At 37.1% G+C, this 57,671-nt stretch carries 47 protein-coding genes, 6 pseudogenes and 1 other annotated feature (1 of these 54 running past the window's edge); of the genes and pseudogenes, 5 read left to right on the top strand and 48 right to left on the bottom strand.

Annotation, left to right across the window (positions count from 1 at the left end; translation table 11 throughout):
• Positions 1 to 381 precede the first annotated feature (381 nt).
• From H1D32_RS07155 to H1D32_RS07105, 11 genes are all read right to left on the bottom strand, one after another.
• Complete coding sequence (locus tag H1D32_RS07155; protein WP_261177551.1) at positions 382 to 1,548, bottom strand: IS256 family transposase; 1,167 nt, start codon at positions 1,546 to 1,548, stop codon at positions 382 to 384.
• A 280-nt stretch (positions 1,549 to 1,828) separates the two neighbouring features.
• On the bottom strand, positions 1,829 to 2,626 hold the full coding sequence (gene minD / locus H1D32_RS07150) for a septum site-determining protein MinD (protein ID WP_261177550.1): 798 nt from the start codon (positions 2,624 to 2,626) through the stop codon (positions 1,829 to 1,831).
• A 106-nt stretch (positions 2,627 to 2,732) separates the two neighbouring features.
• Positions 2,733 to 3,413, bottom strand: coding sequence for a septum site-determining protein MinC (gene minC / locus H1D32_RS07145; RefSeq protein ID WP_261177549.1), 681 nt, complete (start codon positions 3,411 to 3,413; stop codon positions 2,733 to 2,735).
• Positions 3,414 to 3,443: 30 nt separating this feature from the next.
• The gene (gene mreD / locus H1D32_RS07140; RefSeq protein ID WP_261177548.1) at positions 3,444 to 4,004 is read right to left on the bottom strand and encodes a rod shape-determining protein MreD; all 561 of its coding nucleotides are present in this window, start codon (positions 4,002 to 4,004) and stop codon (positions 3,444 to 3,446) included.
• 2 nt (positions 4,005 to 4,006) lie between these two features.
• On the bottom strand, positions 4,007 to 4,885 hold the full coding sequence (gene mreC / locus H1D32_RS07135; RefSeq protein ID WP_261177547.1) for a rod shape-determining protein MreC: 879 nt from the start codon (positions 4,883 to 4,885) through the stop codon (positions 4,007 to 4,009).
• Positions 4,886 to 4,898: 13 nt separating this feature from the next.
• Positions 4,899 to 5,936, bottom strand: a complete 1,038-nt coding sequence (locus H1D32_RS07130; protein ID WP_261177546.1) for a rod shape-determining protein — start codon at positions 5,934 to 5,936, stop codon at positions 4,899 to 4,901.
• 221 nt (positions 5,937 to 6,157) lie between these two features.
• Positions 6,158 to 6,847 carry a RadC family protein gene (radC, locus tag H1D32_RS07125; RefSeq protein WP_261177545.1) on the bottom strand — a complete coding sequence of 230 codons (690 nt, stop codon included), beginning with the start codon at positions 6,845 to 6,847 and terminating at the stop codon, positions 6,158 to 6,160.
• A gap of 52 nt (positions 6,848 to 6,899) precedes the next feature.
• Positions 6,900 to 7,469, bottom strand: coding sequence for a Maf family protein (locus tag H1D32_RS07120; protein ID WP_261177544.1), 570 nt, complete (start codon positions 7,467 to 7,469; stop codon positions 6,900 to 6,902).
• A 247-nt stretch (positions 7,470 to 7,716) separates the two neighbouring features.
• On the bottom strand, positions 7,717 to 9,135 hold the full coding sequence (gene aspA, locus H1D32_RS07115; RefSeq protein ID WP_261177543.1) for an aspartate ammonia-lyase: 1,419 nt from the start codon (positions 9,133 to 9,135) through the stop codon (positions 7,717 to 7,719).
• A 966-nt stretch (positions 9,136 to 10,101) separates the two neighbouring features.
• Positions 10,102 to 11,193 (bottom strand): hypothetical protein, encoded by a 1,092-nt coding sequence (locus H1D32_RS07110; RefSeq protein WP_261177541.1) that lies wholly within the window; start codon positions 11,191 to 11,193, stop codon positions 10,102 to 10,104.
• 662 nt (positions 11,194 to 11,855) lie between these two features.
• Complete coding sequence (locus tag H1D32_RS07105; protein ID WP_261177540.1) at positions 11,856 to 13,124, bottom strand: bifunctional folylpolyglutamate synthase/dihydrofolate synthase; 1,269 nt, start codon at positions 13,122 to 13,124, stop codon at positions 11,856 to 11,858.
• Between the two features lie 364 nt (positions 13,125 to 13,488).
• On the opposite strand from H1D32_RS07105, the gene H1D32_RS07100 reads away from it, so the two are divergent.
• Together H1D32_RS07100 and H1D32_RS07095 are read left to right on the top strand one after the other, a co-directional pair.
• On the top strand, positions 13,489 to 14,361 hold the full coding sequence (locus tag H1D32_RS07100; RefSeq protein ID WP_261177539.1) for an ATP-grasp domain-containing protein: 873 nt from the start codon (positions 13,489 to 13,491) through the stop codon (positions 14,359 to 14,361).
• Between the two features lie 51 nt (positions 14,362 to 14,412).
• Complete coding sequence (locus tag H1D32_RS07095; RefSeq protein WP_396126153.1) at positions 14,413 to 14,733, top strand: DUF3889 domain-containing protein; 321 nt, start codon at positions 14,413 to 14,415, stop codon at positions 14,731 to 14,733.
• 51 nt (positions 14,734 to 14,784) lie between these two features.
• On the opposite strand, the gene H1D32_RS07090 is transcribed toward H1D32_RS07095, so the two are convergent.
• The 3 genes from H1D32_RS07090 to H1D32_RS07080 form a co-directional block, all read right to left on the bottom strand.
• Complete coding sequence (locus tag H1D32_RS07090) at positions 14,785 to 17,427, bottom strand: valine--tRNA ligase (RefSeq protein ID WP_261177538.1); 2,643 nt, start codon at positions 17,425 to 17,427, stop codon at positions 14,785 to 14,787.
• A gap of 136 nt (positions 17,428 to 17,563) precedes the next feature.
• Positions 17,564 to 17,885, bottom strand: a binding site (T-box leader).
• A gap of 132 nt (positions 17,886 to 18,017) precedes the next feature.
• A complete protein-coding gene (locus H1D32_RS07085) occupies positions 18,018 to 18,695 on the bottom strand; it encodes an ABC transporter ATP-binding protein (protein ID WP_261177537.1) in 678 nt (225 codons plus the stop codon).
• Positions 18,695 to 19,900, bottom strand: coding sequence for an ABC transporter permease (locus H1D32_RS07080; protein WP_261177620.1), 1,206 nt, complete (start codon positions 19,898 to 19,900; stop codon positions 18,695 to 18,697). Before H1D32_RS07080 ends, H1D32_RS07085 begins: the two co-directional genes overlap by 1 nt.
• A 241-nt stretch (positions 19,901 to 20,141) precedes the next feature.
• Here H1D32_RS07080 and H1D32_RS07075 point away from each other — a divergent pair, with 241 nt between their 5' ends.
• A complete protein-coding gene (locus H1D32_RS07075; protein ID WP_261177536.1) occupies positions 20,142 to 20,330 on the top strand; it encodes a hypothetical protein in 189 nt (62 codons plus the stop codon).
• 43 nt (positions 20,331 to 20,373) lie between these two features.
• On the opposite strand, the gene ysxE is transcribed toward H1D32_RS07075, so the two are convergent.
• The 23 genes and pseudogenes from ysxE to hemA all read right to left on the bottom strand — a co-directional run bounded on the left by ysxE (position 20,374) and on the right by hemA (position 41,080).
• Positions 20,374 to 21,396: a spore coat protein YsxE gene (ysxE, locus tag H1D32_RS07070; RefSeq protein ID WP_261177535.1), complete on the bottom strand. Its 1,023-nt coding sequence runs from the start codon at positions 21,394 to 21,396 to the stop codon at positions 20,374 to 20,376.
• The gene (locus H1D32_RS07065; protein ID WP_261177534.1) at positions 21,393 to 22,319 is read right to left on the bottom strand and encodes a hypothetical protein; all 927 of its coding nucleotides are present in this window, start codon (positions 22,317 to 22,319) and stop codon (positions 21,393 to 21,395) included. The genes ysxE and H1D32_RS07065 overlap by 4 nt, the downstream gene beginning before the upstream one ends.
• A 24-nt stretch (positions 22,320 to 22,343) precedes the next feature.
• A complete protein-coding gene (locus H1D32_RS07060; protein WP_261177533.1) occupies positions 22,344 to 22,751 on the bottom strand; it encodes a LysM peptidoglycan-binding domain-containing protein in 408 nt (135 codons plus the stop codon).
• A gap of 23 nt (positions 22,752 to 22,774) precedes the next feature.
• Positions 22,775 to 23,560: a stage VI sporulation protein D gene (spoVID, locus tag H1D32_RS07055; protein ID WP_261177532.1), complete on the bottom strand. Its 786-nt coding sequence runs from the start codon at positions 23,558 to 23,560 to the stop codon at positions 22,775 to 22,777.
• A 297-nt stretch (positions 23,561 to 23,857) separates the two neighbouring features.
• A complete protein-coding gene (locus H1D32_RS07050; RefSeq protein ID WP_261177531.1) occupies positions 23,858 to 25,069 on the bottom strand; it encodes a type II secretion system F family protein in 1,212 nt (403 codons plus the stop codon).
• Between the two features lie 29 nt (positions 25,070 to 25,098).
• Positions 25,099 to 26,136, bottom strand: coding sequence for a type IV pilus twitching motility protein PilT (locus H1D32_RS07045; protein ID WP_261177530.1), 1,038 nt, complete (start codon positions 26,134 to 26,136; stop codon positions 25,099 to 25,101).
• 15 nt (positions 26,137 to 26,151) lie between these two features.
• Positions 26,152 to 27,822, bottom strand: a complete 1,671-nt coding sequence (locus H1D32_RS07040) for a GspE/PulE family protein (protein ID WP_261177529.1) — start codon at positions 27,820 to 27,822, stop codon at positions 26,152 to 26,154.
• Between the two features lie 68 nt (positions 27,823 to 27,890).
• Entirely contained in the window at positions 27,891 to 29,282 is a 1,392-nt protein-coding gene (locus H1D32_RS07035; protein WP_261177528.1) for a hypothetical protein, read from the bottom strand.
• Positions 29,282 to 29,836 carry a hypothetical protein gene (locus H1D32_RS07030; RefSeq protein ID WP_261177527.1) on the bottom strand — a complete coding sequence of 185 codons (555 nt, stop codon included), beginning with the start codon at positions 29,834 to 29,836 and terminating at the stop codon, positions 29,282 to 29,284. Before H1D32_RS07030 ends, H1D32_RS07035 begins: the two co-directional genes overlap by 1 nt.
• Before the next feature lie 40 nt (positions 29,837 to 29,876).
• On the bottom strand, positions 29,877 to 30,476 hold the full coding sequence (locus H1D32_RS07025; protein ID WP_261177526.1) for a hypothetical protein: 600 nt from the start codon (positions 30,474 to 30,476) through the stop codon (positions 29,877 to 29,879).
• 17 nt (positions 30,477 to 30,493) lie between these two features.
• On the bottom strand, positions 30,494 to 31,051 hold the full coding sequence (locus H1D32_RS07020) for a type IV pilus biogenesis protein PilM (protein ID WP_261177525.1): 558 nt from the start codon (positions 31,049 to 31,051) through the stop codon (positions 30,494 to 30,496).
• Positions 31,052 to 31,078: 27 nt separating this feature from the next.
• Positions 31,079 to 32,236: a hypothetical protein gene (locus H1D32_RS07015; RefSeq protein ID WP_261177524.1), complete on the bottom strand. Its 1,158-nt coding sequence runs from the start codon at positions 32,234 to 32,236 to the stop codon at positions 31,079 to 31,081.
• An 18-nt stretch (positions 32,237 to 32,254) separates the two neighbouring features.
• Positions 32,255 to 32,710, bottom strand: a complete 456-nt coding sequence (locus H1D32_RS07010) for a PilW family protein (RefSeq protein WP_261177522.1) — start codon at positions 32,708 to 32,710, stop codon at positions 32,255 to 32,257.
• Positions 32,707 to 33,153: a type IV pilus modification PilV family protein gene (locus tag H1D32_RS07005; RefSeq protein WP_261177521.1), complete on the bottom strand. Its 447-nt coding sequence runs from the start codon at positions 33,151 to 33,153 to the stop codon at positions 32,707 to 32,709. Before H1D32_RS07005 ends, H1D32_RS07010 begins: the two co-directional genes overlap by 4 nt.
• An 11-nt stretch (positions 33,154 to 33,164) precedes the next feature.
• Positions 33,165 to 33,917 carry a prepilin peptidase gene (locus H1D32_RS07000; protein WP_261177520.1) on the bottom strand — a complete coding sequence of 251 codons (753 nt, stop codon included), beginning with the start codon at positions 33,915 to 33,917 and terminating at the stop codon, positions 33,165 to 33,167.
• Between the two features lie 84 nt (positions 33,918 to 34,001).
• Positions 34,002 to 34,361: a type II secretion system protein gene (locus tag H1D32_RS24910; protein ID WP_314733364.1), complete on the bottom strand. Its 360-nt coding sequence runs from the start codon at positions 34,359 to 34,361 to the stop codon at positions 34,002 to 34,004.
• Between the two features lie 331 nt (positions 34,362 to 34,692).
• Positions 34,693 to 35,981, bottom strand: a pseudogene (hemL, locus tag H1D32_RS06990) (glutamate-1-semialdehyde 2,1-aminomutase).
• A gap of 109 nt (positions 35,982 to 36,090) precedes the next feature.
• The gene (hemB, locus tag H1D32_RS06985) at positions 36,091 to 37,062 is read right to left on the bottom strand and encodes a porphobilinogen synthase (protein WP_261177519.1); all 972 of its coding nucleotides are present in this window, start codon (positions 37,060 to 37,062) and stop codon (positions 36,091 to 36,093) included.
• The gene (locus H1D32_RS06980; RefSeq protein ID WP_261177518.1) at positions 37,063 to 37,599 is read right to left on the bottom strand and encodes a uroporphyrinogen-III synthase; all 537 of its coding nucleotides are present in this window, start codon (positions 37,597 to 37,599) and stop codon (positions 37,063 to 37,065) included.
• Positions 37,599 to 37,835 (bottom strand): uroporphyrinogen-III synthase, encoded by a 237-nt coding sequence (locus H1D32_RS25305; RefSeq protein ID WP_396126152.1) that lies wholly within the window; start codon positions 37,833 to 37,835, stop codon positions 37,599 to 37,601. Before H1D32_RS25305 ends, H1D32_RS06980 begins: the two co-directional genes overlap by 1 nt.
• On the bottom strand, positions 37,835 to 38,779 hold the full coding sequence (gene hemC / locus H1D32_RS06975; protein WP_261177517.1) for a hydroxymethylbilane synthase: 945 nt from the start codon (positions 38,777 to 38,779) through the stop codon (positions 37,835 to 37,837). The genes H1D32_RS25305 and hemC overlap by 1 nt, the downstream gene beginning before the upstream one ends.
• A gap of 103 nt (positions 38,780 to 38,882) precedes the next feature.
• Complete coding sequence (locus H1D32_RS06970; protein ID WP_261177516.1) at positions 38,883 to 39,701, bottom strand: cytochrome C assembly family protein; 819 nt, start codon at positions 39,699 to 39,701, stop codon at positions 38,883 to 38,885.
• Between the two features lie 17 nt (positions 39,702 to 39,718).
• Positions 39,719 to 41,080 carry a glutamyl-tRNA reductase gene (gene hemA, locus H1D32_RS06965; protein ID WP_261177515.1) on the bottom strand — a complete coding sequence of 454 codons (1,362 nt, stop codon included), beginning with the start codon at positions 41,078 to 41,080 and terminating at the stop codon, positions 39,719 to 39,721.
• A gap of 365 nt (positions 41,081 to 41,445) precedes the next feature.
• Between hemA and H1D32_RS06960 the strand changes: the two genes are divergently transcribed.
• The gene (locus tag H1D32_RS06960; protein ID WP_261177514.1) at positions 41,446 to 41,802 is read left to right on the top strand and encodes a LiaI-LiaF-like domain-containing protein; all 357 of its coding nucleotides are present in this window, start codon (positions 41,446 to 41,448) and stop codon (positions 41,800 to 41,802) included.
• Positions 41,803 to 42,193: 391 nt separating this feature from the next.
• Positions 42,194 to 43,000: a DUF4309 domain-containing protein gene (locus tag H1D32_RS06955; RefSeq protein WP_261177513.1), complete on the top strand. Its 807-nt coding sequence runs from the start codon at positions 42,194 to 42,196 to the stop codon at positions 42,998 to 43,000.
• A gap of 96 nt (positions 43,001 to 43,096) precedes the next feature.
• Here the strand turns inward: H1D32_RS06955 and yihA are convergent.
• The 11 genes and pseudogenes from yihA to H1D32_RS06900 form a co-directional block, all read right to left on the bottom strand.
• Positions 43,097 to 43,701, bottom strand: a pseudogene (gene yihA / locus H1D32_RS06950) (ribosome biogenesis GTP-binding protein YihA/YsxC).
• Positions 43,698 to 46,017: pseudogene (gene lon / locus H1D32_RS06945) on the bottom strand (endopeptidase La). The pseudogenes yihA and lon overlap by 4 nt, the downstream one beginning before the upstream one ends.
• Positions 46,018 to 46,301: 284 nt before the next feature.
• Positions 46,302 to 47,999: pseudogene (gene lonB / locus H1D32_RS06940) on the bottom strand (ATP-dependent protease LonB).
• A gap of 534 nt (positions 48,000 to 48,533) precedes the next feature.
• Positions 48,534 to 49,747: pseudogene (gene clpX, locus H1D32_RS06935) on the bottom strand (ATP-dependent protease ATP-binding subunit ClpX).
• A 568-nt stretch (positions 49,748 to 50,315) separates the two neighbouring features.
• Positions 50,316 to 51,602 (bottom strand): trigger factor, encoded by a 1,287-nt coding sequence (gene tig / locus H1D32_RS06930; protein ID WP_261177512.1) that lies wholly within the window; start codon positions 51,600 to 51,602, stop codon positions 50,316 to 50,318.
• A 248-nt stretch (positions 51,603 to 51,850) separates the two neighbouring features.
• Entirely contained in the window at positions 51,851 to 52,249 is a 399-nt protein-coding gene (locus tag H1D32_RS06925) for a hypothetical protein (RefSeq protein ID WP_261177511.1), read from the bottom strand.
• Positions 52,243 to 52,869: a tetratricopeptide repeat protein gene (locus H1D32_RS06920; protein WP_261177510.1), complete on the bottom strand. Its 627-nt coding sequence runs from the start codon at positions 52,867 to 52,869 to the stop codon at positions 52,243 to 52,245. The genes H1D32_RS06925 and H1D32_RS06920 overlap by 7 nt, the downstream gene beginning before the upstream one ends.
• Positions 52,870 to 53,170: 301 nt before the next feature.
• Entirely contained in the window at positions 53,171 to 53,758 is a 588-nt protein-coding gene (gene leuD / locus H1D32_RS06915; RefSeq protein WP_261177509.1) for a 3-isopropylmalate dehydratase small subunit, read from the bottom strand.
• 29 nt (positions 53,759 to 53,787) lie between these two features.
• Entirely contained in the window at positions 53,788 to 55,200 is a 1,413-nt protein-coding gene (leuC, locus tag H1D32_RS06910) for a 3-isopropylmalate dehydratase large subunit (RefSeq protein ID WP_261177508.1), read from the bottom strand.
• Between the two features lie 144 nt (positions 55,201 to 55,344).
• The gene (gene leuB, locus H1D32_RS06905) at positions 55,345 to 56,433 is read right to left on the bottom strand and encodes a 3-isopropylmalate dehydrogenase (protein WP_261177507.1); all 1,089 of its coding nucleotides are present in this window, start codon (positions 56,431 to 56,433) and stop codon (positions 55,345 to 55,347) included.
• A 164-nt stretch (positions 56,434 to 56,597) separates the two neighbouring features.
• Positions 56,598 to 57,671 (bottom strand): annotated as a pseudogene (locus tag H1D32_RS06900) (2-isopropylmalate synthase) (it continues 473 nt past the right edge of the window).

Raw genomic sequence — 57,671 nt, 5'->3', positions numbered from 1 at the left:
TTAGGTCGTAACCAAGCGAATGCTTGGTTCTTCACGCTTTGCGTGAAGCTTTTGAGAATAAATAAGCCATTGAGACAAATAAATTTTTCCCAATGGCTTATTTATTCTCAAAAGACGACCTAAAAGCAACAAAGTTTACGTAAACAGCCAATAAAAAAGAAACAAAACAATCATGTTTAATCTCTCAAAATTTTTATAAGATTTATCCTGCTATCTTAGTGTTTATGTGTAAAAATCAGGCTTTTGGGATTTTTACGGGTAGCGTCAAGTATTTTGTGTAAGCATTAAAAGTAGGGCCCTATGAATTACTTTAGTTATTTTCTGAATTTTCAGTCATGTATGGCAGGGGAGCCCGTACATGACTGAAAATTTTTCCATTTTTTAGTTATATCGTTCAGTAAACATTTCTTGTAACTTTGATTTTGATTGTGCAAATCCAGCAGATATTCTAGTTGACCATTTGTCATTCATCGATTTAACTGTTAGATACAAGATCTTCTCAGCTGCTTTAATATCAGGTAGGCTATTCATTGGTTTTACACGTTTTCGAAACTCTTTTATTGTTCTTTCAATCCAATTAGTTGTATAAATACCAGATCGGATATCCATAGGATATTTCATAAACGTCAATAACACTGGCAGATCCTGTTCCCAGGATTGAACTTCTTTTGGATACTTTTTAGACCATTCTTCTTTAAACTTCTCAAATTGAATTTGAGCGATTTCTCTTGTTGGAGATTTATAAACTAACTTCAATCCTTCAGATATGTCAACTTGGTCTTTTTTTCGTACTTGGTTTAAGGTATTTCTTACTTTGTGAACCACACAACGCTGTACATCAGCTTTAGGATACACAGCTAGGAAAGCCTCTTCGAGGCCGCTTAATCCATCAAAAACTCCTAATAAAACTTCTCTTAAACCTCGCGTATACAAATCTGCTAAAATAGTATGCCATCCAGTTGAACTCTCACGTCCCCCTACGTAAAAGGCTAGAATTTCACGGTGACCATCTTCATTTACCCCCATGACAACATAGACAACTTCTTTATCCACCGTATCTCGGCGAACTTTAATATACATTCCATCTAAATATAGTACAGAATATCTCTTATTTAACGGACGTTTTTGCCAAGCTTCAATATCTTGATGCACAACTTCCGTTATATTACTAATCGTTGTCGCGGAGTAAGTTGAGCCGACCATTCTTTCTACAAACTTACCAACATCACGGGTGCTCATCCCAGTTTGGTACATACGAATAATGGCTTCTTCTAACCAACCATCTCTACGCTTGTAAGGCTCAAATAATTGAGTCTTATATTCTCCTTGGCGGTCACGAGGTACAGAAATATCCTCAATTTTACCGTATTTTGTGTCCAATGACCTTTCATAGTAACCGTTACGTTGAAGCCCTTGATCAGGTTTCTCTACTTCAATAAAATTCTTAATTTCTTCTTTTAAGTATAGCTCCATTTTATCTTTTAAAAAGTTTTTTACTAAATCTTCAAGTTGATTCGTAAATTCGTTAGCAGGTATAATAGATTTCATAGTAGGGTTTTTCCTCTCTGTTTGGGATGTCGCAATTCCGAGGATACCCTACTTTTTTATTTTTTGGAGACTCCAAATTTTGGCCATTTATGTCTTACACAAAATATTTTATACCATCTTTTTACGAAAGCAACAAACTTTGCGAAAACAGCCTTTTAAAAAGTAACCATTCATCCCCCACTTACTCGTAAACTCCTTGGAGTGGGGGTCTTCTGGCCAAAAATGATAAAAAAGTTAGCAAGACTTGCTCGCTAACTTTGAAAGATTGGATTATAACAATTTAAGCCCTAATCCCAAAAAACTTTTTCATTTTTGTGAACATGCCCTTGTTATCTTCTAAAGACATCAAAGGAACAGATTCGCCTAAAATACGTCTAGCTATATTTCGGTAGGCAATAGATGCTCGACTCGTCGGTTGGAATGCAATCGGCTCACCTTTATTAGAAGCTTTTATGACATCATCATCATCTGCAACAATTCCTAATAGCTCAATTGCTAAAATTGAAACAATCTCGTCTACATCTAGCATATCACCATTTTTCATCATATGGCTGCGAATTCTATTTACGACAAGTTTAGGGGGCTCAATATTTTCTTGCTCTAGCAACCCAATAATGCGATCTGCATCTCGAACTGCCGACGTTTCAGGTGTCGTTACAACAACTGCTTTATCAGCACCAGCGACAGCGTTTTTAAAACCTTGCTCAATTCCTGCAGGACAATCAATAATAACATAATCAAAGTCTTCTTTTAATTCTTTAATGATTACTTTCATTTGTTCTGGATTTACGGCTAATTTATCTTTTGTTTGTGCTGCTGGCAAAAGCATAAGACACTCAAAACGCTTGTCCTTAATAAGTGCTTGTTGCAACCTACAACGTTCTTCAACTACATCAACAATATCATATATGATTCGGTTTTCTAAACCCATTACAACATCAAGGTTACGTAAACCAATATCTGTATCTACTAAGCATACTTTTTTCCCTGAAAGCGCAAGGGCAGTACCAATATTTGCAGATGTAGTCGTTTTTCCAACGCCGCCTTTACCAGAAGTAATTACAATCGCCTCTCCCATGCGAAACTCCCCTTTCTAATTGAGTTTTAAGTTTTGAGGGTTGAGTTTAGAGTTATTTAATAGCAAAGCTTCGGAACCCTACCAAAACTAACTCACAACTCATAACTCATAACTCAAAACTTGTAACGTTTGTTATTCCTGGGCGTATTTTACCCATTTGTTGTATTCTCTCTATGGCAATTTTATTATCGTAACCAACATAAGCACATTCCATGTCATGGCTTTCATTGTCTTTCGTATCAGGTGACCGGCTAACAATTTCTGCGATACGCAATTGTGATGGTTCCATTTTTGAAGCAGCAATCACGGCTTCGGAATCACCCTCACTTCCTGCATGAGCAATCCCACGTAAGACACCCAAAATATAAATGTTTCCCGTAGCAACAACTGTTCCACCAGGGTTAACATCTCCTAGTAGGAGTAGATTCCCTTTGACTTCTAACACCTGACCAGAACGAATAACTCTTATAATCGTAGCAGTTTGGGCTTCTTTTTGTAAATTTTCTGCCTCTTGTTTCGTGATAATGTTCGATTCTATTTGGTTTATTACAAGCTTTTGCTGATCACTAATAATTGATATTAATTGTTCCTTTTGGGGCTCTGAAAGATAACGATTCCCAACCGAAACTTTTACATGTACAGCTGGCCCTTCTGAAATTTGTGGATAATTTGAGGAAAGCTTCTCTTCAAGCTCACTGACAAGTTCAGAAAACGAACACTCGTCGTCCAAATATAAGATTAGGCCTTCTTTGGTTCCTCGAATTGTTACATAGTTTGTTTTTAACATGGCCAAAGTTCACCTCTAACTTTCTTTTATTCAACGTTGCCATCTAAAATCCTTTTTTCTTTTATTGATTTTTTCTTCAATATCGTCTTTATTTTGTAAAAAGACTAATAATTTTCGTAAAGGATACGCAAATATGATTAAAAACACACTATTTACGAGTAAGCTTGGCAAAAGTCGTTCATAAAAGAAGTTTTCATGAAGAAGATTTGTAATATTAACCATAGAGTAAATTCCATAAACTAAATATTCAAGGAGAATCGTACCGACGATCGTAGTAATAAAGAGTAATGATAAGTTCTTCTGAAAAATCTTGTACGAAAATCCAAGTAAATATGTAATAAGAGCCATACTAAAAATATAGACACCCAAAACGTGAGTATAAATAATATCTTGAAATAGTCCAAGAAAGAGAGCATAAATTGTACCTGTAGTTCTCCCCAAAAAGATAGCTATTACAATCACAACGACGAAAGCAAAACGAGGGATTATGATGAACTCTGAACCAAATCGGTCAGGGGCAATCACTTGCATGACTGTTCCTTCGATAATAAAGAGAATAAATATAATAGAGGGAAGGAGAAATCGTAACATCGCTAATTCTCATCCCCTTCCTCTATTATGCTTTCATCAATTACTGCAGCAGTTCGATTAATGATCATCACATAATCTAAATGATGAAAACTAGCCGAGGGCTCAACGTAAGCATTCTTTGTTAGCCCATATTCATCTGCCTCGATCTCAATGACTTTGCCTATTAAAAGTCCTTGTGGGAAAACACCACCTAATCCTGAGGTTACCACTGTTTGACCTACTTCGATCTCTGCATCAGCTTCAATCTTTCTGAGCATTAAAGCACCTGTTTGTTCATCGAAGCCCTCAATAAAGCCAAAAACTTCTACATCCTCAGCATCAACCATCGCTGAAATCCTGTTGGTACGATCATGATCGCGGAGCAGTTGAACAGTTGCTGTAAATTGCGAAACATGTAAGACCTTACCAACTAGTCCTTTAGAGGTGATAACAGCCATATCTCGTTCGATCCCATCTTGTTCGCCCTTGTTAATTCCAATATATTCATTCCAACGATCTGGGGAACGATGGATAACTAAGGCAGGGGTCAGGCTATAGTTATATAAACTTTCTTTAATATCTAATGCTTCTTTTAAATGTTCATTTTGCCGACGTAGCACATTTACTTCAACAGCAATTTGTGCATATTCATCTAAATGAGCTTTTAACACTCGATTTTCTTCGTATAAGTTGCTCAATTCATTAATATTCTCAAAGAAACCCGCTACATAAAGAGCGGGTTGTTTAAATACTTGTTGGACCCATCCTACAGAGTCTTTCATAAACTGTTCCGGCCATGTTAGGCTTCTTCGATCACTCATGGAATAGCCAATTAATGCCACCAAAAGAATTATACTAACGAGAAGCACTATTAGTCTCTTATTTGAAAAAAATTGGGGCATTCATCACACCTACTTACTTACGATTTGAACGAACTGTAATCCCAGCCTTTGATCGGAATAAGTGAAGATTTTCTAACGCTCTTCCTGTTCCTAAGGCTACACAATCTAACGGATTTTCTGCTACTAAGACAGGCATATGAGTTTGATCAGCTAAAACGCGATCAAGATTACGTAATAATCCACCACCGCCTGTAAGAACAATTCCACGATCCATAATATCAGCAGCTAATTCAGGTGGTGATTTTTCTAACGTACTTTTCACTGCTTCAATAATTGTGGTAACTGTATCCTCAAGTGCTTCAGCTATTTCACTAGCCGTAATTGTTATTGTTTTTGGTAAGCCTGTCACTAGGTCACGACCGCGAATATCCATATCCTCAATGCCTTCAGGAGTTCCAGCTGAACCGATTTCAAATTTAACAGCCTCTGCAGTTCGTTCCCCAATCATTAAGTTATATGTTTTCTTGATGTAATGGATAATAGCATCATCCATTTCATCACCTGCCACACGAATTGACTGACTCGTGACAATTCCTCCAAGCGATATTATCGCAACTTCTGTCGTACCACCGCCAATGTCAACAACCATGCTTCCTGTTGGCTCCCAAACAGGTAGATCAGCTCCAATTGCTGCAGCAAACGGCTCTTCAATAGTATAGGCCTCTCTTGCACCAGCTTGCTTTGTAGCATCCTCAACTGCTCTTTTTTCAACAGCAGTAATTCCTGATGGAACACAAACCATTACATTAGGTTTACGTGTGAAAATCGAACGATTTCGTAGGGCTTGTCTTATAAAATATTTCATCATGGTTGCCGTAGTATCAAAATCAGCAATAACTCCATCTTTCATTGGGCGAACTGCTACAATATTTCCTGGCGTACGACCAATCATATTTTTCGCATCATTTCCAACTGCCTCAATTGTTCCTGTATCTGTTCTAATCGCAACTACAGAAGGTTCACGAACAATAACACCTTTCCCCTTCACATACACCAGCGTATTAGCTGTACCTAAATCAATTCCTAAGTCTTTTGAAAAACCACCAAACATCTATGTAATCTCCCTTCAATGGAAAGCGTAAAACGCTATTTAAGTAATTTCTAGTTGTAGTAATGAAAATCCATAACCTTTATTATACTGAAAAAAAATAAAAAATGATAGTGTTAAGTTATGAGTATTGAGTTTTGAGTGTTGAGTTTTTATTTGTAGCGCTTTGAAGTCTTACCAAAAAACAACTTATCACTCATAACTCATAACTCATAACTCATAACTTAAACGTAGCCTTTCTCCTTCAAACTAATAAATTTCTTATCACCAATAATGATGTGATCTAATAATTCAATGCCAATGACTTTACCACTCTCGACTAGACGCTTTGTTACTTCAATGTCTTCTTTACTGGGAGAAGGATCTCCACTTGGATGATTATGAAGACAGATAATTGAAGCTGCTGAGTGACGAAAAGCTTCTTTATAGATTTCACGTGGGTGAACAATGGAAGCATTTAAACTACCTATAAAAATTGTCTTTTTATGGATCACATGATTTTTCGTATTTAAGTATAATGCTACGAAATGCTCTTGTGTTAGAAAACGCATTTCCTCCATCATAAACCGCGAGACATCCTCAGGAGAACGAATGATTATTCGATTTTCTTGCTGAAGCTTATGTACACGGCTGCCTAACTCTAATGCTGCTAACAATTGTACTGCCTTCGAGTTACCAATCCCCTTTATTTCTTTTAATTCTGTTGCCGAGGAATCCTTTAATAGTCGTAACCCATGGAAATGGTGCAAAATTCTTTGTGCTAATTGTAAAACTGATTCTTGCTTTGTACCTGTTCCTAATATAATTGCGATTAGTTCTTGATTCGATAACACGTGAGCTCCTTCTGAAATTAAACGTTCCCTCGGTCTTTCACAATATGGAACATCACGAATCATTAATGGCTTCCCTTCCATCACTACTCCTCCTTTTTTTACGGGAGGAGCATCGCGGTTGTGCTACTCCCGATTACGAAATCACATGTTGAAAGTTTTTTAATTCTCTCACTGTCCTCGCTAACGGTAAGCCAACAACGTTAAAGTAGTCACCTATAATCTTTTTTACAAATAGCGCACCAAGTCCTTGAATTCCATAAGAGCCAGCCTTATCAAACGGCTCGCCACTTGCAATATAGTCTTCAATTTCTTTTGAAGTAAGTTGCCAAAAAGTAACGATCGTTTTTTCATGAAAGACAACCGTTTTTTCTTTCGCGATGATCGCCACTCCAGTATAGACTTCATGATCATTGCCTGCTAATTGTTCTAGCATTCGGAAGGCCTCTGCTTCGTTATTAGGCTTTCCTAAAACCGTTCCATTTATTGAAACAATTGTATCAGCACCAATGATTATTGAATCGTCATTACGGCTAAGCACATCGTTAGCTTTTTTGAGCGCAAGTTGTTCTACTAGTTCATAGGGAGACAAGGTTTCAGTGATTGTTTCCTCAACGGTACTTGTGGAAATAGAAAATTGTAGCTGCGCTTGTTCGAGCAGCTGTTTACGGCGAGGTGAGCCGGAGGCTAAAATGAGTTTTTTCACGGAGATTCTCCTTTGTAAAATAAATTCTTTTCAATCTAATGTATTTCATCATTCTTTATTTTCGCTATGATCTTATGCAGTTGAGTAAAAGACATTCACCTACATATAGTTTGATATAGCTTGACTAATTATGAAATTCATTCAATAGACAAAAAAGAAAAGAAATTTTTTCCAAAGGTTACTACTAGAATAGCAAAATTTGTTCAAAAATTCCAATTCTTTTTTGTTAAAGAAGCTATAAAAAAATTTACTTTCCGAATAATAAATCTGATCCTGCAATCCCTGGTGCAGTCATTTCATTAGGATCTAGGATTACATTTAATTCTTCTTCCGATAAAATTCCTTTTTCAATACAGATCTCACGTACAGGTCGCCTTGTTTGAATTGCCTCTTTAGCAATCCGTGCAGCAACTTCGTAACCTACATGAGGGTTAATGGCGGTAATAATGCCAACACTATGCTCAACCATTTCACGACAGCGTTCAATATTTGCTGTAATACCTTCAATACAAAATTGTTTAAAAACCCTTATCCCATTTTGAAGAATTGATAAAGATTGTAATAAATTAAAAACCAATACTGGTTCCATTACATTTAACTCTAATTGCCCTGCTTCTGAAGCAAGTGAAATCGTATGATCATTTCCAATAACTTGAAAAGAAATTTGGTTTATTACTTCAGCCATTACTGGGTTTACTTTTCCAGGCATAATTGATGAACCCGCTTGACGTGGCGGGAGATTAATTTCATTAATTCCAGTCAAAGGACCAGAGCTCATGAGCCTTAAGTCATTGGCAATTTTTGATAGATTAATCGCTAATATTTTTAAAGCACTTGAGAGCTCTGTATAAGCATCCGTGTTTTGTGTAGCGTCAATAAGGTCTTCAGCATTTTTAAACGGCATGCCAGTATGCTCTGCAAGATATTTTACAACAAGAGTTATATACTCTGGTAAAGCATTTAATCCAGTTCCAACTGCAGTTGCTCCCATATTAATTTCAAATAAGTGATCTACCGAATTTTTCACACGATTTAAGTCACGAGTAAGTACTTTTTTGTAAGCTCCAAATTCTTGCCCAAGACGAATTGGTACTGCGTCTTGTAAGTGAGTACGCCCCATCTTGATTACTTGGTCAAACTCATTCGCTTTTTGATCCATTGCACCTATTAGTTCCTCTAAAGAAGTGGTTAAACCTTCTGCCAAATGCAAACATGCTATATGGATTGCTGTTGGAAAGGTATCATTTGTTGATTGAGCCATATTCACATGAGTGTTAGGGCTCACCATCATATAATCTCCTTTTTTTCCACCTAGGATCTCAATGGCTCGGTTTGCAATTACTTCATTAGCATTCATATTAAAAGAAGTTCCAGCTCCACCTTGAATTGAATCAACTACAAATTGATCGCTTAATGCCCCTGAAATGATCTCATCACTTGCTTGAGCGATTGCATGAGCAATTTTTTTATTTAATACACCGACATCACTATTTGCCATTGCCGCCGCTTTTTTTACGTATGCAAATGCGCGTATCAATTCTTTGTGTGGCGGAATTCCTGTAATTGGGAAATTCTCAATGGCCCTGGCAGTTTGAATTCCGTAATACGCATCTTGTGGTATTTCCTTTTCTCCCATTAAGTCTCGTTCAATTCGAACTTGTGACATAAGTAACCCTCCATCTCTCTTTTAGGCTTGTCAAAAATCTAGGCGCTTTTCGTAACCATTGTTGCGATAAAAACAAATCGGTTGCAAAAAACAACAATCTTCGAAAACAACCAAATATAAATAACAATGCCACAGTTTGTACTAAAAAAGGTTAAAAGACTTTTTTCTCTCTAATTATTATGTACTTCATTAATAGTTATAAATATTAAAGATGGAAATGTCAAAGCATATATAGTAAAAATAAGAAAAGCGCAAGCGCCCTGCTTTGCCCCGACAAGCAAATGTTCTTCGAGAAAATAGTGTGCTCTTTCACTTTTATTCTCGAAGAACATTTGACCTCGAGGGGCTGGGCGCTGGAGCTAGACAGTTTTTACGTTGAAATTTTATGCTTACTTAAACTATAAGAAAAGCCCAAGTCCCCCGCCTAACGGCGACATGCAAATGTTGTCAGAATAACAAAATTACTCATTATCTTTTTTCTAAGCCCACTATACTAACTACGTTTCGTTCTGCAAATCGAATGTGGTTGAAGTTCCGAAATGGCTCAAGTTGAAATCTAGTAAAGTATTCAGAACTTAGTCCATGTTCGGAATACTCCACGGTTATATTCAGAAAAGTTTTCCGAACCTACGGTGGACATTCTTATAGGACCGTATGCATGGTCTATTTAACCCAGTAGATGGCGCCTGGTGCTAGACATTAAGTACTAAAAACGGTTGTGCTTTCTTATCTTAATAGAAGGCTGTTTTCGTAAACTTTGTTGCTTTTAGGTCGTCTTTTGAGAATTAATAAGCTTTTTGGGACAAATTTATTTGTCCCAATGGCTTATTTATTCTCAAAAGCTTCACGCAAAGCGTGAAGAACCAAGCATTCGCTTGGTTACGACCTAAAAGCTAATAGCAACAATCTTAGAAAAGAGCGTAATAGAAAAAAGACTAACGAACGATAACGTTAGTCCTCTGCTTCTTAAAATGTTTTTGTAAGTTCTTCATATGCGACTAATCCATTTAGTAAAAACTGCTGAATTTTCCATAGCTCAGTAGCATCTTTTGAGTTTGCATAGGCTTGCATCTTTTCGTAAGCATTTGTTATAGCATTCTGAAAAACAAGTACCTTTTGCTCTTGAGTTTCATTTCCTTCAAATGGAGTAGTAGTTAATTTCTCATGTTTTGTACTTAATTCACTTAACGTTTCTTCTGTGAGTAAAGTCCCTCCGTTAGCTAGTCCATTCACCGATAAAAGAGTCAGTTGTTGATATAAGTCTATAGCTGTCTCTAAAAAAATGGCTTGATTCTGATTTTCAACCATTCCATTGGAGGTAATTGCGTACGGTTTTAAGTAAATTTCTTGTCCTTTATCCTTATAGACATCTCCGATAATTGACGCCTGTTCACGGTCTAAACCAATTCCGATAAATAGAAATGCTGGTTCTGTTGAGGTTGTAAGGGTTGCCGCATATCCATCAGCCTGGATTTCATTAACTTTTTCATTTCCCTTTTCGATGACCGTATAAGCCCCACCTTGCACTACTTCAACACCGAGGATTGGAATTTGTCCTGGTGTAACGGAAACAGGTGCTTCTGTCGGAGAAGTACCCACTACTGTCGGCTGAGCCACGATCTGATCAGTCTTATCCCCAGTAAATATAGTAATCATCATAAAGCCAAAGCTTAAACCTACAATAATAGCTGAAAAAACAATTCCAATTATACCTAAAGGTAATGATTTAATATCAAATCTACGTCTCTTTTTTCTTTTTATATGTGGAAGTTTTGGTGAGGTATCACTTTTACCATCATCCCAATATGGACCACCAAGCTTCTTTTTATCACGGCGCCGTTCTCCTAAGTCAACAACCTTAGGTGATGATTGATTTTCAGAGGGTTCAGGAAGGATCCATTCAAATTCCTCGGAACTTTCTTCTTCCTTCATTGCCGAAATCTCTTCATTTAATATTTCTTCATATACCTGCTTGTCCTTCACTAGCTCTTCGTATAATTTCTCTTTTCCATTTAGCACGATTGAAATTCGCCGGTCATTCTTCTTCGTATTGTCCATCCATTGCCAGCTCCTCTCTATTTTTCAATTTACTATAGTCTATTAATATAGATTGATAGATAGAACTAGAATTATGTAAGAAAAGAAAATAAAATTCGTAAACATTTTGGCTTTAGGTGGGATCCATTCTACTGAGTTTACAACGTTCGAATGTTGGAAAAGATGTCCTTACCCTTAATATGACTTGTCATTACTAGCTATTTTAAAAGCAACAATCTTTGAGATAACAGTCTTTCTAAAGGAATCTTGTTAGAGCTGTTGAAGTTGTATTCAAGTGAATGTCTTATAAAAAATTAAATAATAGAATGTAGAATGTTTGTATCTAGACTTAGGCTAGTGAGAAAATAAACTAAATATTCCCAAGACTCTATAATCTAGTGCCATGTGTGAGAAAAAAACAACAAGACGTTTTGACGGTCTTGTTGTTTTTAATAGAGTATTTATTATAAATATAATCTTATTACTAATCATTTTACCTTATTTTAGTAATCTGAAACAGAGTTTATTTATCTCTAATGGTATTTTTGCATAGATCGTTGTTTCCAATCATTGAGTAACAGCCGTGAAAATACTAACGTCTCAGTGCTACTATCCTAACTCCCCTACTTTGTATCTATTTTGAGATTTCGATTAAGTTGCCAAAGTGATTAAAATATAAATTATTATATTTTCAATTCATTCCGCACATGGCTTAAGAAGTAAAGTGAACCAGTAATGACAAAAACGTCATCCGCCTTTAGGTTTTTTTCTATCAAGCGGTACGCCACTAACCAATTTTCAATCACCATTGCGTTTGGTAGTGGAAACGCTAAATTTACCTCTTTTGGATCCATGACACGATCGTATGAAAAACTAGTTAACACAATCTCAGTCGCAACCTCACTTAGTGGTTGTAACATCCCTTTGATATCCTTATCCTTCATCGCACAAAAAAGAACTTTTATTTTCCTTCCTGAAAAATTTACTTTTAGTGTATTAGCTAGTGCTTCCATTCCCTCAGGATTATGACCACCGTCTAAAATAACGGTTGGCTCATTTTTAATCATTTCAATCCGGTTAGCAATTTTGGCTTTCATTAAACCATTACGAATTGCGAGTTCTGATATAGCATAATCCTGTAATTCTTGTATAGTCATTAGAGCTAATGCAGCGTTTTCTTGTTGGTGTTTACCAAGCATACCTGTTTTCAGATTCGAATAATGAATATCCTTCCATTGAAACGAAAACATGCTCTGGTTAGATTCACAAAGAAAGTCTTGCCCTAATTGAAAAAAAGGCGCCGAAAGCTGATTTGAACGTTCTATCATCACACCAATCGCTTCTGGTTGCTTACATCCTGAGACAATCGGAATACCTTCTTTAATAATACCCGCTTTTTCGAATGCAACCTCTTTAATGGTGTTCCCAAGGAGATCCATATGGTCATGGCCAATATTCGTAATGATTGAAACAATAGGAGTAACTATATTTGTGGAATCAAGTCTTCCACCAAGCCCAGTTTCGATAATAATAATATCCGGCTTGGTAACTGTTGCAAAATATTGAAAAGCCACAGCTGTCAACAATTCAAATTCTGTTGGCGGGCCAAACTGCGACCCACTAACTTTTTCAATGATAGGCTTCAATTGCTCAATAATTAATGAGAATTCTTGATTAGAAATTTCGATACCATCTATTTTTATTTTGTCATTTAATTTATTGATTGCAGGAGATGTATAGGTACCAACTCTGTAGCCTGCTTCCATAAAAATAGAGGCTAGATACGTTAACGTCGAGCCTTTTCCATTTGTACCTGCAATGTGGATAGCGGGGATTCTTTGTTCTGGATTCCCTAACTCTCCTAGCATTAATTCCATCCGATCAAGCCCTAAAGAAATGCCAAATTTTTTTGCTGAAAATACTATGTCACATGCTTCTTCATAAGAAATCATGAAAAAAACTCCTTTTTTCTCGTCAACTTTATACTAGGCTCTTTTCGTAAACTTTGTTACTTTTCAACCTAAAATATTCGGAAAAATAACTTAGATGAAGATATCACCCAATAAATTAAGTTAGAAAAGAGCACTACTTACTAAATAAGTGGTCAATTCTTAGTATTTTGTGTAAAAATCCGGCTTTTGGGATTTTTACGAAAGCAACAAATTTTGCGAATACAGCCTTATACTATTTAGTAGTGTATAATATGAAGGAAGTTTCATCAAGAAAATCACAAATAGAGGTGCCCAAAACAGCTCAAAATGTAGGCTTTGATCGTTTTCGTTGGACTAGCTCTATGAAAAGGTAGGTTTTAATAATATGAAAAAAATAGGATGGCTAATTTACAATCAGGAAATGGCAGAAATCAATCAAGGCTTTATCACTTGGTTCATGGAAGAAGCAGTAAATCTAAATATTGAGCTTCATCTCTTACTAAAAGAAAATCTTAGTTACGGTATTATAAACGATGAATTATACATTTTACATAAAAATAAAAAAATAACATTTCCTGATTTTGTCATTATGAGAAATAATGATCCGTTACTTAGTAAACAAATTGAAAATCTAGGGATCATGTTATTCAATTCAGCTTTTACATCTGAAATTAGCAATCATAAAGGAAAAACACATCAGTATTTAGCAGGAAAAGGTATTCCCATGCTAAATACTGCTTTTATTAACCGAACTGAGTTTACCCCTAACTCCCTCCCATTTACATACCCTGTTGTTGTCAAGGAAGTCGCTGGTAAAGGTGGGAACGAAGTATTTGCTGTAAGTTCCGTACAAGAGCTTGAAAAGCTTCTTGAGACAATTCATTCAAAAGAATTAATTATTCAAGAGATGGGAGAAGTTCCTGGAAGAGACGTTCGCGTTTTCGTCGTTGGAAATGAAATTCAGGCAGCAATACTGCGATACTCGGATGATGATTTTCGAGCGAATTACTCATTAGGTGGAAATGCAAGACTCTATGAGCTCTCGAAAAAGGAAAAAGAACTGGTAAACAAAGTCATCGACCAATTTAACGGTGATTTAGGTTTTGTAGGCATAGACTTTTTGTTTTCAAAAGATGGTTCATTTGTTTTTAATGAAATTGAAGATGTAGCTGGTTCGCGAACACTTTATGCTAATTCTAATGTAAACATTGTGAAGCTCTATTTAGAGTTTGTATTAAAAAGGTTACGAGCAATTTAGAGTTTTTCCAATTGATTAGCACATACTAACTTTAAAAAGGGTGTGTAAGAAATGAAAAAACTCATAGTTTTCGCCTTCCTTTTGGTAATGGCGTTAGGTCTGCCTGTTGAAACGACGGCTGAAAATGATGCTCCAGCATATGCAAAATGGGGCAATATCGCAGTAACAGAAACAATTAAGAAATATCCTTATGCAGATGTTGTCGACTATCTGCATATTGGCAGAGAAGAAAAAGGCGATGGAATAGCTGTAGAAAAATTTAAACTTTGGCTTCGTCATGACAAAAAAGAATTCGGCGTTTTTGTTAATGTCGAATTCGAAATAAATACAAATCAGTTTAAATCAATCTCGTTTCAAGAAACAGATAGGTAAATAACCATAGAAAAACGTCAAAACACTAGGTGTTTTGACGTTTTCGTTTTATTATGCTCTTAGTTCATCAATTCTGCCTTGAACAGTCGCACGTTTTTCAAGATAATCTTGCTCTTTTGCTTTTTCTTCTTCTATAACTGCTGCAGGTGCTTTTGCTACAAAGCCTTGGTTGCTTAGTTTCTTTTGCACACGTTCTACTTCGCTATCGAGTCGTTTCACTTCTTTTTCTAAACGAGCAATTTCTGCATCAATATCTAGTAATCCTGCAAGTGGTAAATAAAGTTCCACACCCGTTAGGATTGAAGACATCGACTTTTCAGGAGCTTGTAACTCAATACCTAATTTGAGTTGTTCTGGGTTACAGAACTTCTCCAAGTAGCTACGACCTTCTTCAAGGTTGCTTAAAACAGTCTGATCTTTTGTCTTGATGAGAAGTTCAATTTTTTTACTCATTGGAACATTCAACTCTGCTCTTGTATTACGAACAGATCTGATAATTTCTTTTAGTAAGTTCATTTTCTTTGTTGCTTCCGGGAACAGTAATTCATTATTTTTCACTGGCCAAGGGGCAACAGTAATTGATTCACCTTGGTGAGGTAAATGCTGCCAAATTTCTTCCGTAATAAACGGCATAAATGGATGTAACAGTTTCATTGTTTGATCTAATACGTGAGCTAAAATCGACCTTGTCATTTTTTTCGCTTCTTCATCTTCACCATACAATGGTAATTTCGCCATCTCAATATACCAATCACAGAAATCATCCCAGATAAAGTTATATAAAAGACGACCAACTTCACCAAATTCATAATCATCAATTAGACGAGTTACATCGTCAATTGTTTCTTGAAGTCTAGTTAAGATCCACTGATCCGCAATTGATTTTTTGCCAGACAGATCAATTTCATCATAAGTCATTCCCTCCATGTTCATGAGAGCAAATCGTGAAGCGTTCCAAATCTTATTTCCAAAGTTCCAAGTCGACTCGACTTTTTCCCAATAGAAGCGTAAATCATTTCCCGGGGAACTGCCAGTTGAAAGGAAGAAGCGTAGCGCATCTGCGCCGTACTTATCAATAACATCCATCGGATCAACCCCGTTACCTAGGGACTTACTCATTTTTCGCCCTTCGGAATCACGAACTAATCCATGAATTAATACATCCTTAAACGGACGTTCACCTGTGAATTCTAAGCCTTGGAAGATCATTCGAGCAACCCAGAAATAAATAATGTCATACCCGGTTACTAGAACGTCTGTTGAATAATACCGTTTGAAGTCAGCTGAGTTTTGATCTGGCCACCCCATCGTTGAAAACGGCCATAATGCTGACGAAAACCAAGTATCGAGAACATCCTCATCTTGTGACCAATTTTCAATATCTTTTGGCTCATCATGTCCTACATAAATTTCGCCTGTCTCATTATGGTACCAAGCTGGTATTCGGTGTCCCCACCACAGCTGCCTGGAAATACACCAATCACGAATATTTTCAATCCAATGTAAATATGTTTTTTCAAAACGTTCTGGAACAAAGTTAACCTTTTCTTCTTTTTGCTGTAATTTGATTGCTTCTTCAGCAAGTGGTCCCATCTTAACAAACCATTGAGTAGATAAGTATGGTTCAACAACTGCCCCACTACGCTCAGAATGTCCAACTGAATGCATATGCTCTTCAATTTTGAAGAGAACGCCTTCCTCTTGAAGATCTTTAACAATTTGTTTTCGACACTCAAAACGATCCATTCCCTGATACTTACCGGCATTTCCGTTCATTTTCCCTGATTCATCCATCACAAGAACACGTTCTAAATTATGTCTATTCCCTATTTCGAAGTCATTAGGATCATGTGCAGGTGTGATTTTAACAGCTCCTGAACCAAATTCCATATCAACATAGTCATCTGCAACAATCTCAATTTCGCGACCTACGATAGGAAGTTTTACCTTTTTACCGATTAAATGTTTATAACGCTCATCTTCAGGGTGAACGGCCACAGCAGTATCTCCAAGCATCGTTTCGGGACGAGTTGTTGCTACTTCAATAGAACCACTACCATCAACCAGCGGATATCTCATATGATAAAATCCACCTTGAACATCTTTATAGATAACTTCAATATCCGAGAGGGCAGTCTTTGTTTGTGGATCCCAGTTGATGATGTACTCACCACGATAAATTAACCCTTTTTCATATAGCTTTACGAAAACTTCACGAACTGCTTTTGATAGACCTTCATCTAAAGTAAAACGTTCACGTGAGTAATCTAATGATAGACCTAATTTCGACCATTGATTACGAATAAAATCAGCGTATTCACTTTTCCATTCCCAAGATTTTTCTAGGAACTTCTCACGACCTAAATCGTAACGACTTAAACCTTCTTCTCGAAGCTTTCCTTCTACTTTTGCTTGAGTTGCAATACCAGCATGATCCATACCTGGTAACCACAAAGCATCATAACCTTGCATTCTCTTTGTACGAATTAAAATATCTTGTAAAGTTGTATCCCATGCATGCCCTAAGTGCAGTTTTCCTGTTACGTTTGGTGGGGGAATTACAATTGTATAAGGCTTCTTCCCTTCATCACCTTTTGCTTCAAAAAACTTTCCATCTAGCCAGTATGGGTACCATTTGGCTTCCGTACTCTTCGGATCATACTTGGTTGGCATTGATATCTCTTGATTTGCCATCTCTTATTTCCTCCCTTAAATGCAGTGTTGAGTTTTGAGTTTTGAGTTAATATAGGATTTGCTTCGTAGAATTACTTAACAACTCATAACTCAACACTCATAACTCATAACTAAAATAAAAAAACTCCCTCCATCCTCAAAGGACGAAGAGAGTATATTCGCGGTACCACCTTTGTTTGCAATCGATAGTCATACCTTTATCGAGAGCACACTTCATTCTTATAACGGTTACTTAACCGGCTTAATCTACTCCGAAAAGCGTAAGTGACCTAGGAAAAAGTGTAGTGCTTTTCCCTGCAAAGCTTTACTTTCAATTAAGCTGCTCCTGGGCGACCTTCCATCTTTAGCTCCAAAAAAATCTTTCAGCAATGGTTTTAGCTGATATTTAGCCCAACTAAAAACATGATTTTTCTCTCTATTGGCATTACAGATGTACTCTTCCCAATCAAAGCATGTATATTATATTAAAATATGTACTAACATTTTACATGGAATAATCAAAACTCGTCAATAGTCACCAAGAAAAATTTACTAAAAGTATTGCCCATTTTATTAAATTTATTCAAATCAACCATGTACAAACTTATCATTTAAGCCTTATTGTTATCAATCATTCCATCGGTAATCTTAACTAACGTTGTTCCCTCTCGTGCTAACTGTTTATCATGAGTTACCATGATAATCGTTGTTCCTTGTTGATGTAATTGGTGAAAGTACTGAATAATTTCTTGAGCTGTGCCTTCATCAAGGGCTGACGTTGGCTCGTCTGCAAACAAAATTTGAGGTTGTTTTATTAATGCCCGTGCCACTGCCACACGACGTTGTTCCCCACCACTTAATTGATATGGGAGATGATTGATATATTCTTTCTTTATCCCAACATCCATTAATAATTGCTTCGCCTTTTCTTCTATCGCTTCCCGTTTTTCACCCATTAGTAAAAGGGGAAGCATGACGTTATCGATAACCGGAAGAGCGGGGGTTAGGCTTGCAAACTGGAAAATAAAACTGCATAACTTGAACCGTAATTTTGTTCTTTCCTTATCTTTTATATTCGAGATTTTATTTCCAGCTAAATAAACCTCTCCACTCGTTTGTTTATCTAACAGGCTAGCTAATGCAAGAAAGGTTGATTTGCCACTACCAGATGGACCGATAATTGCAACAAACTCGCCTTTATCTATTTTAATATTTATATTTTTTAAAGCTACAATTGACCTTGATCTACTAAGATAATATTCTTTTGAAACGTCCTCGAAAAGTATCATTAACTATCACCTTCTCTTATTACCTCATAAGGTTCTCTAGAAAAAAACGAATGGATTGGAATAAAAGCTGCAATCATTGTTGCTAAAACAATAGCGATAATTGTTGCCACGCTTATAATGACAGTTGTTTGGAAATCGGGAAATATAAGTGGCAACTGAAATATCATATACAGTAATGTTTGTCTGTCATACAAAATACTCAAAGAAAACAAGACACCGACAATACTACCCAAGAATGAAATAAGCGCTGCTTCTAATAATATAAGTTGGTAGACATATCGTTTTAGTACCCCTAGGGCAAATAAGATGCCTATTTCCTTTTGGCGTTCGCGAATTAATGCTGAAAAAAGAGTCCCTACTTGTAGTAGTGTTAAGATAAGGGCGCCAGCAATCATAACGTAGCTTAATAGTTTCAGGGGGAATACTTGCTGGTTCAACTTTTCTTTTAGTCTTGTTCCTACGACTACGTCTACATCCTTTAATTCCATTTCAATTTGTTGCTTTACAAAGGTTTCAGAATGTGGCGCAGTATTGATATAAATGGCAGAGATTGCCTTAGGGGGAATATGCATGAGTGAAGGCACTTTTTGAACTAGTGTTCTTGCAGTATCCAATCTCATAAAGATTGTTTCATCTGCACCTGTCCCAGTTGGAAATAAGGCATTTTTTACGATAAATGGTTGTAAAAACAGCATGACTTTTTCCTTTATATAGTCATCGTCGTAATGATATAAAAATCGTTCACCTCCAGCGTTTATTCCTATGACAATTTCATTTTCACCAAGGTTTTGAACCCCTGGCATAAACGCTTTTAATGTGAAGTCACGTTCAGGATCAAATGCAACAACCGGAAAATCGCCCATTGTCCCACAACATGAGGTTGAAACAGTCTGGAGAAAAAGTTGTGGCGCTAACTCAGTGATATCTTTCATTGATGATAGCTTCTCCATGGCGACGTGCTCATCAAAGTAAAGCTCATTAACCGCCCCGGAGATAATATTATCTCCAGCATACGCCCCCATTCCTTTTGGGACAACAATTAGGTCCGCACCAAGCCTTCCATCAACAGCAATCATACTTGCATTTAAAGAATGTATAAAAAAATAACTAGTAAAAAGTAAAAAAGCTGCAATCGCAGTACTACCACCAAGCAAAAATGCTCTATGACGCTTTTCCTTTATGATTTTCCAAGCAATTTGCATCATTATTAACAAAATAGGCACCCCTATTATTGGTCATTTTCTTTACTTAAGACGACACGAATAATAAACCAAATAAGCCAAAGACAAACAATTCCCCACAAAACCTCATACATGACAAAGATTTGATTCACAGTCTCACTTCCTTCTTTTTCCTTATCTTACACGTTTGTGCAAAACTTATTCACAGGCCTATGGAAGGGTGCATAAGATAATACATGAATAGGAGAAAAAGGAGGTCCTTTGTGTGTTTAAAAAAGGTAAATACCGGCTTCCTCTTTGGTTACGGAGAGTTCGTGATATTGGCTATCAATTTTTAATCCCATTGACCATGTTTCAGCTTTTACGAACAATTTTATTTCCAACAACTATAGATGTTGTCCTGTTAGCCATTCTTGTCGTTCTTTATCTATCCTATGTTGTTGGTTTATTTTAGTTTGCTATAAAGCCTAACTAAAAAAAAGCAGTAACCTTATAACCTAAGGTTGACTGCTTTCTTGATTCAATAATGTTTTATGAATAAAATGGTTGACTCTTGTCATTGTAATAATTCTCTTCTCTAATAGCTGGACATATTGGAGCTCTGTGATACTACCATCTCTTTTTTTATATAAATCTAGACAATGGAAGATGAGTTCAGGGTAAATTATATAACTCGCAAATAATTTTTTCTCTTCCTCCTCAAGCAGTAGAAACTGCTGGTAGTTTTCTAACCAATCGGCCCCCTGATCTTCATTCCATAATGTATACTGAAATGACTTTCGAAACGAGATAGCTAAATCTCTTGCAGGTGTATCAAGGACTGCTTTTTCAAAATTAAATAAATAACCATAGCCATTGGGATGATAAAAAATATGGGTACGGTCTAATTTCCCGTGGCAGAGAACTGCTCGAAAGCTCTTTTTTTCAAGACATTCATCGTGCCACTCTTTTAAATAATTGCTAGCACTTTTGGCCATCATATCGAGCCTACTGTAATGGGTAAGAAAGGTGAGCTCAAAAGGAGACATGTACGTTTTTCTTTCTGCTTCCTCCGCAAAATACTCCATTTCAAGACGCCTTTTTTCCCAGCGGTTAATTAAATCCTGATATGACTTCTTGATGGTTTCCTCTGAAAATTCCTGATGTTTCACAGTTAGGCCATGAAGCTTTCCCATCTGTTTGAACAATTTCTTTTCTTTATTATCATCAGGAATTTGCGCATCTTCCTGGAACCAAGGCTGTAAATAGTACGTTTTATCCCCATAATTAATTGTTAAGTCTCCATATTTCGTCGGTATTAGAGGCAGTAATTGTTTGTAATTTAGCTTCTCTAACCTGTTCATCACATGTGAAAACCATTGAGCTTGGTCTCTACTCATTGAAGACTCTTTTAGGGCAAAGGTCCCCCTTGGTGAGACTATTTTTTTCACCTTGCCAAATTGCTCAATTTTCTCTGGATATAAATCGTATTGAAAAAGAATATGCCCGATAGAGTTTCGTGGGGCATTATTAGTTATCATTTTGCCACCACCTTTTCTCTGTCTTCCTCAATCCAATTGCCAAGGAGTATGACGAGTTTTCTAGATGTTTCCCAACTATTAAAAAATTGATTCATGACATTAGCCGTTTCTTTGTCAGTCTTCGTTTCTAGCTGTGAAACTGTACGTCCTAGTTCTGATGGTACCAAACATTCCGCTAAAAGTTGAACACCATGATCTCCTTTTAAAGAAAAATAATTATTGATTGAATTAAGTAAATCAATAGTAGAGGCTTCACCATTTTTGATATACCATTCTTCAAGTAATTTCCGCATAGGATCATATCCCTTGATTGGTTGCTCTTCACCACATACCCAAAACAGATTGAAAAATACTTCTTTGGCATCAGCTAAAGTTATAAAAGGAGTTAAGATAGGGAGCTTATTTATTTGGATACGTTCTCTCAAATCGAGCGCTTTTCTTCTTCTCTTAATCGCTTCAAAGTAACTACGCTCTAACACGAGTTTTGCCATCGGATCTAATGTTTTTAGCTTAGATATTGTTTCTTTGATTTCATTTAAAGGTTGGTCTTGCATTTTCCTAAAACGCTGACACTCATCACTTTGTTTTAGCCCAAATGCTAACGCCGTTCCGAAAAGCCTTCCCCAATCCTTTTCTTTTCCCTTTGAAGGATAAGACTCCTCAATCTCGTCATGAATAGTTGCCCAGCCTTTATCACAAATGAAAAATGGCTCTCCATTCTTTGTTCGTATCATCCGATCTAACAATATGCCCGACTGTTTACTAATTTCATCACGCCATTTAATGTGCCACTGCAACAATTGCTTATCCTTCCAAATTCGGATTCGCTTCATTCCACTTTCACTTTGAAAGATTTGATTAGCGTTAACCCACTTCAGTTCCGATAAGCCATATTCCATTTTCACCCGACGTAACATATCCATTTTATTGCACCCTATCCTATAGCTTTATTTTGTAACAGGAATATATAAAATCTGTCCCTCTGATACATTCGCATCGTTTAAACGATTTACCCTAATTAGTGTACTTTGGTTTATTTCATATCGGGAGGCAATTGTTTCAAGTGTCTCATTCTCCCGAATAATACAAAGCTTCAATTTCTTAAACTGCTCTTCTTCCCCTTTGGTAAGCATTTTCGTTAAATATAAGGCATTTTCTTCCCGATGTTTTTTCACTTCATTTTCTTGGTTTTCCTCAACTTCAGAAACTTCTCCTTCACTTCTTGGTGTTTCTTGCTGCTGCTTTTGTTTTCTTTCACCTGTAAAACTTTTTGCAACACTAAATACTTCCTTTGTAGCTTGAGGTTGTTCTGTTGTTTCAACAGCCGTTTCGGTCTTAGGACGCTCTTTTACCACCCCAAAAGCGATCGCAGGAGATTTTATCTCTTTACCTCTACCTCTACTTCCAAGACCTCTTCCGTGCCTTCCGCAATGGCTTCAACCTCTTCAGAAATTTCTGCCACTTCTTCACTTTCTTCACTACGACTAGCTAACTCTTCTCTATGTTCTGCTACTACTTGGACTTCCACTTCTTCTACTTCTACTTCTTCTTCTTCTTCTTCAACCTCAACTTCTTCCTCTTGTTCTAAAGATGGAGCAGTTGGGAACTCAACGATTGTTTCATCATGTTCAAAACGTTCCTGATCATAAGCCTCATAATGGAACGTACGGTCTTCTTGTTCTGCCTCTACATCAGCTTCCGTAATATCTCTGTTCACTTTACCAGTTGACATACCGGTTATCGAGACATCTGCTGTTAATTGGATACATCCACGTTCTGGTAAATCATAATCAAACGAATCTACAATTACATATATATCGTCTAAACTTCTAATTCTCTCTTGTGGAATGGTGACGTCGATTGGAAAGTGATGTCTGATTTCACCTGTCCCATCTTCATTTAACGTTACTTCTTCGATTGATCGAAATGCAACTTGCGTTGAAAGTGACTCATTGTCCTCCTCAGAAACGGTACTGTTACCTGATGAACGGTACTCTCCTGTTAACTTTAAACCCCCACGAATAAGTACATATTCCCCATGTTCTTGTACTGTAATTTCAGGATCTAATGATAAAGATACGATTTCGGCTACTTCCTGACCTTTATTGAGCCACACTGATTCTTCAATGGAAAATGATAGCTTTGATGAATGATCTTGTGTCAACTACCTCTCCTCCTCTATTATAATTTTAGTTGCTTCCGTAAACATAAGGAACACGTCCTGTTAAACGGACTTATACCAATACGTTACAGATGTATGACAAGATATCTGAAAATATGAATCTTTTCCAATAATACGTTTAAAATCTTTGAGAGCTGCTTGGCCATTCTCAAAACGTAACATGAAAAGTATTAATGTTTTGTTTAGTTTTGTAGCTAAAAACTTACAGCAGTTGAATACCAAAAAGGACTGCCTATAAGTCAGTTACTCTAACTTATGGGACAGCCCTCTAATTTATTACTATATTTGTTGATAGATTGAAAACATTGGGAGCATGGCAGCAAGAACAATGGTACCGACAATAATCCCTAGTATAGCAATCATTAAAGGTTCAATGATTGAACTTAAACGACTAGCCATCTGTTCAACTTCATCCTCATAAAAGTCTGCAATCTTTTCAAGCATTGTATCCATTTGCCCTGTTTCTTCGCCAACCTTAATCATATGAGTCACCATTTTTGGAAAAAGCCAACTCTTTGCTAATGGGGCTGATAGACTTTCACCACTTCGTAATGACTCTTTCGCTTCATTTAGAACTTTAGCGACTACGACATTATTTGAGATTTCAGCACTCATCGTCAAAGTTTGAAGCACGGGAACTGAACTTTTAAACATCGATGCCATTGTTCTTGTTATCCGTGCAATCATTTGTTTTTGGATGAGTACACCGAAAATTGGTATTTTTAATGTTGCATAATCCAACATATACTTTCCTTTAGGGTTCTGTTTTATTGCGATAAAAACTAATACGAAAAAGATCACGATCAAAGCAGCTAGATACCACTGGGCAACTAGAAAGTTAGATAAAGCCATAACAACCTTTGTAGGAACAGGAATTTCTCCACCCATTGCTGTTAAATTATTTAAGAGACTCGGTAAAACCTGTGTTAATAAAATAACGACGACAATGACAGCTACAATCGAAACCACAATTGGGTACATCAAGGCAGATTTCACCTTTTCCTTCACTTTGTGGCCTTTCTCATAGAAAGTTGCCATCCTATCTAAAACACCTTCTAAATCACCACTTGTCTCCCCTGCTCGAACCATATTAATAAAAACTTTATCAAATATCTTGGGGTGTTTCATACAAGCTTCTGAAAGAGGATTACCGGAACGTAATTCTTCGTAAATTCCATCTAGCGCTTTTTGGAAAGGCTTTGAAGACACCTGATCTCCTAAGAGCCGAACCGAGTCTAAAATCGATGTCCCAGCTTTAATTAATGTTGCTAATTGACGGCAAAAAATAACGAAATCTTTATTACTTACAGGCGGACCGATCACTAAGTTTAGGTCAACTGTTAATATGCTTTCCTTTTGCTCTTTCAGCTCAGCTACATAGAGCCCTTTTCCCTTAAGCTCAGAAGCTGCTACATCTTTAGAAGGGGCATTTAATTTCCCGGAAATTTCTTTACCTGTTTTTGCATCGATTGCCTTATAAAGAAAGAGCATACGATTCTCTCCCCTTCATTAAAATTTCACTACCGTTTGTTCCAGTTAGGAACAAATTCATCTGCATCTTGTCTAGTAACAAGGCCTTGGTTTACTAAATTTTCAACTGCCATGCTCATCGTTTGCATCCCAAGCGATTTTGACGTTTCTAATACTGTTAATATTTGATGAACTTTATCTGATCTAATTAGATTAGCAGTTGCTGGAACATTCACTAGTATTTCCATAGCCGCAACACGGCCGCGGTCACCAGGCATTGGCAACAGACGCTGTGAAATCACTCCGGATAGCGCCACCGCTAGTTGGGTGCGTATTTGCTGTTGTTGATCGCCTGGAAACACATCAATAATCCGATCTACCGTTTGGGCTGCACCTGTTGTATGAAGTGTTGCAAGGACTAAGTGCCCTGTTTCAGCGGCTGTTAATGCAGTTGAAATCGTTTCAACATCACGCATTTCCCCGACCAGGATAATATCCGGATCTTGACGGAGCGCAGCACGTAGACCGGTTGAAAACGAGTGGCTATCACTACCCACTTCTCGTTGATTAACAATACTTCGATTATGTTGGTGTAAGTACTCGATTGGATCTTCAAGTGTAAGAATATGCTTGTTCATCGTCTGATTGATATAATCAATCATCGCTGCTAAAGTAGTAGATTTACCACTACCTGTCGGGCCTGTTACTAACAGTAGCCCTTGAGTTTGTTTTGCAAAATGTCTACAAACCTCAGGTAATCTTAATTCTTCAAAGGTTGGAATTTTGCTATTGATGACACGACAAACGATGCTAACTGCATTTTTTTGTTTAAAGACATTAACACGAAAGCGGCAAACGTCCTCTAACGCGAAGGAAAAATCCAGCTCTCCTTGAGTTTGAAACAAATTATATTGTTCAGCAGTAGTAATTTCTTTTGCGAAGGACTCCGTCATCGCTGGTGTTAACTGAGTACTTCCGATCTTTTTTAATTTTCCATTGATCCGAACAATTGGTGTAGTATCAATCGTAATGTGGAGGTCTGATGCTCCGTTTTGAAACGCAAAGTTTAGCAGTTGTGCCATATTCATTACCAATAACCACCTTTATTCCATTGTTACACGATATACTTCTTCAAGGGTAGTCTTACCTTCAGATACCTTGATTAAGCCATCTTCATACATCGATTTAAACCCCTTTTCCTGAGCATGCTTAAGAAATTGAGCAGCTGGAAGTTTGTGGGTAATCATCTCACGAAGCTTGTCATCAGCTAGAACGGTTTCGTGTAGGCCAATACGACCTCTGTATCCCGTACTGTTACAAGCGGCACAGCCTTCCCCTTTAACAATATGGTTGACACTAAGCCCCCGGGAAATGAATAATTCTTCCTCCTCATATGCAAGCTTATGCGTAGTCGCACATGCTGGGCAGACTCGACGCACTAATCGTTGGCCAATTACCCCAAGTAAAGCAGAAGAGACAAGAAATGGTTCAATACCCATATCAATAAGCCTGCTAATCGCACTAATCGCATCGTTCGTATGAAGTGTACTTAATACTAAGTGACCTGTTAAAGCAGCACGTAGGGCAATTTCAGCTGTTTCAGTATCCCGAATTTCTCCGACCATGACGATATCAGGATCTTGCCGTAAAATTGAACGTAATCCAGCAGCGAAGCTCATGCCGATAGCTGTATTTACTTGAACCTGATTGATCCCCTTAACTTGATACTCAACAGGATCCTCAACCGTAATAATATTAACAAAATCAGTATTGATTTCCTGTAGTGCTGTATAGAGGGTCGTAGATTTTCCACTTCCAGTAGGCCCTGTTACAAGAATGATTCCATAAGCACTTTTGATCATTTTTCGAACGTTTTCCTCATTTTCTCCTGAAAAAGCCAAATGTTCAATCCCTAATGATACTGTTCCTGTATCTAACAGCCTCATCACGATTTTCTCGCCAAAAATCGTCGGTAAGCAGGAAACACGAAGATCAATCTTCCGAAAATCCACATCGATTTTAAATCGGCCGTCTTGTGGTAAGCGTTTTTCAGCAATATTCAGGTTTGACATGATTTTAATCCGCGAAACAAGAATGTTTTGCATCGTTTTTGGGACAGTTTTTTCCGTTCGTAAGACACCGTCTACTCGAAACCGAATATGTGTCTCATATTCATGTGGATCAATATGAATATCACTAGCCCCAATTTGAACTGCTTGTTGAAGTAACTGGTTTACCATTCTAGCAACCGGTGAATCATCAGATTGCTGCGCTTCAATATAGGCCTGATCATCTTCGTCAGTCGGAATATCCTTTAACATCTGTTCAATTGATTTTTGCATTCCATAATAACGATTGATCGCCAGTTGGAGTTCCTGCTTCTTGGCAATCGCAGGTTGAATATCAAAACCGGTACTTAATCGAAGATCGTCTAAGGCAAAGTAATCAAGCGGATCAGCCATGGCGACAACTAGAATATTCCCTTCTTTTCGTATCGGAATCATTTGATAGCGACGGGCCATTTCATCACTAATTACATTAATTAAATTCGGATCAATTTTTTGTTTATACAAATTAACATGAGGGATACCTAACTGAAACTCCAATACTTCAATAATTTGTTGCTCACTAACTAAATTCATCGCAGCTAACTGATCACCAAGACGATTTTTCGTCTTTTTTTGCTCAGCTAACGCTGTCATTAGCTGTGCCTCTGAAATTACTCCCGCTTCAACTAATAAATCACCTAAACGCTTCCGTTGCTTTTGAGCCATTCGCTTTTCGCTCCTTCCTTTACGTTTTTCCCAAATGGGAATGCACGTATATCTGTGGACCTTTTGTCTTAATGACTGCTGTTCAATAGTAAGACGAAATCTAATATTAGACCTTCAACTTCCCATAATAAGGAGGGGTCTTGACTTGTTTGATAATTAGTAAGGACAACTTCTGCTTGTACTAGAGAGGTCATTGTCTTTTCAAGCGTTACTTTACGGCTATGGTTTGCTGTAGTCAACAATTGGTCTGCTTTTGTTAGATAGGTTGCAATCTTTGTTGTAATTTCAGTTAATCTCTCACTTGGTAAGTGTGCTTCTCTACCGACTTCTGAAATGGCAGCAACAACATCGTATGCTTCGTCAATGACTGACTGTTCAGCTTTAAATGGGAAGGTAAATGCAAATGAAGCAAAGCCCGAATTGGTTAAGTGCTCTGCTTTCCGAATCGCGGCTGCCTCATTTACATCAATTGCTGTATAGATCAGATTCATTCTTCCCTCAAGAACCTTTGGATGAAATCCTTTGTTTACCAACGTTTGTAAAGCATAATTTAAATAATAGACGTTTGTATAGGCACCAGTTTGAACAATGTAAAAAACCTTATCCCCTTCATTACGAATTGTGTCATGTTTGTAATTATCATCCATGGATGTTTCATCATGATCAAAATGATCAGGATTAATATCATTACGATCAACCATTTCCTCTTGTTCAGTAGGGTCTTCAATTGATGGTTTAAAGCGATTAATTAAACTTGGGTCAAAGGTATAATCAAGTTCAAAACCAGTCCCGCCTTCAAAAAAAGCCGCAAAATCTTCACAATAAAATGCCCGGAAAATGATTTCTGCATTGACTCCTTCTAGATACTCGGTACTTTCTTTGAGTAAATAACTTTGAATATGAACTGTACGATCAAGTTTTTCTAGCTCACTTACAAAAACATCAACATCTTCCTCAAATCCATTGACTGCTACTGTAAACTCAACAAAAGATAATTTAACATCTCTGACGGGGTTGATTCTCTCACTTAAAATTTGATAGACAGCTTCAGGGAAAATATGCCGCCATTGCTCGGTAATTTCGGAACTTTGACTTTGCTCAGCATTTACTAAAGTCATAGGATTCGGTGCGAGGCCAATAGCAATACTATCAATCGCTACTCTAGTTTGAAGTTCTGTTTTCTCCAAATCAGCAATGACTTGTTCAACATTGGGATGGATCGGAATACTTTTTAACAAACTCGCTTGTTCTTGACCTGTTAAGTCTTGTGGCTCAAGATTGTCAATCATCATTTGGAATGTTTGAATTTCGTTTTCAATTGAATTTAATTCTGTTTCTTTTTCTACTTTCGCTAAAGACACAGGTCTAATTACATTCATATATAAGGCTAATAGACTTAAAATTAGGATAATAAAAAGATATAGTAATAATTTCTGATTAACTTTCATCCACTCACCCATTATTCTTCACCTTCCATCGTTTTAAGCTTCACCTCAAAAAGCGAAGTGTAACTTGCATCCTCTATATCACTTTTGATTGAAGTGACTAAGGCGCTCGTTACAAAATCAGCTTGTAAGAGACGATGAAGATAGATTGCCGTGTCTCCTTTTGAATGGAACGTTACAGTCACAAGAAGATCACCATCAATGGTAAAAACATAGCTTTCAACGTTCGCATTGTCTGGTAATAATTGATAAACATTTGTTTTCAAACCAACAGTGTCATTATAAATAGAATTAATAAAGTCATTTACATTTTGGTACTGATCGATAATATTATGTTCAGTAATTCCTGTGGTCTTTATGGAAAAAGCTTGCTGTAACTCGTTTTTGGTTTCAATGCTTGAAGCGATCGTTTGTTCTAACCGATCAACTTCCTTGGATAAGTTAATATATGAGTACAATAAAACCGCTGAAGCCGCAATGATCAAAATTAGGCCAGCGATCGGAAGTAGTAATAAATTTGAACTTTTTTCTTTTTCTATATTTGGTAGTAAGTTGATGCTAATTTTCAATGTCCTCACTCCAATCTAACGAAACCGTCACATGATGGCATTATTTCTTCTTGGTTCTTTCATTCTTCTCATTTGCTCGCATGGCTAGACCAATGGCTACACTACAAGTATCTAATAATTCAAGTTGATTAAAGTCTGGGGGGATGATAGCACTGTAGTCAATCCGACATACCTCAGTGTTCATCCTTTCCTTAAGTTCGCTAAAGACTCGTTCCGTCCCTTCGCCCGTTATAATAATTCGCTTAAACTCACTGTCACGTTGATCTAACGAATAGCGAAAGAAGTTCTGTGCTCTTTCAATTTCATTGACGAGATCACTTAAATACGATGCTTCATCATAACTCAAATTCGTTATGTCCGTTGTTCCGCCACTGACCCCTTTAGCGGCGTCTGTTGTAGCTGCAACATCCTCAAAGTCAACCTCCTGAAATGATAAGGTAGTCTCTAGTACTAACGACGTCGCTTCGAAATTGTCCTCACTTACAGGGCTTGTAAAGGTTCTATAGTATTGACTTCGATCAATTGGCATTGTTCTAGTAAAAATAATCAGCTCATCTTTAAAAATGTGTAAATCAATTGACTCCTCCGAAACATCAACGACCATTTCAGTTCCGGTTAACCAATTAGGCTGAGCATACATTAGTAATCTTTGAAGGGCTAGTCCACGTATCTCCGCAGACTTTGGTTTGAACCCAGCATTTTGACAAGCGTTTGATAAATCTTCAGCAAGCGACTTAGAGGTTGCAAAAATAAAATTTCACTTCTTGGCCCCTTTAGATTGGCATCGGTTGCACCCGCTAAGGATTCTAAATCCTCATCCTGCGTTTTTTCCGGTTGAATAGAACCAATTTTGACAAAATCATAAACAGGCTCTTCAAATGGCAGGTGGATACTCTCACCAATTTGAAATTGCAAAAGCCTAGAAAGTTCAACCTCTCCCAAATCTGGTAGTGAATTAATCTTTCGGACAAGTGTAAATTGTGTTGGAATTGCGATGTGCAAGAGTTTTGAAACATCCTTATTACTCAAAATTTTCCGAAGATCAGAAGTTGTAGTCTCACTATGAGTTAAACGCCCACCATCAATGATTTTATGATTAGAATCAATTGTCGTCAGACTAAGTACCATCGGAAGGTCCTTGTCCAATTTCATAGTAGCAAATGCGATTTTCCGTTCACGAAAGTCTACTCCCGAGTATTTATTAGAAAGAAACATGAAGTCACCTCAATCTCTGTCATATTATTATCTTTTGGTTTCATAATTCAGAACTTCGTCCACTTTTGAGCTCCATTGATAATCTGCTTCTGTATAGTTATCATAGATAGGGTCAAATACATGTTTATAGCCTCCAGCACCGCCCCCACCATCAAATCCACCACCAGCTGTGATTAACTTAGTTGAGCTTTCTGCACTTCCTATTTTAAATTGATTCGCAATGATGCCACCTGATATTTTATAATTACAACTACCTTGAAAAATGACTTCGTTTGCAATTAGTACTCCACTTATTTCGACTGTACTATTTCCACACCCTGTAAATTCAACCTTATTTGCGTAAGTCAAATTGCCTGGCTTGATAACTAAATTTAGGTTACCCCCACTTCCGGTTAGCTCATTATATAACCGAATTGTTCCTTCCGGATTATATACAAGAGGATTGTTTGGATAATTTGGTAGGTTATTAGGAATACTTTTCAAACCATAAAAAGTAAGAAAGTCAGCTAATGTAACAGTTGGGTCATTAGGTTTTTTACTATTTTGCTCCCAATTTGGTGTGTTATTGGCCAAATTTCTCGAAACAAGATAATTTATTCGCTCGCCAAGATTTCCAGGGAACGTAGGATAAATAAACTCCTCATCCCCTTCTTTAATAATACGAATGATTCCAGTTTTGTCTTCCACAACCGTCGTCATTGTTACTTCTCTCGTTACATTCACTTCAGGTGAGGATTTTAAACTGGCAACCAACGTGTAATCATATTTTTTTCGTTCATCACTTAGACCTTCCGATACAATGTCTACGATTGCAACCTCAATAGTGTCGCCACCAATGGTAAATTCCCTAACTCTTGGCTCTCCATAATACAAGTAATAAAAGGGGCCACTTCGGACTATTGGAATTCGTTCATTGTTATTATCTAAAACCGGCGTACCGTCGGCGTATTCAAGAAACTGAACTGGTGGGTTTTCAACAAAATTATTCATTTCATCTATCATTAAATCGATTGCACCTTCCGCTTTGTAAAACTCAGCTTGGACCACTGCATTTTTAGTGATTGTTTGCTGACTATAGAACGTTTGATTTAACAACATGGTTCCAATGATGGAGAGAAATAACATAATAAATAAAACCAAGATTAGCGATCCACCTGTTTGTGATTGAATATATTTATTAATCATCGTTTTTATATCTCCTCTTTAAAAGCGGTTATAATAAATATGACTCTTTAATTCTAGTACTTCACCTGACTTATCAATCGTTAAAATGACCTCAGCAGGATTGGGTGGATTCGTTCCTGTTTCCACTTCTATTGTTACGTGTTCAGAAAGGACATGCCCTGTATCGGCTAAAATCATTTGCTGATTACTTTCATTATAGATTAAATATATTTCTGTACATGAGCTGCCGTTAAATAAGCATAAATGTAAATTTTGACCACTCTCTATCCAATACACATCTTTATCACGCATTTTTTCTGTCATATACTCCATAATAAACCTTGCTTCACGCTGTACTTCATTTTTAGTAGATACTTGTTGTTCGGTTTTCAAGGTATAAATAACAATCATCGTAATAGGAGACAAAACAACTGCCATTAGAGTTATCGTAATGAGTAGTTCAACTAACGTGATTCCTCTATTGTTAAATTTCATTTTTGTTTCACCACCGTTATCAGTTCAATACGGTTTTCCTTTTCAACTAAGTCTCCAGTACCATAGGAAATCCTGTCATCATTTCTGACAATAACTGTAACTTCATGAAAGGACGTATTATCTGAATATGTTTCAACTACTACCTCAACGATCTGATAATCCCCTAAACCTAATTCTGTAGCAAACGGAAGTGGTAAAAGATCCTGGCATGCACTAGTATTACTAGCACAGTAGTGACCATTAGGAAGAAGATAACGAACGTTTCCACTTCTAACTTTCTCCATTACCTCTTGGGCAATATATGAATTACCTGTTTCTCTCTCCTGTGTGACAGTACGAGTTGAGGTCCCCGTCATGATCATAAGCAATGGGACAATAATCATGCCTAACAATACGATAGAGACTAAGAGTTCTATGAGGGTAACACCTTTTTCATTCTTCAATTTCCTCACTCCTACCAAATAAAACTCATATACCAATACCATATTTCCTCACCGACCAAATAAGCGGCAAGTGTTCCGATAAAAATAAATGGGCCGAATGCAATAGGTTCTTTACGCTTTAATACCCCTATGGCAATTAATGTAATCCCTACAATTGTTCCAACAAAGGACGCAAGGACGAGACTCATGATCGTCATCCATGGTCCAAGTGCGACACCGATGGCTGCATAGAGCTTAATATCTCCGCCGCCCATGCCTCCTTTACTGACAATTGCAATTAGTAGGAGCAAAGAAAATCCAACGACTCCTCCAACTAAATAAAACCAAAAAGGCTCACTGCCAATGAAAAATCGCAAAATGAGCAAAATAGCTAAAGCAGGAAATGTGATCACATCTAAGATTAGTTTCTCGCGAATATCTGTTAAGACAGCTAGTATTAGTACAATCGTTAAAATCAGTGCAGGAATTAATTCAGGTGTCAAACCGACAACCTTATACACGACAAAAATTGAGGTAGCTGTTAGCATTTCACCAACTGGATAAAGCGAGGAAATTTTCGTTTTACAATATCGACATTTCCCACGTAAGAGTAGATAGCTTACTACCGGAAATAAATCAAAAACGGAAAGTTTATGCTTACAGCTTGGACAATGAGAAGGCGGAAAGGAGACCGATTGATTTTTTAACAATCGAATAGCAACAACATTAAAAAAACTACCTAATAGTAATCCTAATACGATGACATAGATATCAATGAGTAGCATAATGTTCTTCCTTTCTTTCTCGATTCGGACTAATTTTAAAAAAGCTGCCGCTATCTAAGCGTAGCGACAGCTTTTAATAAATACTTATGGTGCAAGACAACCTGAAGGGATTATTACAGTATCAGCCACTACAAATGGAGTTGCATTTTCTGCACATGTAGGAATTGCTTCAATATAAGGACCACCATCAACATCTGCAGTTAAATCTATACCTGTAGAAGGTAGAGTAGTTACGTTATTAATTACTTTATACCTATTTACAGCATCTTGAAGAATTGCTCTATTTTGCGCATTAGTGTTAGCATTAGCAGTTTGTTGATTCCCCATCACCATCGGAATTGCAATCGCTGCAATAATCCCTAAAATAACAATAACTACTAATAACTCGATGAGTGTTAATCCACGTTGATCTTTTCTAAGACGTTGAATAAGTGCTTTAAACATGTTTTATTACCTCTCCCTTTTGTTTTAATATTTTTCGAGACTTTCTAAGCTTTACAACTTATTATATCAGCTTACTGCTTTGTTAAAAGCTATATTTAGTTAAAAACGCTCATTTTTTACAAGTTATGCACCGTTTTGCCATAACTTTACATGACTTTTTACCTACCTTTAGACAAAATACGCGCTTTTTTCGATATTCGCATCAAGAAATTTCCACAAAAAAACTGACCGTAATTAGTATCCTATACCCCAACTAATCAAATCTCATTCAAAAAATGAATAAGTTCCATTCAAGGTAGGCGACTTTTTTGGTCAGTCTTTATATTTCCTATTATTTAACTAATTTAGCAAACGCCTTGTCAGCGGCAGCAATTGTTTTTCGATGTCTTCATCTGTATGCTTGGTTGATAGGAACATACCTTCAAATTGCGAAGGTGGTAATGACACACCTTCTTCTAGCATGTAACGGAAATAAGTAGCAAATCGGTCTAGATCAGATGTTTTTGCTTTCTCGTAATTTGTTACTTCTTCATCGGTAAAGAAGAATCCTATCATGGAACCAGCCTGACTTGTGCTGTGAGCAATCCCATATTTGGTAGCTGCTTCAGATAACCCAGTAGCTAGCTTTTTCCCGAGACGATTAAACTCAGCATAATGTTCTGGAGTCAATTGTGAAAGAGTTTCGTAACCTGCTGTCATTGCTAACGGATTTCCAGACAACGTCCCTGCCTGATAAATCGGGCCGCTTGGAGCAATCATTTCCATGATTTCTCGTTTACCTCCGTAAGCGCCAACTGGTAGGCCTCCACCGATTACTTTGCCTAAACATGTAAGGTCAGGTGTTACTCCTAACACACCTTGAGCACAATGATAGCCTACGCGAAAACCTGTCATTACTTCGTCAAAAATAAGTAATGTTCCGTTTTGCTCTGTGATTTCACGAACCGTCTCTAAAAATCCTGGTTGTGGAAGGACCACGCCCATATTTCCAGCAACAGGTTCAAGAATGACAGCCGCAATATCATCACCGTATTGTTCAAACGCAAAACGTAAGCTCTCTAAATCGTTATAAGGAACCGTCAAAGTATTCATCGCAACAGCTTCAGGAACTCCAGGACTATCTGGTAAACCGAGTGTTGCAACACCAGAGCCAGCCTTAATTAGTAGTGAATCACCATGTCCATGGTAACAACCTTCAAACTTTAGAATTTTATTACGCTTCGTATACCCACGAGCCAAACGCAAAGCACTCATCGTAGCTTCTGTCCCAGAGTTGACCATTCGGACAACTTCCACAGACGGGACTCGTTCAATCACTAGTTCTGCCATCTTCGTTTCTAGTTCACTTGGCGCCCCAAAGCTTGTACCTAATTCAGCTGATTTCTTCAATGCCTCAATCACTTGCTCATCAGCATGTCCAAGTACTAGTGGTCCCCAAGAAAGGACGTAATCTATGTATTCATTGCCATCAATATCATAAATTTTTGAACCCTTCCCACGTTCCATAAAAACAGGATCCATCTTAACGGATTTAAAAGCGCGAACAGGGCTATTTACCCCACCTGGCATTAACTCCTTTGCTTTGGCAAAAGCAGCGCTAGACTTTTCAAATGATCTCATTTTAATCCCCCTTATAGTTTAAAGTGTAAAGTGTACAGTGTAGAGTTTGTAAGTTTTGCCTCGAAGCATTCTCTAAAACAACTTTAAATTCTACACTATAAACTCTAAACTAACTTAACCACTTAGCAACGTCTTTGGCAAAATACGTAATAATTAAATCTGCACCAGCACGCTTCATACTTAGTAGCTTTTCCATTACAACCGCTTTTTCATCAATCCAACCATTTAAACTCGCAGCTTTAATCATTGAGTATTCACCACTCACGTTATACGCAACTACAGGATACGAAAAATGATCCTTTACTTCACGAATAATATCTAGGTAAGAAAGAGCAGGTTTTACAATTAAAAAGTCCGCACCTTCAAGAACATCACTTTCAGCTTCGCGAAGAGCTTCTAAACGGTTAGCTGGATCCATTTGATATGTTTTACGGTCACCAAATGATGGTGCACTATGTGCAGCATCACGAAACGGCCCATAGAACGATGACGAATATTTCACTGCATAAGACATGATAGGAACATGTGCGAAGCCTGCTTCATCTAAACCGTGACGAATAGCCGCTACAAACCCATCCATCATGTTTGAAGGAGCAATAACGTCTGCACCTGCTTTTGCTTGAGAAACTGCAGTCTTAGCTAATAAGTCAAGAGTAGGGTCATTTAAGATCATATTATTTTCAATGACACCACAATGTCCGTGGTTCGTAAACTGACAAAGACAAGTATCGGCAATGACCACTAACTCATGATTTAGTTCTTTAATCTTTTTAATTGCTTGTTGAACAATTCCTGTTTCGCAATAAGCAGATGTACCAACTTCATCTTTCTCTTTTGGTACTCCAAACACGATCACTGAGACTATTCCTAGTTCTGTAATCGTCTTAATTTCTTCTTCTAATAAATCTAGAGAAATTTGGTATACTCCAGGCATTGAAGCAACCTCATTTTTCTTATTTGTTTCTCCTTCAATGACAAAAATTGGATAAATTAAATCCTCTTTCTTCAACACTGTTTCTCTAACCATTGAGCGTAGATTTGCCGTATGACGTAGGCGACGATGTCTTTTAAATTCTATCATTTATTTATCCTCCCTTAGCTTTTCCATAACACCATTTAGCATGGCTTCTATCGTATATTCTTTAGGTTGTACATGTACAGGTAAATCATGTTTCATCATTGTTCTAGTTGTAATTGGTCCAATCGAAGCAAAAATAATTGGTTCGAGGTAATTTCGAAAATTTGTTCCTGCTAATAGTTCAACAAAGTTATCGACTGTTGAGGAGCTCGTAAAAGTAACGACATCAATCTCCTGATTTTTAATCGCCTTATATAGCTGATCTTTTGATTTTTCATCAATGACCGTTTCATAGACATCTAATTCTTTTACATAGATATCATGCTCTCGAAGCTTCTTAGGTATTACATTTCTTGCTAAATTTCCGCGAGGAATTAAGACACATTCTGATTTTTTCAACACTTTAACTAAACTCTCTGCTAAGCTTTCTGCCACAAAGAGTTCCGGTAATAAGTCCGCGTTTAAACCATAAGTTTCTAATGCATCTTCTGTCTTATTACCCACAACTGCGATTTTGCATGGTAGTTGTAAATTGCCCATTAGTTTTTGGTACTCTTGTAAAAAAAATCAATACCATTCTTACTTGTAAAAACAATCCAATGATATGTATGTATTAGTTTAATGCAGTTGTGAATTGCCGTTTTATCATTCATTTCTCTACAAACAATCAGTGGCACCTCAATTGGAATTCCACCATTTATCTCTATTTGTGACGAGAGAGCAGAGGCTTGTGCCTTTGCCCTCGTCACTAATATTTTCTTTCCTTGGAGTGTCATTATTTATCTAACTCTGCTTTAACAGCATCTAGAATATCTTTTGCACCCTTTTCAAGGAGCTTTACAGCTACTTCTTCCCCTAACCTTTTGGCATCTGTTCCTACCAATGTTTCATGCAAAATTGTATTTCCATCAGGTGATCCTACAAGACCAACTAAGACGATTTCACCGTTGTCGTTTAGCTCAGCATAACCTGCGATTGGAACTTGACAACCTCCTTCAATCTTATGAAGGAAAGCACGTTCTGCAGTCACACAACGCTCTGTAACTTCATCTGTAAATTTAGCGAGAAGTTCTCTTAATTCGGCATCATCAGTACGACATTCAATTCCTAGCGCACCTTGACCTACCGCTGGCACACATAATTCAGAAGATATATATTCAGTTACAACATCTGCACTCCAGCCCATACGCTCAAGTCCAGCAGCAGCTAAGATAATTGCGTCGTACTCGCCATCTCTACATTTTTTTATACGAGAATCAATATTACCGCGAATCCATTTAATTTCTAAGTCTGGTCGTTTTGCCAAAATTTGAGCTGAGCGTCGTAAACTACTTGTTCCAAGAACTGTCCCTGGCTCAAGATCCATTAGACCTTTACCACTGTTTGAAATTAGAGCGTCACGTGGGTCAACACGTTTCGGAACACACCCGATCGTAAGTCCTTCTTGAAGAACTGCTGGCATGTCTTTCATACTATGAACCGCCATATCGATGTCCTTATCCATCATTGCTTGCTCAATTTCTTTTACAAATAAGCCTTTACCGCCCACTTTAGATAACGTAACATCTAGGATTTGGTCCCCTTTTGTTACGATTTTTTTTACTTCGAATTCAAAAGGACCGCCAAGCTTTTTTAGCTGGTCAATGACCCAGTTCGTTTGAGTTAACGCAAGCTGACTTTTTCTAGAACCCACAATAATTTTCTCATGATAAACCCCCATTTTTAAGTGTAGAGTTTAAAGTTTAGAGTTAAGAGTTTCTGAGGGCTTCTTCTTGAGAAGCTTTCATAACTCTACACTATACACTCTAAACTATAAACTATAATTAGTACCATAAATGAAACTTTGAAAGTGTTCCTGATAGAAAGTAATTTATTAAGATAAGTAGGAAGCCTGCGATATTTAGTAAAACCAATGAATAGCCCCGTATCTTCTTAACAACTCTTTTATACAAATAATAACCATAAACAAGCAATACTAAAACTGAAGTAATAACCTTTGCATCAGCCCACGGAATTTGGTCTAAAGCTACAGCAGCCCAAATGATCCCCAAGATAATGCCCATTAACAGTAGTGGAAAGCCTAATATAGTAAACATGAATGCTAGATGTTCTGACTTAGACAAATCTCCAAATCTGAACAATAGCTTACTCCAACGTTTCTTTTTAAGCATTTGGTGTTGGTAGTAATACATGATTGAGAATATAAAAGCAAATGTAAACGCACCATAAGATAGTAAAACAAGAGTCACATGAATGAATAACAATTCAAAAATTAATAATTCTTGCAATGCTGGCGGAACATCTCCTGTTGGAACAAAAACACTAAATGTCATAATCGCAAATCCAAAAATATTCGTAAAAAATACAAATAAATCAACTTTAAAGAACCAATTGATGACTAAAGAGACACTAACAATAATCCAAGCAAAGAAGAACAATCCTTCAAAAGAAGTCATAATTGGAAGCCGATTGTATTCAATCATACGTAATATAAAGAAGATTGTCTGAAGGACCCAGACAATAGAAAGCAACCAGAAGGAAATACGATTAACCTTCTGGTTGTTGTTTAAGAAATCGATAAAATACCCTAAAACACTTAAACAATATAAAATTACAGTAAAAATATATAAAAAGTTTAACATTAAGGTAAACTCCCCTCTTAGGAGCGAACTACAACATCTTTTTGATAAGCAACAACTTCAAGCTTTGCTTTTGCCTTTTCCTCTACCCGATAGAGAGTTTCCGTTTCTTCAGCTTCAACCTCAAGATTAAAAATTCTCGTGAATAAAGCTAATGATTCTTCGGCGTCTGGTTCTGCTGCTAATTCCTTTGCAGCCACAATCGGATCACGTAAAAGCTGATTAACAATACTCTTCATGTGCTTACTAAGGACTTTCTTATCTCTATCTGATAGGTTAGGTAATTTCCGCTCGAGGCTAGCCATTGTTTCTTCTTGAACTGAAAGAGCTTTTGAACGTAATGAAGAAATAATCGGAACCACTCCTAACGTACTTAACCAATTTTTGAATTCCACCATTTCGTTGTCGATCATAATCTCGATCTTTTCTGCTTCACGTTTACGCTCATCAAGATTTGCCGCAACAATCCCTTCTAAATCATCAATATCATATAAATAAACACTCTCTAATTCACTCAAAGATGGCTCAATATCACGTGGTACTGCAATATCGACCATAAACAATGGGCGCCCTTTACGTTTCTTTATAATAGAGGCCACCATATCTTTTGTTACTACATAATCCTTCGCACCAGTAGAACTAATTAAAATATCAGCCTCAACTAGTGCTTCTGTTAATTCATTTAAAGGTCTTGCTTCACCTAAAAACTTATCAGCAAGCTCAATAGCTTTTGACATTGTTCGATTGATTACAGTCACCTTACCAACGCCATTCGCGTGGAGATGTTTCCCTGTAAGTTCACTCATTTTTCCAGCACCAAAAATTAGGACATGTTTATTTTTAAAGTCACCAAAAATCTTCTTCCCTAATTCCACAGCAGCATAACTAACAGACACCGCATTTTCACCAATAGATGTTTCCGAATGTGCACGTTTCGCTAGTGTGACGGCTTGCTTAAATAATTGATTAAAAACCGTGCCTGTAGCTTGTTGTTCCTGTGCAAATAGAAAACTCTCTTTAATTTGGCCTAATATCTGTGTTTCACCAACAACCATTGAATTGAGCCCACAAGTCACGCGTAATAGGTGTTCAATGGCACGGTCATTTTCATATATATCTAGATACTCCACAAACTCATCAATTGGGAGATCAAACCATTCGGATAAGAAGTTTTTCAAATAGTACTTTCCAGTATGCAACTGATCTACAACCGCGTAGATCTCTGTCCGATTGCAAGTTGAAACGATTACACCCTCTAAGATGCTTTTTGTATTTTTCAGCCTATGAATTGCGTTAGTACGCTCCTCCCCTTGGAACGTAAACTTTTCGCGTATTTCAACAGGCGTTGACTTATAATTTAAACTAGTAACTAGGATGTGCACGTTTTTTCACCCCCATAAATGGTTTCTTAAGCCATACTTTTCACGTGCGAGAAAATATATCTAGAACATATTATAACATGTAGAATATCTTGTACAAAAATTAGAATGTGAACAAGGCGTGAAATCACTGTGAATAAATTAGATCACAAATTACAGTTATTGGTTTGAGCGCCTTTTATTGTATCATGTCTGACTTGTCTAACTTTCATTCACCATTCTAACATGAAATTAAGATAATTACATTGTAAGAATGTAGAATTTTTTCCTATTTCCTTACCGTTATACCTATTTCAACATAAAGGTTGTCAAAAGAAAAGGAATGTGTTTTGATTTTAAGAGATATATCACATTTTAGGGGGATTAAAGTGAAGCGACAAGGTATTTTTCCGGGAGTCTTACTTGTTAGTGTCGGGTTGATTTTCTTACTACAAAACTATGGTATTCCTTTTGTTAACTATATTTTTTCTTGGCCATCTATCCTCGTTATTATTGGTCTAGCTTTCCTTTTTCAAGCTTACATAGGAAAAGACTATCATTCTATCTTTACTGGTGTCTTGTTGGTCGGGTTAGGCATCCATTTTCACGGATTGCAACTCTTTTCATTTTGGCCAGACCACTGGGCAATGTTCACGTTGATCATCAGTGTATCCTTTTGTTTCGTTATAGTAAGACAAAAAAAGACGGCCTTATACCTGGTGTTATCTTATTATTGGTTTCCTTAGTGTCATTTTTGTACATAGAATTCGTCGAGATATTTGGATCTTTATACACCTATGTAGAAAGCTTTTGGCCAGTTGCGTTAATTGGGGCTGGTATTTATCTGCTGTTTTTTAAAAAATAGTGCATGCTATTAATTAATAATTAGTAATTATGAAAGAACCTTGTGAAGTAAATTCACAAGGTTCTTTCATTTCCCTTATTTCAACATTCTCTGCATCATTAGCCGGGCAATTTCGTAAAAAAAAGATATGATTAACGAAAATTCTTGTTCCTTCTTATTTGAATTGTAATTTTATAAAACAATTAGTCGGAAAGTATTTCTAATTGAAACTAGGGTTTTCTTTCTACTACAACGAATGTAGGAACTTATCAAGAACGGAAAGGAGCCTTATAATGAAGCGAATTATTTTTATCTTAGTCTTTTGGATTTTAATGGGCTGCAATGTCACTGAAAACTACAATCAAGGATCGATTGAAACTCTTTATACAGAAACTCCCCTTATTAGTTCCGAAGAACTATTAGATTTTACGACTAGTGAAAATGAATCCTTTTTACGATCCCATTTAGAAAGAATAAAAAACGTTAAGGAAATTAAAAGAGGTATTTACCAAGGCGTAATTGAAGAACTGACCGAAACAGAGTACAGTATTCAATTTTTCACTTGGAAAAAAACAGTAGATTCAATTGAACTAATTGATACAAGTGAGTTTAATGATCAAATGATGAATCAAGGTATAGAAAACGGACAGTTTTACTTAGGTCTTTGGAATGAAATTGATTCATTTTTTTTAAGTTATCATGATCTTCCATTGAGTAAAGAATTTTTAGATGCCGGTATGCAAGGACACCTCCCTACCTCACAAATCAAACTAGGAATGAGTAGTGAAGAGGTAATTAATTTCCTTGGTCAACCGGTCGTAACAGACTGGTATTATGGTGGGATTTTATATTCTTACAACGACATGGCTTATGTGCTTGATGATGAGTTAAATGTAATTGCTATAAACATGCCTGGAAATAGGATTGCTAGCCTTTTAAAGGATGTGTCAAAAGAACTAGGAAAACCTACTTCGATTCAGTACTCTGAAATAGAAGACATCGTTACTTATATATATGAATTAGGTAGTTTCACGATTTCTTTTGAAGCCACTCAGGAGAACTCAAAGGTTTTAGCAATTTGGCTTTTGGAAAATAGGTAGGCATTATAATTAATACCATTAGTTGTGGTGTAGTCGGTTTACGCTAACACAACCTGAAAGATTTATAAATTCTTATCTTTTGCCTAAAAAAAAGACCTAAAGATCTTTTTCTTTAGGTCTAAATAAATATGACTCAATGGTACTCCATGCTTTTTCCTTCCCCATAGCAGTCTCAGATGAAAATACAACGATAGGGTCATTTGGATCTTTATTAAGTACTTCTTTAATCACTTTTTCATGCTTTTGCCATTTCCCTTTAGGAATTTTATCAGCCTTGGTTGCGATAATAATCACGGGTTTACCCATGTGTTTTAACCACTCATACATTGCAACATCATCTTTTGATGGTTCATGACGAATATCAATGAGCAGAATAACTGCCTTTAAGGTTTCACGAGCAGTAACGTAGGTTTCAATCATTCTTCCCCAAGCATCTCTTTCGCTTTTGGTACTTTAGCAAAACCGTAACCTGGGACATCCACGAAATACATCATTTCATTAATAATATAAAAGTTTAACGTTTGTGTCTTACCTGGTTTGGAAGATGTTCGGGCTAAATTTTTTCGGTTAATCATCTTATTAATAAAAGATGATTTACCTACATTAGAGCGTCCAGCAAGGGCAACCTCAGGAAACCCTGTGGCTGGATATTGCTCTGGTTTAACTGCACTTATTACTATATCTGATTGTGTTACTTTCATTTTTTCTCTCCTACTAACGCATGCTTCAATACCTCATCCAAGTGCGATACTGGTATAAACGTTAAATCTTTACGTACACTTTCCGGAATATCATCTATATCTTTCTCATTATCTTTAGGAAGAATAATAACTTTTAAACCGGCCCTGTGAGCACTCATTGACTTTTCTTTTAATCCGCCAATTGGTAAAACACGTCCTCTTAAAGTAATTTCTCCAGTCATACCAACTTCTTTACGTACTGCACGGCCTGTTAAAGCAGAAATAAGTGCCGTTGCCATTGTAATCCCTGCAGAAGGACCATCCTTAGGAGTAGCACCCTCTGGCACATGAATATGAATATCGTTCGTTTCATGGAACGTTGGGTCGATATCCAATTCAGCCGAACGGGAACGAATGTAAGAAAATGCAGCTTGAGCTGATTCTTTCATGACATCGCCCAGTTTACCCGTTAAGGTTAATTTCCCTTTTCCTGGTGCAAGAGACACTTCAATCGAGAGAGTGTCACCTCCAGCTGTTGTGTAAGCTAAGCCTGTTGCTGCTCCCACTTGATCTTCCTCTTCAGCTATACCGTAGCGGAATCTCGGCTTACCTAACATTTGTTCAATCGTATTGGTTGTAACAATCACTCGTTTTTTCTCATTAGAGACAATGATCTTTGCTGCTTTTCTGCAAAGAGTGGCCATTTGACGCTCAAGATTCCTTACACCAGCTTCTCTTGTGTAATAACGAATGACTTTTAGAAGCGCATCATCTTTAACCTGAATTTTCCCTTTATCAAGTCCGTGATTTTTCGTTTGCTTTGGAAGTAAATAATCCTTTGCAATATGAAGTTTTTCCACTTCGGTATATCCTGGTATATGAATGATCTCCATTCTATCCAATAGTGGTCCAGGAATTGTTCCAACATTATTAGCAGTTGTTATAAACATTACCTTAGATAAATCATATGGCTCTTCGATAAAATGATCACTAAACGTATTATTTTGTTCTGGATCAAGTACTTCTAATAACGCTGATGATGGATCACCACGGAAGTCACTGGCCATTTTATCAATTTCATCTAATAAAAATACAGGATTAATTGTGCCAGCTTTTTTCATTCCTTGAATTACTCGGCCAGGCATTGCTCCAACGTACGTACGACGATGGCCACGGATTTCTGCTTCATCGCGGACACCACCTAATGAAATACGAACAAAATTACGATCCAAAGAACGTGCAATTGACCTAGCTAAGGATGTTTTTCCAACCCCAGGTGGTCCAGCTAAGCAAAGGATAGGTCCTTTTAATTGATTTGTTAGTTGTTGGACAGCTAAATACTCAAGAACGCGTTCTTTTACTTTTTCAAGTCCATAATGATCTTCGTTTAATATCGTTTCTGTTCGATTAATATCTAAAACATCTTTTGTTTCCTTATGCCAAGGTAGATTTGTTAACCATTCTAAATAATTACGAATGACTGAGCTTTCCGCAGAAGTAGCTGGCATTTTTTCGTAGCGATCAAGCTCTTTATATGCTTTTTCTTCAATGGCTTCTGGCATACCCGCTTGTTCAATGCGCTCTTTAAATAATTCAAGCTCAGATTCCTTGCCTTCTTTATCTCCAAGTTCTTTTTGAATGGCTTTCATTTGCTCTCTTAGGTAGTATTCCTTTTGCGTGCGTTCCATTGATTTTTTTACACGTTGACCAATTTTCTTTTCAAGACCAAGAACTTCTTTTTCATTATTTAAGATTTCGATTATTTTACTTAAGCGTTCCTTGACTGAAACAGTTTCTAATATTTCTTGCTTTTGAACAATTTTTAATGGCAAATGGGAAGCAACTACATCTGCTAGACGCCCTGGTTCAACAATATCAGCAACTGATGCTAAAGTCTCAGCTGAAATCTTCTTAGAAAGTTTATATATTGGTCAAATTGAAGTAAAACATTCCTCATTAACGCCTGTTCTTCAGCATCTCCGCTAGTTTCATCTTCAATGAGTGTCATCTCTACTTCAAAAAACTCATCGTTCTCGAGAAACCTTTCGACTCGAGCACGTTGCAAACCTTCAACCAGTACACGAATTGTCCCGTTTGGAAGTTTTAACATTTGCTTCACTTTTGCAAGAGTTCCAATTGTATAGATTTCATCCTCAGAAGGCTCATCTATCGCAATTTCTCGTTGTGTAGCAAGAAATATATTATGATCATTTACCATAACATTTCTAATGCTTGGACGGATTTGTTTCGGCCAACATCTAAGTGCAATACCATTGTCGGATACACAAGTATTCCTCGCAATGGCAAAAGCGGAATAACAATAATCTCTTTCTCCATATGTACACACCTCCATATAACATCTCTAATTCGATAGAATGATGCTACCTTTACCTGTATTAGCTTTAGTCTTTCCCTTAAGCAATAAGAATCCTTTATATATGCCGATTCATTGTTGTCAACTAAAAATAACAAGTAGTAAAACGTTAATATTGTACAATTTTATCCTATAGTCCCATCTTTGTCTAATATAACTGATTTTATTAATGAATGAGGGAAACAAACATAAACAATTCTTTACATTTTTTTATAGAAGGGGCTTTATTGGCCCCTTCTATAGTAAATTAGATTGGCGTTGGTTCATTAAAGGCGCCGATACTTGCAGGGATAACTTCCTCCTCTGATGTGCTTTCTTCATAAACAAAGGAGAGATCAAATACTTCTTGTAGTGTTCGAACTGCAATGACCTCAATTTCAGTTTCATCTTTAAAGAGTGACTGGTAATTTTCCTTAGGTACGATTACTCTTTTTGCTCCCGCTTGTTTTGCTGCTTCGACCTAACAACCACACCACCTATCGGTTTTACCGTTCCATGTATACTTAATTCACCTGTCATCGCTAGAGAATTATCTACTTTGATCCCATGAATTGCAGCAGAATATATAGCTGTGGCCATTGAAATACCTGCAGAAGGACCATCAATAGGTGTGCCTCTCTGGAAAGGTCACATGAATATCGAAATCGTAAGTCCGAACGCCCCATTTGCTTTAAGACTGTCAACGACATTATCTTACTGATCCTTTGGCCATANNTTTCCTTCTAATTGAACGGCTACGATCTCCAGTACTCTCTTCTTCTGCAATTCCTGTAATATTTATTGAGCCCTTGCCCTTATTTTCATTAGCCGTAACTTCAATTTCCAATAATTGCCCCTAAATTTGGACCATAAACAGCAGTCCATTCACCAACCCAATCTTGGGGCTCTTCATGAATATTTTTCTCAGGTCGAGGCGATCGTTGGCTAGAGTGGATCACCCATTCAACAGTCAGCCACCTTAATAATTTCTCTGTTTTCAGCAGTTGCAATTCCAGAAGAAATTTGCACAATATTAACTGCTTCTCGTCCGTTTGTCCGCATATTTTGAGATAAGCTCAAGAACATCCATCTTACCATCNCAAAATTAATTTTTTCAATCGCTTTTTTTGGCAACCTTAATGATTTCAGAAGGTTTTAACGCTCTGAAGTAAACCTCTAAACAGCGAGATCGAATGGCTGGAGGTATTTCACTTGGTGTCCTAGTAGTTGCAGCACCAATTAATCGAAAATCAGCTGGTAGTCCATTTTTAAAAATATCATGGATATGTTGTGGGATTTGTGTGTTTTCTTCGCTATAGTAAGCACTTTCTAAGTAACTTTTCGATCCTCTAGCACTTTTAATAATTTATTAAATTGAATTGAGTGTAGTTCTCCAATTTCATCAATAAACAAAACTCCACCGTGCGCCTTAGTTACTGCCCCTGGTTTTGGTTGTGGGATCCCAGCCTGCCCCATCGCTCCTGCTCCTTGATAAATTGGGTCATGTACCGAACCTATTAGTGGAATCAAGCGATTCCTCTTTCATCGAAACGAGCAGTGGTCCCATCTAACTCTATAAATACACTAGATGCCCGAAATGGTGATGATGGATTTTTCTTCGCTTCTTCTAACACTAGTCTAGCTGCCGCTGTCTTCCCAACACCAGGTGAGTCCAATAAACAATAATATGTTGAGGGTTTGGACCACATAGGGGCTGCTTGTAACGAGCGAATACCATCTTCTTGACCAATAATTTCATCAAAACTTTTTGGGCGAACCTTTTCTGATAACGGTTTCACTTAATTTTACTGCTCTCATTTTTCTTAGCTGCTCTAGTTCTTTTCTTGATTCTTTATCAACTGAAACCCGTTGTGTTCTTTGATTTTTTAACAGGTTCCAAAAATAAAGGCCAATAATTATCCCAAAAAATAGTTGGATNAAACAATGCAATTCCTGTCCAATTCATGAAGTAACCTCCTACATATTTTCAAGATCTTATGCCTTTTAGTATCTCCGGTAACTGTNTGGAGTAACCTTCAAAATGTGAGAAGGGAATAATTGTTAGAAGAAATAGCGGTGGCGGCCCGATTAGTTCCGATAAGCAAATGTTCTGACAGGAAAATAGCTGCGTATTTTTCACTTTTTCCTCTGGCAGNTTATTTGACTCGACGGGACTGGGCGCTGTAGCTAGACATTAGAAAAGAACAAAGGCGACAAGCAAATGTTCTGACAAGGAAAAAGTGCGCCTTTTCACTTTTTCACTTGGCAGGTTATTTTACTCGAGGGAACTAGGCGCCTGGAGCTAGACAAAAAAAGCGAAAGCTCCCTAGGAAAAAGTGTAGTGTGCTTTTCCCTGTTTAGTCCGTTCTGACAAGGCCAAATGTGTGCTACTACGAAACAAAGAAAAAGCTACGCGATCCTAAGGAATCGCTAGCTAGCTACATTTTTATGCAGCTTTCTTTTGGTACTGGTTGTTGAACCACTTCACCGTCTTTTGTTTCTAAGATCGGATGACTGCCTTTTCTGTCACTACCTCTGGGGTGATTTTACATTTCGCAATATCATCACGAGAAGGTAATTCGAACATAACATCTAACATAATTCCTTCAATAATTGAGCGTAATCCACGAGCACCAGTTTTACGCTCGATGGCTTGTTTCGCCACTTCCACTAACGAATCTTCTGTAAATGTTAATTCAACGTCATCAAGCTCTAGTAATTTTTGGTATTGTTTTACCAAAGCATTTTAGGCTTTGTTAAAAATTTCAATAACGCAGACTCATCTAATGGCTCTAAACTTGAAATGACAGGTAAACGCCCACTAAATTCAGGAATTAAACCAAAACGAAGTAAATCTTCTGGTAGTACCTTTGCTAGGTATTCGCCAGGCTTTAAATCTTCTTGTTTTCCTTCTGAACCAAAACCGATCACTTTTTTACCTAAACGGCGTTTGATGATCGATTCAATACCATCAAAAGCTCCGCCACAAATAAAGAGAATGTTAGTAGTATCAATTGGATAAATTCTTGGTGCGGATGTTTTCTGCCACCTTGGGGTGGTACACTAGCGGTTGTTCCTTCAAGAATTTTAAGTAATGCTTGTTGAACCCCTTCACCTGAAACATCACGCGTAATTGATGGATTTTCAGATTTGCGAGCTACTTATCAATCTCATCAATATAAATTATCCCTTTTTCTGCTTTTCTACATCATAGTCAGCTGCTTGAATAAGCTTTAAAAGGATATTCTCAACATCTTCACCTACATATCCAGCTTCAGTTAGACTTGTCGCATCAGCTATAGCAAAAGGAACGTTTAAAATCCGTGCCATAGTTTGAGCTAGAAGGGTTTTACCACTTCCTGTAGGTCCAATCATACAAATATTACTTTTTGAAAGTTCAACATCGTCGCCTTTTTGGCCTGAATTAATTCTTTTGTAGTGATTATATACAGCCACTGATAGCGTCTTCTTAGCTTGCTCTTGGCCAATGACATAATCGTCTAATATTTCTCTAATCTCTTTAGGTTTTGGAATATCCTGGAAGTCAACTTCTTCTTCGGTACCCAGTTCTTCCTCGACAATTTCAGTACATAATTCGATACACTCATCACATATATAGACGCCTGGTCCGGCAACAAGTTTCCTCACTTGGTCCTGTGTTTTACCACAAAAAGAACACTTAAGCTGACCCTTTTCATCATTAAATTTAAACATAATCATTTCACCCCTCAAAGTTAGTTCTATATCTTCGCATTATAGAAAAAAATTTACTAATTTGTTGATTTCTCGTTACTTTAATAAAGTTTATTAAAGTAAAAAAGATGTTTAATAAATTGGCCGTTTATTACTTGCTTATATGTATTGCATTTTATCATATTTAACGCTAAAAGCGTTAATAGAAGCACCTGTACTTTCCCAGGTATATGTACTTAATAGTATTTTACCCAATTTCAAAATTGTTCTAACTAGAAAAACTCGGCCTTTTTTCTCTAGCTAAAAATGATATAAAAAGTATATGTATTTAGTTCAACTTTTACCTCCTTTTTCCCTTTTTTTATACAGAAGATTTTCCCATAATCTTTAGTAATGCAAAATGAGGTTAAGCGATATGTAGTTATCTTTTCAAGATTTTTACAATGACTTTAGTATAAAACAAGGCACGAATAAATCGTGCCTTGTTTTTATTTTTCAGATAAGAAAGTTTGGTATTTCAATAAGAAAAACTTATTTTCCCAGTAAGGTCTATCCTTTAACAGACCCCACTCCTTTTCTCATTAAGCAACTACTTTGCTATTTCTACAAGGAAATCTACTGCTTTACGAACTTTTAAGTCACCTTTTAATGCTTCGATGCCGCCTTGCATTGCTAATATTTGTTTTAGCTCGTCTACAGAACGCTTATAAAGTTCTGCCATCTTTTCAAGTTCTGCATTAACTTCTTCATCAGACACTTCAAGATTTTCAACTTCTGCAATAGCCTCAAGAGTTAAGTTAATACGAACTCTCTTTTCAGCATCTCCTTTAAATTGCTCACGCATACCATTTTCATCTTGACCAGAGAATTGGTAGTACATGTCAAGGCTTAATCCTTGAGCTTGAAGACGTTGACCAAACTCTTCAAACATACGATCAATTTCCGTATCAATCATAGATTGTGGAAGGTCAATCGTAGCATTTTCAGCAGCTTTTTCAACTAATGTATCACGCTTATTATGATCTGCTTCAGTAGTTTTGTCTTGGATCATTTTTTCTTTGATATCAGCTTTTAAAGCATCTAAAGTTTCAACTTCTTCGTTTACATCTTTCGCAAACTCATCATCTAGTTCAGGTAATTGCTTACGCTTAATATCATGAACAGTTACCTTAAACACTGCTGGTTTACCTGCAAGTTCAGGAGCATGGTATTCTTCAGGGAACGAAACTTCAACATCTTTTGATTCTCCAGATTTAACACCAACTAATTGCTCTTCAAAACCAGGAATGAACGAACCAGATCCGATTTCTAACGAATAGTTTTCACCTTTTCCACCTTCGAAAGCAACATCATTAACAAAGCCTTCAAAATCAATAACTGCTGTATCGCCGTTTTCAACTGTTCCATTCTCCACTACTGTTAGTTCAGCGTGCTTTTCTTGAAGACGTTTTAATTCTAACTCAACATCTTCGTCTGTTACAGTTGTTTCCAATTCTTCAATTTCTAAACCTTTATAATCACCTAATTGCACTTCTGGTTTAACTGTTACAGTTGCTTTAACAATTAAGTTTTGGCCTTTGCCCATTTGTTCAACATCAATATCAGGACGGTCTACTGGCTCAATTTTTGTTTCAGCAACAGCTGCTGCATATGCAGTTGGCAATAAAATATCTAGTGCATCTTGATATAAAGATTCTACACCAAAACGTTGTTCGAACATTGCACGAGGAATTTTCCCTTTACGAAATCCAGGTACATTCACTTTTCCTACTACTTTTTTGAAAGCTTGGTTTAAAGCTTCGTCAACTTGTGCGGCTTCTACTTCAATTGTAAGTACGCCTTGATTTCCTTCTAACTTTTCCCATTTTGCAGTCATTTATTCTTTCCCTCCAACATTTCATTCGTTAAGTATTTGTTGTTTGTTTTTGAAAAATCGGCTTGTCCTCTAAGCCTCAAATTCCTGTTACTTTATTTCATTAACTAGGTTAAAGTACATAAAGCACAAAATATATATGATATTCCACCATTTACAACCATTCTATTATACCATACCGCTTCATCATTTCAACTGTCAGAATTTACTTCCATATAGGTTGTTACCAGACAAGAAAGAAAACTACAATTTCAATATTCTTTAAAGGTTTCCTGTTCAATTTTCATGATTTTAGCAGCACAATGTAGCATTTCTTCTACCGTTACATTATATTGCTTTGCTAGCCTCAATTCATCTTCATCAAAGCCTGTCATTTCTGTACCTAGTTTATGTATTGCTGCTGCCCATGAATTTGCACTAAGGGGCTCAGGTGAAATAGGATAAAGGGCATATAAATAGTGCCACCAAATATGTGTAATCATTTCTAATAGACTTGGGTTTTCATTTTCTAATTGTTCAGCTACCAGAGCTAATGTATCATTACCAAACTTTTCATGGAAGACATTTTCAAACTCTGATGCATTGATGGTTATTACGTTGCCAAACTTATGTATTTCAATCAATTCGTCAACCTTTTTATCCTTTAACATTTGTAGAACAATGCTTTTAGAACTGGATCGTGCTTCTCTGTTTTCAAGAAAATTTTAACAGCTTCAAGGAAGACTTGATTAGACAGCTTACCCAGCATTTGAATTGCCAGCCATTGCTTTTCAGGCGAACCTTCATTTAACATATGTATTAAATCTTCAGGGGGGATTTGGATATCCTCACCTATTTCTACTGGAACACCATCGTCAACCATTTGTCGACTAAAATGTAGTAAATGATATAAAGATTCAGCCAGATTTGCAGGTAGTTTTTCTTCTGCCATAATGCCTTCTAACATCGCAACAACCTCGTCATAATAACCAAGTTGAACTAACAAGGAAATGTGCACTTGTAGTATGTCATAATAATTGCCAATGTCTTCTTTTAGCATTTTTTCGGTAACTTCTTTCGCTTCTTCTAGCCTACTCTGTTCAATCAGGCTTAAAGCAACGCCAAATCTTCCCTGAGGATGGTCTGGTTCAATTGCTAATGCTTGTTCAAAAAAGGAAAGAGCAGCAGAAAACTGCTTTTCTTTTAATGCTTCCATCCCTTTCCCTACAAGCTTATCCACAACTCCCGGAAACAAAACTACCTTTTCTTGTTTTTTTTGCTCCTCTTTCATGAAACAATCGCTCCACTCTTATTACGCTTGGTTTCCTATCAGTTTACCATTATAAAAATACAAATACAATGAAACATGCTTAGTGGGTGTAAAGGCACATTGTTGGTTTATGGACAATAATTGATTAAATAATACATAATTCTGGGTTTACAACTTTTACTGTTAGAAAAGATGCCTTGAGACCTTGATATGTCTGTCAATACTAGCTATTTTAAACCAACAATCTTTGAGAAAATAGCCTAACTAAAAAAGGAAACAAGCATGTGAGAAGGGACCCACAAATTGTCGGTCCCTTTCTTTATTATAATGAATTAACTTTTTCGTACTGTGCGATTTTCTCTTCATAGTTTAAAGTGACAGAAACTTCATCCCAACCATTTATTAACATTTCTTTCCAATAAGGATCGATTGTAAAGGTTGCAGAAAACCCCTTTCCATCAGTGACCAATTGCTTTTTTAGATCAACCGTTAACTGGTAAACATCAGCTTCAGCACTTTGTAGCAACTTTTCTACTTCTAACTCTTCAAGTTTAATTGCTAAAATTCCATTTTTCACACAATTATTGTAAAATATATCAGCAAAGCTTGGAGCAATAATGACTTGAAATCCGTAATCCTGCAATGCCCATGGAGCATGCTCTCTTGAGGAACCACAACCGAAATTATGGTTGGCAACCAAAATAGTTGCTTCATTATTATATGGTTGATTTAGTTCAAAATTAGGATTATCTGTTCCATCCGACTGAAAGCGCCAATCGAAAAATAAAAATTGTCCAAAGCCTGTTCGTTCAATCCGTTTTAAAAATTGTTTCGGAATAATTTGGTCTGTATCTACGTTAACACGATTAAGTGCTGCTACATTCCCTTTATGAACTTCAATACCTGCCATGTTTGTTGCTCCCTTCATCTATATTAGAATTAAACTGTTGCCTCAGAAAAAGTCCGTACATCAACGAACTTTCCAGCAATTGCTGCGGCTGCTGCCATCGCTGGACTCACAAGATGAGTTCTAGCACCTTTCCCTTGACGCCCTTCAAAATTCCGATTTGAAGTGGAGGCACAACGCTCTCCTTCTGGAACAAAATCGGGATTCATACTTAAGCACATGCTACAACCAGATTCACGCCATTCGAAACCTGCTTCTAAGAAAATTTGATCTAAACCTTCAGCTTCTGCTTGCAACTTAATTTTCTGAGAACCCGGAACAACCATAGCTCTTACACCTGAAGCAACTTTCCTACCTTTTGCTACTTCCGCTGCAGCTCGTAGATCACTCATTCGAGAATTGGTACAAGAACCAATGAAAACATGTTGTATCTCAACGTCCTTCATTGATATACCTGGAGTAAGGCCCATATATTCAAGCCCTTGTTCTATTGCCTTTTTTTCGGTAGAGTTTGAGGCGTCGGCAGGATTTGGTACAAATCCGTTTATACTAACACCTTGTGAAGGATTCGTCCCCCACGTTACTTGTGGTTCAATTTCTGACGCCAGAATTTCCACAGTTTGATCGAACTCAGCACCTTCATCAGTCACCAATTGTTTCCATTCAGAAACCGCTCTATCAAAATCTTCACCTTGAGGTGTGTACTGTTTTCCTCTTAAATATTCAAATGTGGTCTCATCGGGAGCTATTAATCCAGCTTTCGCACCAGCTTCAATACTCATATTGCAAATTGTCATTCGTTCTTCCATACTCATCTTGCGGATAGATTCCCCTGTAAATTCAATCACAGACCCTGTTCCGAAGTTAACGCCATATTTTGCAATGATGGCTAATATCACATCTTTTGCAGTAACTCCAAGTGGTAATTCACCTTTTACATGAACTTGTAATGTCTTTGGCTTTGTCTGCCATAACGTTTGAGTACTTAAGACATGCTCTACCTCACTTGTTCCGATCCCAAATGCTAAAGCACCGAATGCTCCATGAGTCGATGTATGACTATCCCCACATACAATCGTTTTACCAGGTTGTGTTAAGCCTAGCTCTGGTCCAATAACATGAACAATACCATTGTCAGGACTATTTAAATCTGCTATCTTTATTCCAAATTCGCGACAGTTTGCAGATAATGTATCCATTTGTTTTTTTGCAATTTCATCTTTAATTGTATAGCGGTCTATTGTAGGTACGTTATGATCCATCGTAGCAAACGAAAGATCAGGTCGACGAACTTTTCTGCCTTTCAAACGTAAACCTTCAAAAGCTTGAGGAGATGTAACTTCGTGAACCATGTGCAAGTCAATATATAATAGATTTGGCTTTCCTGGCTCGTCAAGAACCGTATGCTTTTCCCAAATTTTTTCGATAATTGTTTTCTTTGTCATCCAGAACCCTCCAAAAATAGTTTTGAGTTTTAAATGTTGAGTTATGAGTTTCTATGTAAAGCTTCGAAGCAAACAAAATGCTTTTGACTTTAACTCATAACTCATATCTCATATCTCATAACTCATAACTCATAACTCATAACTTTAATTCGTTATCGCCAAATGTATATTCTCAAGCACTTTCTCAGTCATCTCATCTGTATTTAAGATCGTTTCTCCTTTTTCAGCTATGTCGCCGGTTCGATATCCTGCTTCAAGCACATTGGTAACTGCTTCTTCGATAGCATCAGCTTCTTCGATCCAATGGAACGAAAAGCGTAACATCATAGCTACTGATAATATGGTTGCAAGAGGATTTGCGATATTTTTTCCGGCAATGTCAGGAGCAGAACCATGAATTGGCTCATAAAGTCCAGGTCCATCTCCACCTATACTCGCCGATGGAAGCATTCCTAACGAACCTGTAAGCATGGATGCTTCATCACTTAAAATGTCACCAAACATATTCTCTGTTACAACGACATCAAATTGCTTCGGATTACGGATTAGTTGCATAGCAGCATTATCAACGAGCATATGCTCTAGCTCAATATCAGGATAGTTCCCAGCCACCTCAACTGCGACTTCGCGCCATAATCTACTCGATTCGAGGACGTTGGCCTTATCAACAGATGTAACCTTTTTATTTCTAAGTCGAGCTAATTCAAACGCTTGCTTCACAATTCTTTCAATCTCGGATTTTTTGTAATAGAGTGTGTCAACCACCGCTTCTCCATCTGCTTCATGACGACGTTCTTGAGGTTGACCAAAGTATAGTCCTCCTGTTAACTCACGGACGATCAATAAATCTACCCCTTCAACTACTTCTTTTTTAAGTGTTGACGCATCTAGTAGACTCTTATGAGCCTTAACTGGACGTAGATTTGCATACAGTTGTAATGCTTTACGAATACCTAATAATCCTTTTTCTGGTCTTAATGAGCCAGGTAATGTATCCCACTTTGGTCCTCCTACTGCTCCAAGAAGAACACCATCACTATCTTTACATAGGTCAATTGTCCTTTGAGGAAGCGGTGTGCCTTCTTCATCTATTGCAACTCCACCTAATTTCGCGTATTGATACGTAAACTCGTGATTAAACTTTGCCGCAATGCAGTCTAATACCTTAATAGCTGATCTAATAACCTCTGGTCCAATTCCATCGCCTGGAATGACTGTGATTTTTTTGTTCATTCTCATCCCCCCATAAAAACTTGGTAGGCGCCTGCTTTTTAGCCAAGTATGCTAGTGCCCCTGCAGTCACGATTTGATCTACTAGACATTTTTGTTGGTCGCAGACCTTCCTAAGTCAACTAAGAAAAAAGTGGCGCCTATTGATAATACAGTCATATAGAAATTTATAAAGGTACTTTCTCTGATCGTTCTTCTTCCATTGATCTACGTGTTAACACTCGGTTAACCGCATTAATATATGCTTTAGCTGAGGCTTCTAATACATCATGAGCTGTTCCTCGACCGCTTGTTTCATTTTCTTGAAATTTAATTTTCACATAAACTTCAGCTAAGGCATCTCGCCCACCACTTACTGATTGAATTCGATAATCTAGAAGTTTAATAGGTGCATCTATCATTCTCTCGAGAGTATTATAAATAGCCTCTACACTACCAGATCCTGTGGCCGCTTCTTGCAATTTTGCGCCGTCTGGTGTTGTCATCGTAATTGTTGCAGTTGGGATATTATTAGTACCAAAGTTCACTTGTAAGTGTTGAACTTTGTAATAAGCAACCGCAGCTGCAACCCTCTCTTCTGTGAGAATTGAGAATATATCTTCTTCGGTTACTTCTTTCTTCTTATCAGCTAATTCCTTAAATGAGATAAACAGGCGATTTAATTCTTCTTCGTTCACCGTATACCCTAATTCTTTTATTTTTTCTTTAAAGGCATGACGACCAGAATGTTTACCTAACACCATTCTGTTTGAAGATACACCTACTAGTTCCGGGGTAATAATCTCGTAGGTTGTTTTTTCCTTAAGAACACCATCTTGATGAATCCCCGACTCGTGAGCAAAAGCATTTGCACCAACAACAGCTTTGTTGTTTGGTACTACCATCCCAGTAAGCTTACTAACTAATGTGCTCGTTCTCTTTATTTCATTTAGCTTTAAGCGTGTTTCAGCATTATAGTAATCACCACGAATTTTTAAAGCTACAGCAATTTCTTCTAATGATGCATTCCCAGCTCGTTCACCAATCCCATTAATCGTACATTCAACTTGACCTGCACCATGTTCTATAGCTGATAGCGAGTTTGCCACGGCCATACCTAAATCATCATGACAATGTGTTGATAGTACTGCCCGGTCAATATTACGAACATTTTCTTTTAAGTAGGAAAAAATTTGACCTATTTCTTGAGGAGAAATATAACCAACTGTGTCAGGAATGTTAATGACTGAAGCTCCAGCATC

Origin of the sequence: Anaerobacillus sp. CMMVII (genome assembly GCF_025377685.1) — a bacterium.
Lineage (GTDB): Bacteria > Bacillota > Bacilli > Bacillales > Anaerobacillaceae > Anaerobacillus.
The sequence above is the reverse complement of the archived record's forward strand: the minus strand, read 5'-3'. Positions and strand labels throughout refer to the sequence as shown.

What these genes read in the sequence shown, in the direction of transcription:
- H1D32_RS07155 (WP_261177551.1), bottom strand. Translation starts at nt 1,548, where the DNA reads ATGAAATCTATTATACCTGCTAACGAATTTACGAATCAACTTGAAGAT.
- minD (WP_261177550.1), bottom strand. Translation starts at nt 2,626, where the DNA reads ATGGGAGAGGCGATTGTAATTACTTCTGGTAAAGGCGGCGTTGGAAAA.
- minC (WP_261177549.1), bottom strand. Translation starts at nt 3,413, where the DNA reads ATGTTAAAAACAAACTATGTAACAATTCGAGGAACCAAAGAAGGCCTA.
- mreD (WP_261177548.1), bottom strand. Translation starts at nt 4,004, where the DNA reads ATGTTACGATTTCTCCTTCCCTCTATTATATTTATTCTCTTTATTATC.
- mreC (WP_261177547.1), bottom strand. Translation starts at nt 4,885, where the DNA reads ATGCCCCAATTTTTTTCAAATAAGAGACTAATAGTGCTTCTCGTTAGT.
- H1D32_RS07130 (WP_261177546.1), bottom strand. Translation starts at nt 5,936, where the DNA reads ATGTTTGGTGGTTTTTCAAAAGACTTAGGAATTGATTTAGGTACAGCT.
- radC (WP_261177545.1), bottom strand. Translation starts at nt 6,847, where the DNA reads ATGGAAGGGAAGCCATTAATGATTCGTGATGTTCCATATTGTGAAAGA.
- aspA (WP_261177543.1), bottom strand. Translation starts at nt 9,135, where the DNA reads ATGTCACAAGTTCGAATTGAACGAGACTTAATGGGAGAAAAGGAAATA.
- H1D32_RS07110 (WP_261177541.1), bottom strand. Translation starts at nt 11,193, where the DNA reads ATGGACAATACGAAGAAGAATGACCGGCGAATTTCAATCGTGCTAAAT.
- H1D32_RS07105 (WP_261177540.1), bottom strand. Translation starts at nt 13,124, where the DNA reads ATGATTTCTTATGAAGAAGCATGTGACATAGTATTTTCAGCAAAAAAA.
- H1D32_RS07100 (WP_261177539.1), top strand. Translation starts at nt 13,489, where the DNA reads ATGAAAAAAATAGGATGGCTAATTTACAATCAGGAAATGGCAGAAATC.
- H1D32_RS07095 (WP_396126153.1), top strand. Translation starts at nt 14,413, where the DNA reads ATGAAAAAACTCATAGTTTTCGCCTTCCTTTTGGTAATGGCGTTAGGT.
- H1D32_RS07090 (WP_261177538.1), bottom strand. Translation starts at nt 17,427, where the DNA reads ATGGCAAATCAAGAGATATCAATGCCAACCAAGTATGATCCGAAGAGT.
- H1D32_RS07085 (WP_261177537.1), bottom strand. Translation starts at nt 18,695, where the DNA reads ATGATACTTTTCGAGGACGTTTCAAAAGAATATTATCTTAGTAGATCA.
- H1D32_RS07080 (WP_261177620.1), bottom strand. Translation starts at nt 19,900, where the DNA reads ATGATGCAAATTGCTTGGAAAATCATAAAGGAAAAGCGTCATAGAGCA.
- ysxE (WP_261177535.1), bottom strand. Translation starts at nt 21,396, where the DNA reads ATGATAACTAATAATGCCCCACGAAACTCTATCGGGCATATTCTTTTT.
- H1D32_RS07065 (WP_261177534.1), bottom strand. Translation starts at nt 22,319, where the DNA reads ATGGATATGTTACGTCGGGTGAAAATGGAATATGGCTTATCGGAACTG.
- H1D32_RS07050 (WP_261177531.1), bottom strand. Translation starts at nt 25,069, where the DNA reads ATGCTCTTTCTTTATAAGGCAATCGATGCAAAAACAGGTAAAGAAATT.
- H1D32_RS07045 (WP_261177530.1), bottom strand. Translation starts at nt 26,136, where the DNA reads ATGAATATGGCACAACTGCTAAACTTTGCGTTTCAAAACGGAGCATCA.
- H1D32_RS07040 (WP_261177529.1), bottom strand. Translation starts at nt 27,822, where the DNA reads ATGGCTCAAAAGCAACGGAAGCGTTTAGGTGATTTATTAGTTGAAGCG.
- H1D32_RS07035 (WP_261177528.1), bottom strand. Translation starts at nt 29,282, where the DNA reads ATGGGTGAGTGGATGAAAGTTAATCAGAAATTATTACTATATCTTTTT.
- H1D32_RS07025 (WP_261177526.1), bottom strand. Translation starts at nt 30,476, where the DNA reads ATGTATGCTCAGCCTAATTGGTTAACCGGAACTGAAATGGTCGTTGAT.
- H1D32_RS07020 (WP_261177525.1), bottom strand. Translation starts at nt 31,051, where the DNA reads ATGTTTCTTTCTAATAAATACTCGGGAGTAGACTTTCGTGAACGGAAA.
- H1D32_RS07015 (WP_261177524.1), bottom strand. Translation starts at nt 32,236, where the DNA reads ATGATTAATAAATATATTCAATCACAAACAGGTGGATCGCTAATCTTG.
- H1D32_RS07010 (WP_261177522.1), bottom strand. Translation starts at nt 32,710, where the DNA reads ATGAAATTTAACAATAGAGGAATCACGTTAGTTGAACTACTCATTACG.
- H1D32_RS07000 (WP_261177520.1), bottom strand. Translation starts at nt 33,917, where the DNA reads ATGCTACTCATTGATATCTATGTCATCGTATTAGGATTACTATTAGGT.
- H1D32_RS24910 (WP_314733364.1), bottom strand. Translation starts at nt 34,361, where the DNA reads ATGTTTAAAGCACTTATTCAACGTCTTAGAAAAGATCAACGTGGATTA.
- hemB (WP_261177519.1), bottom strand. Translation starts at nt 37,062, where the DNA reads ATGATAGAATTTAAAAGACATCGTCGCCTACGTCATACGGCAAATCTA.
- H1D32_RS06980 (WP_261177518.1), bottom strand. Translation starts at nt 37,599, where the DNA reads ATGGGCAATTTACAACTACCATGCAAAATCGCAGTTGTGGGTAATAAG.
- H1D32_RS25305 (WP_396126152.1), bottom strand. Translation starts at nt 37,835, where the DNA reads ATGACACTCCAAGGAAAGAAAATATTAGTGACGAGGGCAAAGGCACAA.
- hemC (WP_261177517.1), bottom strand. Translation starts at nt 38,779, where the DNA reads ATGGGGGTTTATCATGAGAAAATTATTGTGGGTTCTAGAAAAAGTCAG.
- H1D32_RS06970 (WP_261177516.1), bottom strand. Translation starts at nt 39,701, where the DNA reads ATGTTAAACTTTTTATATATTTTTACTGTAATTTTATATTGTTTAAGT.
- H1D32_RS06955 (WP_261177513.1), top strand. Translation starts at nt 42,194, where the DNA reads ATGAAGCGAATTATTTTTATCTTAGTCTTTTGGATTTTAATGGGCTGC.
- tig (WP_261177512.1), bottom strand. Translation starts at nt 51,602, where the DNA reads ATGACTGCAAAATGGGAAAAGTTAGAAGGAAATCAAGGCGTACTTACA.
- H1D32_RS06925 (WP_261177511.1), bottom strand. Translation starts at nt 52,249, where the DNA reads ATGTTAAAGGATAAAAAGGTTGACGAATTGATTGAAATACATAAGTTT.
- H1D32_RS06920 (WP_261177510.1), bottom strand. Translation starts at nt 52,869, where the DNA reads ATGAAAGAGGAGCAAAAAAAACAAGAAAAGGTAGTTTTGTTTCCGGGA.
- leuD (WP_261177509.1), bottom strand. Translation starts at nt 53,758, where the DNA reads ATGGCAGGTATTGAAGTTCATAAAGGGAATGTAGCAGCACTTAATCGT.
- leuC (WP_261177508.1), bottom strand. Translation starts at nt 55,200, where the DNA reads ATGACAAAGAAAACAATTATCGAAAAAATTTGGGAAAAGCATACGGTT.
- leuB (WP_261177507.1), bottom strand. Translation starts at nt 56,433, where the DNA reads ATGAACAAAAAAATCACAGTCATTCCAGGCGATGGAATTGGACCAGAG.